Source organism: Amycolatopsis alkalitolerans (assembly GCF_006152065.1).
Taxonomy (GTDB): Bacteria; Actinomycetota; Actinomycetes; order Mycobacteriales; family Pseudonocardiaceae; genus Amycolatopsis_E; species Amycolatopsis_E alkalitolerans.
Genome location: NZ_VDFW01000002.1, coordinates 223,477 through 279,066 on the forward strand (window position 1 = coordinate 223,477; position 55,590 = coordinate 279,066).

Below are 55,590 nucleotides of genomic sequence, written 5' to 3' on the forward strand. Positions count from 1 at the left end.
TCCAGGCCCACGCCTTCGCCGAGGGCGAGCCGATCGAAACCGTCGCGGCGCGGGTGATGAGCGGTCAGCTCCGCTTCAGGTAGCGCTCGGAAGCCACCGGGCCCGGACCGGGAAGGTCGAACCGGCCGCTGACGACCTCACGTGCCAGGTCGTGCAGGCGGCGGTTGTGCCTGCGGGCGTAGGCGCGCAGCGCGGCGAAGGCCTGATCCGGGGTCATACGGTGGCGCGCGGCGAGGATGCCCTTGGCCTGTTCGATGTCGACGCGGCTGGACAGCGCGCCCTCCAGCTGCGCCGACAACCGTTTCTGCTGGTCCAGGTCCCGGGTGAGCGACAGCAGGGTGGCGGCATGGATGCCGAGGCTGCGGGCGGTAGCGTCCTGCTCGGCGGTGAGCGGCCCCGGCCGGCTGCGGAACACGATCAGCCCGCCTTCGATGATGTCGTTGCAGTGCAACGGGATCGCGTCGACGGAGGTGAACCCGCCCGCGAGGGCGGCGGCGGTGAACGCCGGCCACCGCGGCGCGCTGGCGGACACGTCCGCAAGCCGGACCGGACGACCGGACTGCCGGCTGTGCAGCGCCGGCCCCTCTTTGGGGAGCAGGTGGAGCAGCCGGCGCATGGCCGGGCCGTCGGGAACGCCACCGGCGCCGTCGTCGAGCAGTACGGCGGCGGCGTCGACCTCGAGCAGGTCCTTGGCATGCCCGGCGACGAGTTCCGCCCGCCGCACGGGCTCGTCATCGAGCACGATGTTCTCCGCCAGCGCCGCCATGGCCTCGACGAACCTGATCGGCAATCGTGCGGTGTCGCTCACCACGCACCTCCCTGCCCCAGGTTCGCCACGCGCGGATTCCCCGGCCACGCCATCTTACGGCCGGCGGGGTCGTGGTCGCCGGGTCGTACGCGCTTTTGAAGATTCGGAAGCACAAGGCGAGCATCGAGACCGAGGAAGCGACGAAGAACGCCTTCGTGATGCCCTTTATCAGCACCGTCCTCGGCTACGACGTGTTCAATCCCGCCGAGGTCATCCCGGAATTCACGGCCGACGTCGGGACCAAGAGAGGCGAGAAGATCGACTACGCGATCGCCCACGACCGGCAGGTGCAGGTGCTCGTCGAGGTCAAGAAGATCAACGACGCGCTGAAGATCGAAGGTCGGTGATCAGCGCCGCCGGTGAGCTCAAGTACATCGGGCAGCTCAAACGGATCCTCGCCGCCCAGTTCAAGCAGCCTGAGGACGAGTGGGTCCGGTTCCTGAACCCAACGGGTACGCGCAAAGCGCTACCGGGTCGTACGCGCGATCGCGTGCGGCGAAGTGCCGGTGGCCCGCGTTTTCGGTCGAGACACGAAGACCTATTTCGGCGTCCTCCTCGACGACAACAACCGCAAGCCGATCGCGCGGCTTTGGTTCAACCGGGCCAGGAAGTATCTGGGCGTGTTCGACGAGGACAAGGTGGAAACCCGGATCCCGCTCGAGCACGTCGAGGACATCTACCAGCACGCCGAGCGCATCCGGCGGACCGTGCGCCGCTACCTGGACGCGGCCGGCACGCCCGCGTTTGCCGATCGGCTCAGCTCTGCCACCCTGGACGGAGGAGCCGACAAGGAGCTGAGTTGAAGCCGTTCGAAGGACGGGTCGCGCTGATCACCGGGGCCTCGGGAGGGATCGGGACCGCGCTGGCCGCCCGGCTCGCGGAAGCCGGGGCCGACCTGGCCCTCGCCTACGCCGGCCACCGCGAGGACGCGGCCCGCGCCGCGGCCGAAGTCGATGTGAAAACCCTGCTGCTGCAAGGGGATCTGGCCGATCCGGCGGTGCCGGAGCGGCTCGTCGAGCGGACACGTGACGAGCTGGGCGCGGTCGACATCGTGATCGCCAATGCGGGCATCGGGAAGCAGCTGAACTGGGACGAGGTCGACACCGGCACGTGGGACGCCACGATGGCGGTCAACACCCGCGCCCCCTTCCTGCTCGCGCGCGCCGCGCTGCCGGCGATGGTCGAGCGCGGCTGGGGGCGGCTCCTCTTCGTCTCCTCGATCGCGGCGCTCAACGGCGGCCTCGTGGGCCCGCACTACGCGGCGAGCAAGGCGGCGCTGCACGGCTTGACCCATCACCTCGCGCCGCGCGTGGCGGGCAACGGGGTCACGTGAACGCGATCGCGCCCGCGCTCATCAGCGGCACCCGCATGCTGCCGAAGGGCGATCTCCCCGTGCGGATCCCCGTCGGCCGGCTCGGCGAACCCGACGAGGTCGCGAGCATGGCGCTGTCGATGCTGACCAACGCCTACCTGACGAACAAGGTGATCGCCGTGGACGGCGGGCTGTTCGCCTACTGATCGCTGCGGCGCTCGCGTCGAGATCACCGGCGGCCAGATGATCGGCGATCGCGGTGTGCTGGTCGATCAGCGCCGCGACCGGGCTGACCATCCCCGCGCGCTGTGCTTCCAGGACCTGCCGGAGCCCGTCCAGCGTCCCGGCGTCGAGCCGCTCGACCGCGTCACGGAGTGTTGCACGGCGCGTAGCCGCGGCGCATGTCCCGATGAGCGGCCCGCCATGCGCCGGCCCCGCCGGCACATGGTCCACGTCGGCGGTGGCGGTGGAGCGCGCGTTCGAGTACTGGCGTGACCTGATCTGCGAGACGTTCGTCCAGCTCGCGGCGGCACCGACGAGGCCGGGCAGGTTCGTCGGCAGCCTTACTTCGCGCTCATCGCCATCGCCAAGTCCGCCGCGGACCCGGTGGGGCACTACTCGCGGCCGGATGTGTTCCGCCTGCGGGTGAACCTCGCCGCGAACCCGCGCATCGTCCACAATGGATCCGAGGAGCCGGAGCCCGAGGACGTTGAACTGGTCACCGCGGACGACGTGTGAGCCGTCCCGCGATCGCGTCGTCCAGCAGGCCGCTCACCGTCTCCCGCGCGCAGGTCCGGTTCGCCCCGATCCCGCCGGACGGTCCGCGTTTGATCCAGCCGGTGACGTACGTCCCGGGTCGCACGCGCCCGCCGGTGTGCGGGATGGTGCCGGTCGTCTCGTCGAAGGGGAGGCCGGGTAGCGGTGTGCCGCGGTAGCCGATCGCGCGCACGACCTGCCCGGCCGCGATCTCCACGCCGTCGGCCAGGCGGACGCCGCGGACCTGGTTGTCGCCGAGGATCTCCACCGGGGTGGAGTGGAAGCGCAGGACGATACGGCGGCCTTCGGCAGGCGGCGCGGACCAGTCGAACGGTGGATCGACGAGCAGGTCGGCATCGGGGCGCCGGGTGAGCGCCAGCAGTTCCGGCTGGGTACAGGCGGCGTGCTCCTGGCCGCGTCGCCCCAGCACGACGACCTCGCGCACCTTGCTCGATTCCAGCCGTGCCAACGCTTCCGGCGCGATCGACGTACCGCGCAAACCGGCCGGGTCCGCGGTCAGGATCCGCGCCACGTCCAGCGCGACGTTGCCGTTGCCCACCACGACCACGCGCTCGGCTGACAGGTCGATCGCGTCCGGCGGCACGTCCGGATGCCCGTTGTACCACGCGACGAGCGTTGTCGCGGCGACGCTTCCCGGCAGGTCTTCGCCGGGGATCCCGAGCTTCCGGGCGGAGGACGCACCCACCGCGTAGATCACCGCGTCGTGCCGGGCAGCGAGTTCCTCGACGGTGACGTCCCGCCCGACCTCGACGCCGAGCTTCAGGCGCAGCCGCGGATGGCGGTGGAACCGGGCGAACACCTCGCCGATCTTCTTCGTCGACGGGTGGTCCGGCGCGACGCCGAACCGCACCAGCCCGCCGGCGACCGGCAGGCGGTCGATCAGCGTGACGCGGGAACTGGTGTGCAGCAACAGGTCCTCGACCGCGTACATCGCCGCCGGGCCGGTGCCCACGACCGCGACGTCGAGCGGGGCGAAATCGCTCGGCAGGATCCGGCTGAACGACGGCGGGCCCCACGCGTGGAAGTTGGGGGACACGGCCGTGGGCAGGCCGGAGTCCGCGTAGTGGGCGGCGTTGATCTCCGAGTACGCCTCGAGCGCCCCGGTGAGCGCGTCCGCCGGGAAGATCGCGTCGACGGGGCAGGCGTCCGCGCAGGCGCCGCAGTCGATGCAGGTGCGCGGGTCGATGTAGAGCATCTCGGTGGTGCCGAAGTCGGGTTCGCCCGGCGCCGGGTGGATGCAGTTGACCGGGCACACCGACACGCACGACGCGTCGTTGCAGCAGGTCTGGGTGATCGCGAACGCCATGGCTTCAGATCAGGTTCGCGCGCTGGTAGAACCACATCGCGGCGCGCGTGAGCAGCCCGGCGGAGCCGAGGAACTCCATCAGGCCCGCGCAGCTCGAGCGCAGCATCGACTTGTGGTGCTCGTTCGCCTTCGCCTCACGGATCGCGCGTTCGGCGTCGAGACCCGCGTTGGCGTACACCTCGCGGCTGACCATGCTGGTCACGATGAAGTAGGAGGCGACGGCCACGGCCAGGCCGTTGATCTGCTTGCGCAGCCGGCCGGCGCCCTTGAGCCGCTCGCGGGTCTCCTCGCGGGCGAACTGCATGTGCCGGGACTCCTCGACCACGTGGATGTTGTTGATGGTGCGGACGAACGGCGCCACCCGCTCGTCACGCATCCAGTCGCGCTGCATGACGTCGAGGACCTCCTCGGCGACCAGGATCGCGGCGTAGGCGGCCTCACCGGAGGCGATCGTCTTGAACGCGCGCCCGAGTTCGACCACGAGGCGCCGGGGCCGGTAGGCGGGGGCGCCGAGCTTCGCCGCGCCCCGCGCGAACATGATCGAATGCCGGCACTCGTCGGCGATCTCGGTGAGCGCCCACTGGAACGCCGGGTCGGTCGGGTCCTTCGCGTAGAAGTCCCGCAGCACCATCTGCTGCAGGATCATCTCGAACCAGATCCCGGTGCTCGCGACGGAGGCCGCCTCGTGGCGGGTCAGCTCGCGCTGCTGCCCTGGCGTCATTTCGGCCCAGTACGCGGTGCCGTAGAGCGTGCTCCACTCGGGGCTCGCCCCGTGGTGGCCGGTGTCGAGCGGGGTGTCCCAGTCGACCTCGCGGGCCGGGTCGTAGGACAGCGTGTGCGCGGAGTCCAGCAGCCGGCGCGCTACGTCCTCACGCCCGCGGGTCTGCTTGTCGACGCTGGTCATATGGGTCTCCCGAACCTGTTACCGCGATTTACTGTTACCCAAGGTAACACGAACGGGCTGGCTTGCCAACCGTCAGCGGTTCACCCCGCCACCAGCCGGCGGAGGCGATGACGGATCCCTCAAGGTGCTCGGCGGCCACTCACCCGCCAGCCGCATTCCTAACCTCCAAGGTCGGTACGGCTGGCCCGTGGCCGGGTCGTCGTGCCGCGGACGATCAGCTTGGGTTGCACGACGTGGTCGGCGGGCGCGTGGTCCGGGTTTTCGAGGCGGGTGACCACGGCGCGGACGGCGAGGTCGGCCTGCCGGTCCGGTGCCTGCGCCACGGTCGTCAGGTCGATATGCGACAGCTGGGCGAGCCTGCTGTCGTCGAAGCCGGCGACCGAGACCTCGTCCGGGACCGGCACCCCGGCCCGGTTCATCGCGTCGAGGAACCCGACGGCGCACCGGTCGTTGCTGGCGAACACCGCGGTCGGCATGCCGGCCCGGTCGGCGAGCAGCGCCTCGGCCACCTGCGCGCCCGACTCCTCCGTCTGGTCTCCGGGCAGCACCCGCGCCGCCGTTTCCAGGCCGTGCCGCCGCAGCGCGGCCCGGTAGGCCTTGCGCCGTTCCGCGGATCCCGGCCGGTTGCCGCCGTCGATGTGGGCGATCTCCGTATGGCCCAGTTCGACCAGGTAATCGACGACCTCGCGAGCCCCGCGCGCTTCGGCTGTGTGCACGGTGTCGACCCCCGCGCCGGCGACGCTGCGGCCGACGACGACCGCCGGGACGCGCCGCCCGAGGTCGGCCACGTAGTCCGCGTCGAGGTTCGGGCCGAGCAGGATCAGGCCCTCGCACCGGTGGCTCAACAGCGCCTCGACGGCTGCCCGCTCGTCACGTGTCGGTACGGCCGCCGCCAGCAGGATGTCGTAGCCGAGTTCCTCGGCGACGGGGTAGATGCCCTCGACGAGGTCGGCGTGGAACGGGTTGCGCACCGTCATCATCACGCCGAGCACCTTGCTGCGGGACCGGGCCAGCAGCTGTGCCGCGCTGTCGGGCCGGTAGCCGAGCTCCCGCGCCGCGGCGAACACCCGGTCCCGCGTCTCGTCGCTCGGGCCCCGTTCGTTGCGGAAGACCAGCGACACCAGCGCGCGCGAAACGCCGACGCGCGCCGCGACGTCGGCCATCGTCGGGCGGCCGCGCGGACCGGCGGTGCCCTGGGTTCCCTTGCTCATCGTCCCCTCGGCAGGTCTTGACAGGCTGCGGTGGCTGAGCCCATAGTACCGGGTGTTAGAGCGCGCTAGTAGAGCGCGCTAGGCCCGCCCCGGCACAGGGAGGTGTGTGGGTGACCAGCGCGTTCGACGTCGTCACGATGGGCCGGATCGGGGTGGACATCTACCCGCTGCAGACGGGCGTGGTCCTGGAGGACGTCACGTCCTTCGGCAAGTACCTCGGGGGCAGCGCGACCAATGTGGCCGCGGCCGCGGCGCGGTACGGCCGCCGGTGCGCGGTGATCACGAAGACAGGCGCCGATCCGTTCGGCCGGTTCATCCACCGTGCCCTGTGTGGTTACGGCGTGGACGACCGGTTCGTCGGCACGTCGCCGCAGCTGCCGACCCCGGTGACGTTCTGCGAGATCTTCCCGCCGGACGATTTCCCGCTCTACTTCTACCGTTTCCCGAAGGCGCCCGATCTGGACATCGTGGCCGGAAACCTGGACTTCGGCCCGATCCGCGCGGCGAAGATCTTCTGGGTCACCTGCGGACCGGGCACGGGCGGTGAACGACCTGGCGCCCCAGCCCGCGGGCTGGGGCTATTCCAGGCTACGGGCGCTCGATGGCAGCCATCGTGTGTCCACTGGGGACAGTGCCACCCGGGTTCGCCTCGGTCGGTTCGCTGTCGGAATCGCTGTGCTCGCAACGGTCCGGCGCGCGGTTCCAAGGCGTACGAGACCTATGCGGCCACCAAACGAGCCCAGCGCCATTACCTGTAGGAGCAGCGTGAAAACCATCGAACACTGGATCAACGGCGCCGGCCGCACACCGAGCCGCCCTCACGAGCTAGGAGCAGTATGACCACCGCACCGACGCGCGCCGTCATCGGCAACCTGTGCCTGGGCACCGCGCCCGACTCGTGGGGCGTCTGGTTCCCCCACGACGAGCGGCAGGTGCCCTACACTCGGTTCCTCGACGAGCTGGTCGAGGCCGGGTACAAGTGGCTCGAACTCGGCCCGCCCGGGTACCTGCCGACCGATCCGGAACGGCTGGCCGACGAGGTCGGCTCGCGCGGCCTCCGGGTCTCTGGCGGCACCATCTTCGGTGCCCTGCACCGCCCGCACGAGTGGGCCGAGATGGTGGCCGCCACCCGCAAGGTCGCCGAGCTGACCGCCGCGGCCGGGGCTCACCACCTGGTCTACCTCCCGCCGATGTACCGCGACGAGAAGACCGGCGGCTTCACCGAGTCCCCCGAGCTGACCGCCGAGCAGTGGAACGCGTTCGGCCGCCGTGCCGGCGAGCTGGGCAAGATCCTGCTGGAGGAGTACGACGTGCGGCTCGTGCTGCACCCGCACGCGGACAGCCATATCCAGACCCAGCCGGAGATCGAGCGCTACCTCAACGAAAGCGACTCCCGCTATGCGAACCTGTGCCTGGACACCGGGCACGTCGCGTACGGCCGCGGCGACGCCGTCGAGCTGATCCGCCGCTACGCCGAGCGCATCGGGTATGTCCACATCAAACAGATGGACCCCGCGGTCCTCGACCGCGTCTGGGCGGAGAACCTGGGCTTCGGCGAGGCCGTCAAGCTCGGGGTCTGCGTCGAGCCGCCGGCCGGGGTGCCGAACCCGGCCGAGGTGATCGACGAACTGTCCACACTGGACGCGGAGGTCTTCGTGATCGTGGAACAGGATCTGTACCCGTGCGAACCGGACGTGCCGCTGCCCATCGCGACGCGCACCCGGCGGTACCTGAACTCGCGTGGCCTGCGGGGTGACGTATGACGGTCCACATCGGAGTCATCGGGACCGGGATGATCGGCCAGGACCATATCCGGCGGCTGACCGGCGTGGTCACCGGTGCCGAGGTGACCGCGGTTACCGACGTCGACGCGCGGCGTGCGAAAGAGGTCGCCGCCGGGGTGGGCGCCCGGGCACTGCCCACCGGGCAGGACGTGATCGTCGACGCGCTCGTCGACGCGGTCGTGGTCACTTCGTGGGGCCCCACGCACGCCGAGTACGTGCTGGCCGCGATCGAAGCCGGCAAGTACGTGTTCTGCGAGAAACCACTGGCCACCACGGCCGAGGACGCCCTTCGCATCGTCGAGGCCGAGGAGGCGGCCGGGCGCCGGCTGGTGCAGGTCGGCTTCATGCGCCGCTACGACCAGGGGTACCGCGCGATGAAGCGGGTCATCGGTGAAGGCGGGATCGGTTCGCCGCTGCTCATGCACTGCGCGCACCGCAACCCGGCCGCGCCCGAGTCCTACCACTCGGAGATGGCCACGCAGGACACCGCGATCCACGAGATCGACACGATCCGGTGGCTGCTGGACGACGAGATCGTTTCGGCGCAGGTGCTCAGACCTCGCAGCACCTCGAAGAGGTTCGAGCACCTGCAGGACCCGCAGATCATGCTGTTCGAGACCGCGAGCGGGGTGCGGATCGACCTCGAAGTGTTCGTGAACTGCCAGTACGGGTACGACATCCAGTGCGAGACCGTCGGCGAGACCGGTACCGTCCGGCTGCCCGATCCGGCCGATGTCTGGCTGCGCACCGCGGGACAACTGCGGACCGAAGTAGCGCAAGGCTGGAAAGAACGCTTCGCCGCGGCCTTCGACCGGGAACTCGCCGAATGGGTGGCGTCCATTCAGGACGGCAGGCTGGCGGGGCCCGGCTCCTGGGACGGCTACGCCGCCGCGGTGATCAGCGACGCGACGGTGGACGCGCTGCACAGCGGCCGTGTCGTGCCGGTGCGGCTGAAGGACCGGCCCGCCTTCTACGGAGGCCGGCCATGAAGATCGCCATCGACCCGACCATGTTCCGCATGCTGCCGATCGCGGAAACCCTGCGCACCGTGGCCGATATCGGCTACGAGTACCTCGAGTTCTCACCACGCGAGGATTTCATGCCGTTCTTCCTCCGGCCGCGGTTCGACGACGAGAAGGTCGCCGAACTGAAGAAGGCGCTCCGCGAGACGGGCGTGAAGATCGCCAGCGTGCTGCCGCTGTACAAATGGTCCAGCACGGACGAAGACGAGCGGCAGGCCGCGGTGCGAAACTGGAAGCGGATGATCGAGGTGACAGCCGAACTCGGCTGCCCGCTGATGAACTCCGAGTTCAACGGGCGCCCGGAGAAGGCGGCGCAAAGCGAAGCCGCGTTCTGGCGCTCGATCGAGGAACTGCTGCCGGTCTTCGAACGCGAAGGTATCGCGCTGAACCTCGAGGCGCACCCCGACGATTTCTGCGAGCTCAACAATCCCGCGGTGGACCTGGTCCGTGCCGTCAACAAACCCTGGGTGAACTACCTGTACTGCGCGCCGCACACCTTCCACCTCTCCGACGGCGCGGGCGACGTCGCCGAGATGATGCGCTACGCCGGTCCCAAGCTGCGGCACGTGCACATCGCGGATTCCTTCAACCACAAGGCGTCCTCCGGCCTGCGGTACATCCTGAACCCGCCCGGCACCCCGGCGCGGATTCACCAGCACCTCGACATCGGGCAGGGCGAAGTGAACTGGGACGCATTCTTCGCCACCCTGCGCGACCTCGACTTCGACGGCGTGGCGACGGTCTGCGTGTTCGCCTGGGAAGACCGCGCCGTCGAATCCAGCCGGTTCATGCTCGACCGCGTGACCCAGGAATTGGCCGCCTAGTGTCGTGTGATCCTGTCCGGTTTACGTTGCCGTGTTTGCCCATAGGGTCGGTGGGTTTGTCCGCTGCGGTGTCGAGTTGGCTGGTCCGGTCGCTGACTTTGCCCCCGGCGACAGCGGCCGGCCAACTCGATAACGCCCCGAGCCAACTCAGCGACGCCAAGGGCCAACTCAGCACCCTGGCAAACAAACACACCCGCGCGCAAAGACAACAAGATCACGAAACGCTAGAGGAAAGTCACCCCGCGGCGGCAAACACGCCTGGCTAGAGGAACGACCAGGCGCCTTCGGGGTGGTGCCGTGCCACGAAGGCGGCGAGATCCTGGGGTCGTGGCGCGCTGGTCGCGCCGCCGAGGCCGGTGACGGAGATGGCGGCGCTCAGCGTGGCGAAGCGGAGCCGGGTGCGCAGGTCCCACTCGTGGCGGGCCGAAGCCATGAACGTCGCGACGAAGACGTCGCCGGCACCGGTCGGGTCCCGGACGTCCACCGGGACGGCAGGCAGTTCGATGAGCGTGCCGGAGGTGGAGTCGACCGCGACGACGCCGTCCGCGCCGCGCGTGACGACGACCAGCGGAACGCGTTCGGCCAGTGCCTTCGCGGCGGACACCGCGTCGCCGGTGCGGGTGTAGCGCATGGCTTCGACGTCGTTCGGCACGAACACGTCGATCTCGGCGAGCCGGTCGAGCACCTCCGGTGACCAGGCGCCGGTCTCGTCCCAGCCGACGCCGCCGAAGATCTTCGTGCCGGCCGCGCGGAGCCGGGACACCCACGGCGGGATACCGCGCGCGATGCCGATATGGGTCGCGCCGATCGGGCCGAGGTTCCCGGGCAGCCGCAGGTGGCCGAGCCGCCGCTGATACGTGATGAAGCTCCGGTCCCGCGCGCCGGTCAGCGACACCGTGACGGGGCTCTGATACCCGGGCACGCGTTCCAGCAGGCTCGTGTCGAGGCCGGGTTCCGCGGCGAGCACCGCGCGAACATGCGCGCCGAGCGGGTCGTCGCCGAGCCGCGAGACGAGCTTCGTGCGCGCGCCTGCCCTCGCGGCCGCCACGGCCCGGGTCGCCACCCCGCCCGGGCTGATCCGGAAGCCGTCGGCGAAGACCTCGGTGCCGGCGGAAGGTGCGTCGACACCGGTGAAGATGACATCGCAGAAGATGTCGCCGGCGAACAGCAGTTCGGCGCCCGGGGGTGGTGCGGTCACAGGCTTCTCCTCCGGCTGCTCGACTTTGCACGAGTTTGCTCGACTTCGCGCATCTGATGGATACGATACGGGCATGATCCTGCGGGACCGGCAGAATCGCATCGTCAGCACGCTTCGTGCCGACGGCGCCGCGTCGGTCCGCGAGCTCGCCGAGGCCCTGTCCGTCAGCGAGTCCACCATCCGGCGCGATCTCGAGATTCTCGACCGCAACGGCGAGCTCACCCGCACCTACGGCGGCGCGGTGCGGAAGCCGGGCGTGGCCGTAGGAAAGCATGTCATGCGTGACGCCGGCCTGACCTCCCGCGTCGCCGACGCGGCCGCCGAGATGGTGACCGGTGGCACCGTGGTGATCCTCGACCTCGGTCCCACGACCCCGCTCGTGGCGCGGCGGTTGCACGGCCACGACATCACCGTAGTCACCCCGAACCTCGCGGTGTTCGACGAGCTTCGTGACGACGAGGCCGTTCGCCTGGTGCTGCTCGGGGGTGTCGTCCGCCGTGGCTCCCGCGGCCTGGTCGGTTCCCTGGCGGAGCTCGCGCTCGGCCAGGTGAACGCCGACCTCGTGTTCCTGTCCTGCACCGGGGTGCGGGCCAACGGGCAGGTGGTCGACGACCTGGCGGTCGAGGCGCCCAGCAAACAGTCGATGATCGCCGCGTCCGACCGGGTGGTGCTGCTGGCGCCGGAGACGAACTTCCCGGGCACCGGCGCGCTGCGCCTGTGCTCGCTCGCCGACATCGACGTGCTCGTCACGACGCCGGGCGCGCCCGGAGCAACGCTCGCACTGTGCCGGAACGCCGGGGGAGAGGTCGTTGCCGTATGAAGCTCTGCGTCCTTGGTGGTGGCGGATTCCGCACGCCCCACGTCTACCAGGCGCTGCTGCGCGACACCGCGTCTCCGCGGGTCGAGGAGGTCGCGCTCTACGACGTCGACGAGGTCCGCCTGCGCGTGATGGTCGCGGTCCTCACCGAACTGGCCGCGGGCTTCCCCGACGCGCCACGGCTGACCGCGACCACGAACTTGCCCGAGGCGGTCGAAGGCAGCGACTACGTCTTCGCCGCGCTGCGCGTCGGTGGCCTCGAAGGGCGGCGCTGCGACGAGCATGTCGCGCTCGACCTCGACGTCCTCGGGCAGGAAACCACCGGGCCCGGCGGGCTCGCGTACGCGATTCGCACGATTCCGGTGATGGTCGAGGCGGCTCGCACCATCAAGAAACTCGCGCCGGGCGCGTTCGTCATGAACTTCACCAACCCGGCCGGCATCATCACCGAGGCCATGCAGACGGTGCTGGGCGATCGCGTGCTCGGCATCTGTGACACCCCGTCCGGCCTCGGCCGCCGCGTGGCGGGGCTGCTCGGGCTCGAGCCCGACCGCGTGCACATGGACTACGTGGGGCTCAACCACCTCGGCTGGATGCGCCGCGTCCTTTACGACGGCCGCGACGTGCTGCCCGGGCTTCTGGCCGACGACGACCGGCTCGGCGCGATGGAGGAGGGTCAGGTCTTCGGCCTGGACTGGATCCGCGCGCTCGGCGCGATCCCGAACGAGTACCTGTATTACTACTACTTCAACCGGGACGCGGTGCGGTCGATCGTCGCTTCGGGCGAGACGCGCGGCGACTTCCTCGCGCGGACCCAGACGGAGTTCTACGAGCGCGCCGCCGCGGCCGTGGACGGCGTCGCCGAGTTGTGGCGCGCGACGGTTGCGCGGCGCAGTGCCTCGTACATGGCCGAGGCGAAGGGCGGCACGCAGGACCGGCCGGGGCGGGCCGAGGAGAGCGGCCCGGATCCGGCGGACGAGGGTTATGCGGGGGTCGCGCTCGGCGTGATGGCGGCCATCAGCCGCAACGAGCGCCAGGCGATGATCCTCAACGTGCGCAACCGCGGCACCATCGCGGCCCTGCCGGAGGACGCGGTTGTCGAGGTGCCGACGATGATCGACGCGAACGGGGTGCACCCGCTCACCGCCGATCAGCCGGATCTGCATCAGACCGGGCTCATGGCCCAGGTCAAGCAGGTCGAGCGGCATACCGTTGCCGCGGCGCTGACCGGCTCGAAAACCGAAGCGCTGCAAGCGTTCGCGTTGCATCCGCTGGTGGACAGCGTGACCGTGGCGAAGGATCTGCTGGCCGGCTACCTCGACCGGATCCCCGAAGTGGCGGCCGTGCTCACCCGCTAATGCCGGCCCAGCAAGGAATCCGCGACGTGGTCGAGGTGCCGCCGCATCTTCTCGCCCGCGCCAAGCGGGTCGCGATCGCAGAGCGCTTCGACGATTTCGGTGTGCTCACGGTGATAGCAGCGGCGTAGCTCGGGCGTGGAGGTGCGCCGCTTGAGGCTGCCCCACACCGGCAGGGATCTGGCCGTGTTCATCACGTCGAACATGCTCATCAGCAGGCCGTTGTGCGCGGCGGTCGCGATGGAGCGGTGCAGCCTCGCGTCCCAGCGCTCGAAACCGTCGAAGTCCTCGGCGGATCCGCCCGCGGTCAGGCATTCGCGGATCCGGTCGAGATCGGCCTGGGTGGCCACGCGGGCGGCGAAGGTGGCGACCTGCGGTTCGAGCAGCTGCCTGACCTGCATGATCTCGGCCGGGCTGGTGTCGGCCGGCGCACCATCGAGGCGGCGCAGCGCATTGTCGGTGAGGAACGTGCCGCGGCCGACGTGCCGGCTGACGACGCCTTCGCGTTCCAGCACTTCCAGCGCCCGGCGGACCGCGCTGCGCGGTGCGCCGAGCCGCTCGACGAGATCGCGTTCGGTGGGCAGCTTCGTCCCGGGCGAGAGCGTGCCCTCCTCGGCGGCCGCGCTCAGCAAGGCCCGCAGCGACTGTTCGACGGTCGTCACCGGATCACTCTACCGTGCTGACCAATTGAAACCAATAATCCCATCGCATCCAGGGTATGGACGTAACTCCTCTCGTAGTCGTAAGGTCGACGGGTGTCAGATTGGTTCTTATTGGTTCAGATTGGTTCTGCATGAAGCTGGTGACCTTCTCCGCCGGGGCCGGCACGCTGGTCGGCGCCGCCGAGCCCGAGGCGGGGCTGGTGCGGGATGTCAGCGCGCTGCTGCCGCCGGACACCGGCCTGCTCGCCGTGATCGAGCGCTGGGCCGAGTTCGGTCCGGTACTCGCCGGGCAGGCCGCGGGGCAACCGGCGGTGCCGTTGGACTCCGTGCGGCTGCACGCGCCGATTCCCGTGCCACGGCGCGATATCTACTGCGTCGGCAAGAACTACCGCGAGCACGCGGCGGAGTTCGGCCGCAGCGGTTACGACTCGCCGAGCCGGTCGGAGGAGCTGCCGGACAAGCCGATCATCTTCTCGAAGGCCACCACGGCGGTGACGGGCCCGTACGACGACATCGATCCGCACCACGGCGTCACGAACGAGCTCGACTACGAAGGTGAACTCGCGGTGATCATCGGCCGCGGCGGCCGCGGGATCAGCCGGGAAAGCGCTTACGAACACGTCTGGGGCTACACGATGCTCAACGACGTGACCGCGCGGGATCTGCAGCGTGACCACAAGCAGTGGCTGCTCGGCAAATCCCTCGACACCCACTGCCCGATGGGCCCGTACGCCGTCACCGCCGACGAGGTGCCCGACATCGCGGGGCTCGAGCTGGAGACCACCGTCAACGGGGAGAACCGGCAGCTGGCGCTGGTCAAGGACCTGATCTTCGACATCCCCGACCTGATCGCGACCCTTTCGGCGGGGATGACCCTGCTGCCCGGGGACATCATCGCGACCGGGACGCCCGCGGGTGTCGGGATCGGCTTCACCCCACCGAAATTCCTGGTCAGCGGCGACGTCGTGGAAGTCGCCGTCACCGGTCTCGGCGTACTGCGCAACCGGGTCGCCTGAAACGAAAGGAGAGCAATGCTCGTCAACGGCAAGGAACTGGCGGTCGAGATCGAGGGCGAGGGCCCCGCGGTCCTGTTCGTCCACGGGCTGGGCGGGACGTCGAACTTCTACCAGGTGCAGGCCGGCGCGCTCGCCGGCACGCATCAGGTGATCCGGGTCGACTCGGCCGGGGCCGGGCGTTCCGGGCTCGCGGACGGGATCAGTATCGCCTCGCATGCCGACGATCTGGCCGCGGTGCTCGACGGCCTCGGCATCGAGTCGGCGGCGGTCGTGGCCCACTCGATGGGCACGCTCGTCGCGCGGGTGTTCGCGGCCGAGTACCCGCGCATGGTCACCGCGCTCGCGCTGCTCGGGGCCGTGCGCGAACCGGCCGAGGCGGGCCGTCAGGCGCAGCGTGACCGCGCCGCGGTCCTGCGCGAGAAAGGCACGGCCGCCGTCGCACCGGGCGTGGTCGCGAATGCGCTTTCCGAGACCACCCGGCGCGAAAAGCCGGAAGTCGCCGCGTTCGTGCGTGAGCTGGTGATGCGCCAGGACGCCGAAGGCTATGCCCGCAACTGCGAAGCCCTTGCGGGCGCGACTGATCCCGGTCCCGTCGACCCGGCGTTGCCGCTGCTGCTGCTCACCGGCGACGAGGACAAGGTCGGCCCGCCGGAGGTCAGCCATGAACTCGCCCACGGAAACTCCACTGTGGACATCCTGCCGGGCGTCGGGCACTGGACCGCGCTCGAAGCCGCCACGGCCGTCACCGAACATCTGCGCAAGTTCCTGTAATCGCCTCAACGAGGAGGAGGGCAACGATGCCCGCGACCACGAGCAAGATCCTGTTCCGAGACGTCCGCATCCTCGATTCCACGGGCGCCGACCCGTACCCGGGGGACGTGCTGATCGAGGACGACCGGATCGCCGCCGTCGGTTCCATCGACTCCGCCCGTGCCGAAGGCGCGCGGGTGGTCGAAGGGCGCGCCCGCACACTGATGTCCGGTCTGTGCGACGCGCATACGCACCTTTCCTGGAACAACTCGGCGGATCTGGAGGGGCTGGGGAACACCCCGGTCGAGGAACATCTGCTGTTCTGCCTGGAATCCGCCCGGACCTACCTCGACTCCGGCTACACGATGTGCCTCGGCGCCGCGTCCGCGAAGGAGCGGCTCGACGTGGTCACCCGTGACGCGATCAACGCGGGGCGGGTGCCGGGGCCGCGGTATCTGGCCAACGGCCCGGAGATCGCGGTGACCGGCGGCGCGATCGTCAAGTCCATCACCAAGTTCGCGGACGGCCCGGAGGAGATGCGCAAGGCCGTGCGGGAACTGGTCAACATCGGGGTCGACCAGATCAAGCTGTCCATGACCGGTGAGGAGTTCACCGGCGACCTGCACGCGAGCGACACGTTCTTCTCGGCGGAGGAGGTCGCCGCGGCGGCGGCCGAGGCACACCGCTTCAACAAGCGGGTGTGCGCGCACGCGCGGAGCGCGGAGAGCGTGAAGATGTGCGTGCGCAACAAGGTGGAGATCATCTACCACGCCAGCTTCACCGACGCCGAGGGCATGGACATGCTGGAGTCGAACAAGGACTGGGTGTTCGTGGCGCCGGCGATCAACTGGCTCATCGCGACGTTATACGAGGCGGAGTCCTTCGGCTATCCGCAGGAGGCCGCGGAAGCCGCCGGGTACAAACTGGAGCTGGACACGGCGATCGAAGGGCTGCGGGAGATGCACCGGCGCGGGATCCGGGTCCTGCCGGGCGGGGACTACGGCTTCGCCTGGACCCCGCACGGGACGTACGCGCGGGATCTGGCGCATTTCGTCGACCTGCTCGGGTTCACGCCGATGGAGGCCATCCTCGCGGCGACCGCGCAGGGCGGGGAAATCATGATGCGCCCGCACGAGCTCGGCAAGGTCCAGCCCGGCTACCTCGCCGATGTGCTGCTGGTCGACGGTGATCCGCTGGCGGACATCACGATCCTGCAGGACCACACCCGCCTGCACGCCATCATGAAAGACGGCAAGTTCCACAAACCCCCCGCCTAGTCCCCACTCCCGCCGAGATCTACGTTCAGGACGCCGAGTTCGACGTTGGGGACGCCGAGTTCGACAATGGGGGCCGGACTCGGTGGGCCTACGGCGAACTCGCGGCCGTGAGTGTCGGACTCGCTGTCCTGATTCTCGCGGGTTGTCGGGCGCGGTTAACCTGCGGGGGACGGGTCGCGGCGTTCGGTTGGCGAGCGCATTCCGACAGGGCTGTTGCCGGCGAGTTCAGTGGTGCCGCGGCAGCCACGGCGACGGTAACACTCCGCTCAGCGCGGTGATCACGTCCGAGACCGCCGGCGCCTCGCTCTGGTCGTGGGTGACGTACGGCGTCGTGATCCCGGGCTGGCCTACGACGAGGAAGCGGCGGAGACCTACCGCATCCGCTCGGACGATCCGTTGTCGGCGAGCGCGGAGTCGCACTGGCGGATCCGCTTGCGCCGCGAGGGCCGGGGACGCGGAGATCGAGGCCGGCACCGAGCTGCGCGCGACCGCCACGGCGTTCATTGTGGACAGTCAAGTCGGCCTGATCCCGGGTCAGCCAAGGGTGACTGTTGCTCCGATCAGGGTGACGTAGTCGGGCCCGTCGGTGAAGCCCGGTCCGGTCTCCGGCCCGAGGTAGACATCGAGACGATCGCTCCCCCCGAGGCCGGGGGTGAACTCGTCCCGGATCCGCCAGCTTGCCCGCGACAGCCGGCCGCAGGTCGCGGCCGGTACGGGCGAGCCGTCGTCGAGGGTGCCGCAGCCGGTGATACGAACGGGGGTTCCGTCCGCGACGCCGTCGGCCGCCGCGGAGACGAACGGTTCGAGCGGCCTGCCCTCGCTGTCGCGCGGCGCCGCCTTGGCCGGGTCGGTCACGGTGGTGGTCAGCAGGCCTGACGGGGCGGCGAGCGCGCTGCGCTGGAGTGCGACGCCCTGGTACGTCACGGTCGGGATGGCCGAGAAGTCGAACTGGGTCCACGTCCAGCCGTACCGGCTCGCGAAGTCACCGGCCCTGGCCGTGAGCTGCCAGATGTTGTCCGCCGTCCACACTCGATGTACGAGACTACCCAGCGGTGGATGATCGCGCGTCAACTGGTGGACCCGGACGGGGTGCGGCAGGCAACCTTCGAGGATGTCGCACTCACCTGAGCATCGCCGGTGGTGCGGGTGAACCTGGACCTGTTCCAGTTGCTGGTGTTCGTCACGGTGGTCGAGCGCAACGGCTACTCGGCGGCGGCCCGCGGTCTACCGGGCCGCGGTCACGATGCTGACCGAACAGGACCGGCTCCGGGCGACGCTGGACGGCCTGTATCACGGCGGCCGGGGCCGCGTGCGGGTCGGCGTCAGCATGGCGTTCGAGCAACGGCATTTTCGTTGGTCAGGCGATCGCGCCGTTCTGCCACGCACACCGGGGAACGCTGCTTTCGATGCGGTTCGGCCACAGCCGGCGCGAGGCGCAGGCCGTCCTGGCCGCCCGTGACCATCCCCTGGCGGGCGGCGATCTGGTTTCCGACCCGAACGCCGCGACCTCCGAGCTGGCCGCCTGGCTTCGTGGCCACGCGTCCGGTTGACGGCCGCCACGGCGGCGGTGGCGGTGGAGGACGGACGGGTGCCGTCTGCCACGGCACCCGGCCGACCTGGTTTCTCAGACGGCCAGCAACTTCGATTTGGCTTGCTGGTACTCGGCTTCGGTGATGTCACCGTGGTTGCGCAGGCCGGCCAGCCGCTCGAGCTCACCGACCCGGTCCTGCCCGCCGTTGGGCGGCCCGGGTTCACGCGCCGCGTCCCGCACGTACGAGCGGAACGCCTGCTCCTGCCGCTGTGCGCGCTCACGCTCACGCTCGCCCATACCATGCCCCCGGGCGATGAGGTACACGAAGATTCCGAGGAACGGCAGGATGCAGACGAAGATCGTCCAGCCGGCCTTCGCCCAGCCGCCCAGGTGATCGTCGCGGAAGATATCGGCGATCACGTGGAACAGGAGCATGAACCACATGATCCACAGGAAGAACCACAGCATGGTCAGGAACAGGTTGAGCAAGGGATAGTTCGACACCGGATACCTCCGATCACCGGTCTGCTGTCCGGCGGCCCGGAAGCCGCCGCTGGTCACGCTCGGCCGCATCGGGCCCAGGCGCACCACCTGGAACGGATGAGGCGTGGCTGTCCGCGCTCATGGCCCGGCCGGTGCGCGTTCCCACGTCCGGATGCCGAAAGCGAGCACGATGTCGGCGACGCCCTTGGTCAGCGCGGTCAACCCGACCCACAGCACGAGCAGCGTCGCCGACCGCGATGGGACACCGGCCGCCCAGAACGCGACCACGATCTCGACCGCACCGAGCCCCAGCAGCAACCACCACAGCGCACCCGACCCGTATAGGAGCAGTGCGACGACGATGTTCGCGCACCCCTTGAACAGCAGGAGCCACGCGATGAGCCGCGCCAGGGCGAGGAACGTCGGATCCGGCCAGACCAGCGCGATCAGGCCGCCGGTGAACAAGATCCCGGCCAGCACGGCGTGCACCACCCGGTGCCCGCGGGCCGCCGCGACATCGGCGAGCTGGCTGAACGCGGCGACGATCAGCATCAGCCCGGTGACCAGCGCGATCGAGCGCGCCGACGTCAGGTCGAACTGCAGGACCATCATGCCGAACACGAGCCAGGCGATCCCGATGGTGAGCAGAACCCACCAGCGGACCGTGGCGGTCGCGGTCAGGATCGGCGATCTGGTGCGGCCGGTCGCCGGATCGGCGTAGGTCATCGCGGACTCCCGGTGGGGTTAGGTGGCGCTCGTCGGCTGGTCCGCTCGCTCCGCGGGCGGCTGGTCCAGGAACTGGATCACGCCGAGGCAGCCGAGCAGGACGAGGGCGATCACCAGCGCGGCGAGACCGCTGGGCGGGCTGAGGAAGATGAACACCAGAACGGCCAGGCCGACGGCCACGACCCGCAGTACCGTGCGATGGTCGTGCACCCAGCCGCCGACCTTCCCGGTCCGCAGCCCGGCCTTCGCGCCGCCTCGCCGCAGCCACGCGATCAGCCGCGACGCCCCGGCACGCAGGCGCACCGCGGTGACCGACGGGCCGGCCAGGAACGCGCCGATGCCGATGAGCAGGCCGACCACGAACGCCAGCCGGAGCCCGTCCCGCAGGAACCGCACGATGAGGTCGTAGGAGTCGGCCGCCGGCGCCGCGGAGCGGCTCGGCACGTTGCTGATCAGCACGCCCCGCACCACGAACAGCGCGACGGCGATCACCACCATGCCGGCCGCGATCCCGAATCCGGTGTTCAGCAGGGCACGCCGGTGGTTACGGGCGAGGTACACGCCCGCGGCGAGCAACACGAGAGTGACCCATGGCAGCCAGGTCGCGACCGTATCCAGCGTGTTGTACGCGGACCTGGCCTTGATCAGGGTCGCCGCGTCGCCGACCGCGAGGGTGGGATGCACATCGGGCACCGCGTTCACGGCGGTGAACCCGTTCGCGGCAAGCCGTTGCTTGGCCGCCGTGATGAGCGGACCGAGGTCCAGCTGCACCTTGTCCCCGGCGATACCGATCGCCGACGCGTTACCCGACATGACGGCGTTGAGCTGTTCGTGGCCGCCTCGCAGGGCCTGGTCCCAGACCGCGCGCACCTGCGGGCTCGCGACGAGGGTGCTGACCTGGTCATGCACGAACCCCTGCAAGCTCGACGCCAGCGGTCCGGTCAGCGAGTGCAGCCGGTCCGCGAGTACTGGGGAAAGTCCTTGCGCGGCAAGGGCATCCACCGCCTGGTTCGCGTACGCCTGCACGTCGACGTAGCCGAAGATCGTGCCGGTAACGCGATCGGTCACCGCGGCCTGCACAGATGGCTGCTCGATCAGCGGGCTCATCGTGGCGACGAACCGGTCGGTGTTCGAGACCTGGTTGTGCACCCAGACCGTGAGCAGCGACAACGGCGCGAGGAGGCAGCCCAAGGTGATCAGGACCGCGGCCCCGGCGGCGCGCCAGTTCGGTGTCCGGCGACGGCGAGGCGGTGCCTTGCGCAGCGCCGCGACCTCCTCACGCAGCCGGAGCAGCTCGGCACGCTCGTCGTCGTGCAAGGGCACCATGACGGCGGTCTCGGTCTTGCCTGCGGTCGACTCGGACACGTCGGCCTCCAATCAGGGCAGCTCCGGTATGCGGTTCATCGACACGACTTGCAGGCGGAGGTTGGCGAGCAACGTGAGGATTCCCTGCAGGTGCGCCTCGTCGGTGACGGCGACGTAGATGACGGTCTCGGCCGGGGCCGACACGATCCGCATTTCTTCGTAGTCACGGAAAGCCCGCTGCGCGCGCTCCGACAGCCGCCCGGCGACTCGCACCTCGTACTGAAGGTCAGCCACGACGGTCGCCCTCGTCATTCCTCCGCCTCGGTACCCGCCGTGATGACGGCCCAGATCACGAGGACGTCGAGCGCGATCACGACGATGGACCACAGCGGATAGGCGGAGAGGAAGGCGAGACTCGCGAGCGCGTTGAACCCGGCCAGCAGGACCGTGATCACGCGCGCCCAGGTGGCCCCGGTGAACAGGACGCCGCCCGTGACGGCCACGAGGGCGCCGAGGATGAGGTGCAGCCAGCCCCAACCACTGAGGTTCAGCACCAGCAGTCCCGAGGGGCCCACGACGTAGTAGTGGCTGTTGAACAGCGCGACGACGCCGATTATCACATTGAACAGCCCCGCGACGATCATCATCACGCCGCCGAACACGAGCTTGCCGGTCCACCGGGTCCCGGTTTCGACCGGCCTGGTGCGCGATTCCGGCACGTCGCGGGCATTTGCCGTGCCGGGACGCGGGTAGGCGTGCTGAGTCATTTTCGGTTCCCACTTTCAGGGTCGACGGTTTGCTTCGCACGACGGCCAACGCTGGATCGCCGGCATGGGCGACCACTTCGCCCGCAGCGGATGAGATGCCGGTCAATGCGCGCGTTCCCGCGCGTGTGAGGCACGCCAGGCCGTGTACCGCGCGGTGCCGAGAGGTGCCGTCACGCCATGGGCGAGCACCGAGAAGGCGACCGTCCAGGTGACTACGGTCAGGATCAGTTCGCGCTCGGCCAGTCTCGTCTGCTCGACCAGGATCAGCACGAATACGATCGACGCGAGGCCGCGGGGGCCGAACCAGCCCACGAACGCGACGGTCGGCGCGCGCGCGCCGGTGCCGAGCAGGGCCAGTGCCACCGGACCCATACGCGCCACCGTCAGGCAGGCGACCGCGTAGCAGGCCACCCGCCAGTCGAGCGCCGACAGCGCGGGGCCGAGCAGCACCGCCCCGAACGCCAGGAAGGTCAGCGCGTTGAGCAGTTCACCCGTCCGCTCCGTCAGCTCCGTGCTGGCCGCCACCCCGCGCCCGGCGACCGTACGGTAAACACTTCCGGCGACGAAGGCCGCGATGAACCCGCTGCCACCGAGCGCCGCGGCAGCACTGTAGGCCAGCAGCGGGGTGACGACGGCGTTGATCTGCTGCCAGGCCGGGTTCATCCAACCCTTTGCGGTGCACCGGCTGAGCACCCAGCCGGCGAGCGCGCCGGCCGCGACTCCGGCCGCGAGGCCGTAACCGATCTCGGTGACGACCACCCGCACCGGTCCGGCCTGCGCGACCCCCTCGCCCGACTCCGCGACGGTCAGGAAGATGATGAGCAGCGGGACGCAGATCCCGTCGTTGAGTCCGCTCTCGACATTGAGGCCCTGGCGGATGCCGCGCGGTACCCGAGGGTCCTCGATCACCGGCAGGCTGAGCGCGGCGTCGGTGGGTGCCAGCACGGTCGCCAGAGCGGCGGCGACCCACGGGTCGAGGCCAGGGAAGATCGCCACGGCGGCCAACGTCCCGGCACCGACGCTCAGCGGGAGACCGATGCCGAGCAGGCGCGCCGGCAGCGCGCGTTCGCGCCACAGGCCGCCCATCGAAACGGCGGACGCGTCGGTGAACAGCACCACCGCGAGCGTGGCTTCGGCGAGCACCCGGACACTTTCGTTCGCCGCGCCGTCGGGCACGAAATCGCCTGCCTGGCCGAGCAGCGCGCCGGCGGCGACGAAGACGATCGCGCGTGAGACCACAGTGGACCGCAGGCGCGCGGACAGCGCGCCATAGCCGATCAGCACCAGCGCGGCAATGGGGAAGACCCAAGCGTTCATCGCCCCTCCTGGCCGCATCGCAGCACCGGGCGGCCGGGGAGAGCTCACCTTCCGCAGATGAGGCCGTGCCGCAACCGGGCCCGGATGCTCGCGGCGAGCGGCGTCCCACGCCGCGGAGAACGGAGGCAACCTATGACGATCGGACCTGTACAGCTCGTCGTGCTGGGATTCCCCGACCCGGACTTCCACGGCGCGATCATCGAGGAACTGGAGCGCCTGCGGGAGACCAACACGATCCGGGTGATCGACGCACTGGCGGTGCACAAGGACGTCGACGGCGCGATCGAGGTCGCGCACCTGAGCAACATCAGCGACGAGGAAGCCATCGAACTCGGCAGCAAGATCGGCGCGCTGATCGGGCTCGGCATCGAGGGCGAGGAAGGCATGGCGGCCGGCGCGGTCGCGGGCGCGGAGGCGGCCGCGGACGGTATCGAGGCCTTCTCCGACGAGGACGCCTGGGACGTGCTGGCTGACATCCCGGACGGCACGGCCGCCGCCCTGCTCCTGCTGGAGCACCGGTGGGCCATCCCGCTGCGCGATGCCGTCGCGGCGACCGGCGGCTTCCGCCTCGCCGACAGTTTCATCAGCCCGCTGGACCTGATCGCCATCGGTCTGGTCACCGCGGACGAAGCCGAACAGCTGCACGCGCTGGAAACACCCACACCTAGTCACACCTGAGTGAGGAGGCAGGACGATGTTCGGGTCTCGCAGGGTTTCCCGCCGCACGTCGCGGCGGACCGCGCGGCGTCTCGTGCGCAGGCGGCGCTGAACGTGGCGGGCCGCGGGTACGGCGTGGGCGCTCTGGGCGCGCCGGCCGGAGCACATGCGGCCGCGCGCCCGGCCCTGCCGCGGCGCGCGGCCGCCGCGGTCGCCTTGCTCTGCCTGCCCGCGGCCCTTGCCGTGGTGGTGTGGAGTCTGATCCGCAGCCCGCTCCAGCTCGTACTCGGGCTGGTCTTGATCCTGCTGGCCGTGACCGCGGCCTGGACCGCGCTGGTGCATCACGGCGTCTCCCGGCTACTGGCGGCGATCGCGGCGCTGGTGGCTCTCGCGGCCACCGTCGCGTTGCCGGACATACGGGTGGTCGCGGTGATCGCGGTCCTCACCGGCTTGACCGTTCTTTCCGCCGCCACGGCCGAACTCGCGATCGCCCACGACCTCACGCCTGCCACCACAACGCGGGCCGTCGGCCCCGCTCGCCACGGTGCGCTGTTGATGAACCCGTGGTCGGGTGGCGGGAAGGTGGCACGCTTCGAACTCGAAGACAAGGCTCGCGAGCTGGGCGTCACCCCGATCGTCCTGCGGCGCGGGCAAGATCTGCGGAAGCTGGCCGAACAGGCGGTGGCCGACGGCGCCGACGTGCTGGGCATGGCGGGTGGGGACGGGTCGCAGGCACTGGTCGCCGACGTCGCTCGGCGGCATGGCGTCGCGTTCGTGTGCGTACCGGCCGGGACCCGCAACCACTTCGCACTCGATCTCGGTCTGGACCGCGACGACGTGCCGGCGGCGCTCGCCGCTTTCGGGGACGCGCTCGAACGACGAGTCGATCTCGCCCTGCTCGGCGACCTCGTGTTCGTCAACAACGTTTCGCTCGGCGTGTACGCGACGGTCGTGCAGTCCGGGGCGTACCGGGACGCCAAGCTGACGACCACGACCCAGCTACTGCCCGACCTGCTCGGCCCGCAGGCACCGGGCTTCGACCTGCGCTTCACCCGCCCCGACGGTTCCGCCGCGCAGGCAGCGGACATCGTTTTGGTGTCGAACGGCGCGTATCACCTCGAGAGCCTCCGCGGGTTCGGCACCCGCGGCAGCCTCGACGCGGGGGTGCTGGGTGTGGTGACGGTGACCGTGGACCGCGCCCGGGACGTCACGGCCCTCCTGTCCGCCGAGGCCGCCGGAACCCTCAGGCATTTCCGCGGCTACCGCGACTGGACCGCGCGCGAGTTCGAGATCGACTCCGGGCAGCCGCTGCTCGATGTCGGTGTGGACGGCGAAGCGCTGCGGTTGCCACCGCCGCTGCGTTTCCGGTCCCTGCCCGGTGCGCTGCGAGTGCGCGTCCCCGCCGGACTGGCCGGCGGCGCGGCACCGCCTACCCGTCCGGCGGAGGGGTTCACCGCCCTGTGGCAGGTCCTGTGGGGCCGTCCAGCGCGTCGTCGAGCGTGAGGGCGGCGTCGATCAGCGAAAGGTGCGTGAACGCCTGCGGGAAGTTGCCGATCTGCTCCCCGGTCAGCGCGATCTCCTCCGAGTACAGGCCGACGTGGTTGGCGTAGGTGAGCATCTTCTCGAACACCTGCCGCGCGTGTTCGAGCCGGCCGGCCCGCGCGAGTGCCGAGATGTAGGCGAAGGTGCACAGGGAGAATGTGCCCTCCTGCCCGCGCAGTCCGTCCGGTGAGGCCTCGGGGTTGTAGCGGTAGACCAGGCTGTCGGTCACGAGCTCGGCGTCCATTGCGTCCAATGTGGACAGCCAGCGGGGGTCGCGGGGTGCGACGAAGCCGACCGTCGGCATCCGCAGCAGGGCTGCGTCCAGTACCTCCGTGTGGTAGTGCTGGACGAACGCCTGCCGGTCCTCGTTCCAGCCCTGGCGCATGACCTGCTCGTAGATCGCGTCGCGTTCGCGTGTCCACCGCTCCAGCGGCGCCGGGCGTCCGTGCGCCATCGCCAGTCGGATGCCGCGATCCAGCGCGACCCAGGACATCAACCTGCCGTAGGTGAAGGGCCGGCGCCCGCCCCGGGTCTCCCAGATGCCTTCCTCCGGCTGGTCCCAGCGCTCGGCGAGCCAGTCGAGGACCTCCCGGATGGCGAGCCAGCCGCGGTAGGGTATCTCGAGCCCGGCCCGGTCGCCGACGAACACGCTGTCGAGCGCCTCGCCGTAGATGTCGAGCTGGAGCTGCGCCGCGGCGCCGTTGCCGAGCCGGACCGGACGCGACCCGCGATAGCCCGACCAATGGTCGAGGATCTCCTCTTTGAGATCGGTGGAACCGTCGACGCGGTACATGATGTTGAGCGGTCCGCCTGCTCCGCCGGCGCGCTCCCGGATCCGGTCGCCGAGCCATACCCCGAACCGCTCGGCCTCCCCGGAGAAACCGAGCGCCAGCAGCGCGTACACCGAGAACGACGCGTCGCGGACCCATGTGTAGCGGTAGTCCCAGTTCCGTTCGCCACCCACCTGTTCGGGCAGCGCCATGGTGGGTGCGGCGACCAGCCCACCGGTCGGGGCGTAGGTCATCAGCTTCAGCGTGATCGCGGACCGCGCCACGACCTGCCGCCACCGCCCGAGGTAGGTGCACCGCGCGAGCCACGACCGCCAGTAACGCACCGTTTCGTCGAACAGGCGCTGGAAGTCCGCCACGCGCACCTCGCGGGGCGGGCCGTCGGCGCCCGATTCGAGGATCATGCCGCGCACCTGCCCGGCCACCAGGTCGAGTCCCGCGCGCATGTCGCCGTCCTCGACACGGACGCGAGCGAGCCGCTCGTCCTCCGGCTCACGCACGGTGTGCAACGTGAGCGCGAGCTGGCCGGCGGAGAAGACCGCGCCGGACTCGGTGACGTCGGTGGTGTGCGCGCGACGGCCGTAGTCGAACCTCGGCGCCACCTCGATGCCGAAGCTCATCCGCCCCCGCACGCAGCGGAGCATGCGCACGAGGCGATGGCGGCCGGTGGCGATCTCGCCGGCCGGTGGCATGAAGTCGACGACCTCGCCCACGCCCTGTTCGGCATGGAACCGCGTGATCAGGACAGCGGAATCGGGGTAGTACATCTGTCTTGTGGTGTAGGCCGTTCCGGTGGGACAAACGCGGAACCGCCCGCCGCGGTGCTCGTCGAGCAGTGCGCCGAACACACTCGGCGAATCGAAGCGCGGGCAGCAGTACCAATCGATCGAACCGTCGGTGCCGACGAGCGCGGACGTCTGCAGATCCCCGATCAGCCCGTGCTCGGCGATAGCGGTCTCGGTCATCCCTACCTCCACAATGGACGTTCCAGGGTCCGGCCCGGGGCAGCGTCGCCCGTGCGGCGCCGTGGCGCATCACCCCTGCCGGACGAGGCGGTGCCGAGACGTCATGTCCGGCAGGTGAGGCCGTGCGTGCTCACCGGGACGTCGAGGGCCCACCACACACCCGGCGGAAGCCGGCGATCATGAAGCGATCGATGATGTCTTCCTCGCGGTGTGGCCCGGGCTGGACGCCCGGCATGCGGCTTCTCACCTGTGACAGGCGAAGGAAACCACCGGCCTGCCAAGCAATCCTGTCCCGACAGCTGCCACGGCCGGCGGCAGCCTGGCGTCTGGAGCAAAGGATGAGCGAGCCACTGCGCCCCGGAGCCGAACGGGGCGGCGTCGCGGCGCTTCGCAAGTACCTCGCGACTGGGCTGGTCTGGCTGTGCCCCACCGCCTTGCTGATCGCCGAGGTGGTGCTGGCCGGGCACGTCCGGCCGTTCACCGTCCTGGTGTCGCTGGCCGCCGCGTTCGCGCTGTTCAGCAGGTCGCAGGGGGGACGGGTCGCGGCCGCCCTGCTGGCGCTGGCCGACGCGCTCGCGCACGCGGTGCTGGTTCCGGCCGACTCCCGGTGGCTGGTGCTCGTCGGGTTCGATCTCGCCGTGGTCACCGCCGTCGCCCTGTCCGGCCGGTCGAGCGGATGAGTGAGACGTGGTGGCACTAGTGGTCCGTCTGGGTTTTGATCTGGTGCGCGGCCGCGTTGGGCCTTCGCGATGATGTCCTCCGCAGTCGCCTTCCACACGAACGGTTTCGGGTCGGTGTTCCAGTGCTGCGCCCATACCGTGATCGCCTGCTTGAGGTCCTCAACGCTGGTGAACACGGCACGACGAAGCCGTTTGTCGGTCAGCTCCTTAAACCCGCCAGCGGCGCACGGCATCGGAGTCCACGCCGGATCGGCGGGCGATTTCCTCGTTAGCCACGTCATCCCCGGCCCACAGCAAGGCCCGTGCCTGCATCACCAGGCGGTGCGGCAACGTCGACGAAGCCGCCGTGCGACTCAGATCGGCACGCTGCTCACCGGTCATCGGCAAGGCTGCCGCAACCACAACCAACATCCTACAAACCACCACGACAAATCACAGACACACCACTAGGAGGTGGCATGGTGGCGGAGGGGACCTACGAGTTCAGGGTCAGCGGTGAGATTTCCGAGCGGATACGCGATGTCGTGGGCGAGTTCAGCGAGATGCGTATCGTCGCGGCGGGGCCGGCGACGCTCATCTACAGCAGCGTGCCCGACGCGATGCATCTGCACGGGATCCTGAAGCTGTGCGAGGACCTCGGCCTGCACGTCGTGTCGGTGCAACGGCTGCCTGATCCGCAACGGGCGCCCTAGCGGTCCCCGTCAGCGACCGGAGGTCGAGACCGTCCGGCAGCTCGCCGCGGCGGCGCGGAGCGCGGCCACCAGGTCGTTCGCCGCGGCCCGCATTCCCGCCAGGTCCGGCGGTTGCGCCCCGGCCGCGTCGACGATGCGCCCGAGCGCGGCCTTGGCATCGTCCAGGTGCGCATTGGCTTCCGCACCGACGGTCTGCCGCGCGGAGTCGATCGCGCTCGACAGCTGGCCGGCGGCCGCGCGCACCTGTTCCCGGGAAGCGGTTCCCTGGACCAGTTGGCCCACGGTGGCCGCGAGTGCCTGCCCGCTGGCGACGAGGTCCGCGCATTCCGGGCGGGTCAAGGCCGACGGGCTCGCGGGCGCGGTCGTCGGCGACGGGGTGGTCGCCCCGCCGCCGGACTGGCAGCCGGCCACCACGGCGGCCACGACAGCGGCCAGCACCGCCGCCGTCATCCGCCGTCCGTCGAGAACCACCGCGGTCACTCCCCTCCACCTTGCCCGATCACGGTCCCCGGCGGGCCGCCGCCGCACCTCGCACGTTTGGGGTGACGTGTGGGCACGCTCCGGGCCGCACAGTGGGGCGGCCCCGATCCGTGCGACAGGAGGTGCCCGTTGTCCGCGCAGCCACAGCGAACCGGTACGGGCCGGATCGTCCTCGTCGCGCTGGCCACCCAGCAGTTGCTGATGGCCTACGACTCGACGGCGATGAACGTCGCGCTGTCCGCGATCGTGGCCGACCTGCACACGACGCTCACCGGGGTGCAGAGTGCGATCTCGGTGTACGCGCTCGTGATGGCGTGCCTCATGATCACCGGCAGCAAACTGGGCATGCGCCGCGGGCACACGAGGGTGTTCCTTGCCGGCACGGCCATCTACGGCACCGGTGCGGTGGTGACCGCGCTGAGCCCGAATCTCGCGGTCATGCTCGTCGGCTGGTCACTACTGGAGGGCGTCGGCGCGTCACTGGTGTTCCCCGCGATCTTCTCGATCGCCACGATGGCCTTCTCGGGCGCGGCGCGGACGAAGACGCTGTCCCTCATCGGTGCGATGGCGGGGGTCGGGGCGGCGCTCGGCCCGATCATCGGCGGGCTGATCACCACGTTCCTGACCTGGCGCGTGTCGTTCCTGATGGAGTCGGCCGTCACCGTCACGGTGATGCTGCTCGCCCGCCGCATTGTCGAGCCGAAGCACGAGCGTCCGAAGCACTCGTTCGATGTGGGGGGCGTCGTGCTGTCCGCGCTGGGCTTCGGCCTCGTGGTGATGGGCACGCTGCTCGCCAGCCGCTACGGCCTGTTCGTTGCACGCGAGAACTTCGTCCTGTTCGGCAAGACGATCCTCGCCAAGGGCGCGGTCTCACCCACCGTCGTGCTCGTCGCGGCCGGCGTGTGCGTCCTGGTCGCCTTCGGCTGGTGGGAGGTGCGCCGGGTCAAGCGCGGCCAGGACCCGCTGGTGCGGCTCGACGTGCTGCGCCACCGCGCCACCTCCGTCGGCTCCGGCGCGATGGGCCTGCAGTACCTCGGCATGGCGGGCGGCCTGTTCCTCATCCCGGTGTTCCTGCAGACGACGCTGAACTACAACGCGCTGGAGAGCGGGGTCACCCTGCTGCCGTCCACGGTCATGCTCATCGTGCTCGCCGCACTGGCCGCGCGTGCCGCCGGATCCGCCCGGGTGTCGCGCAAGCTGATCATCGCGACCGGGTTCGGGCTGATGGCGGCCGGCTCGGCGCTCATCGCGGTGATGATCCAGCCCAGTAGCAGCGGGTGGTCGCTGCTGCCCGGGCTGGCGGTGCTCGGTGCCGGGCTGGGCGCGTGCTCGATCCTGCCCGACCTCGTCCAGTCCTCCGCGGCCGGCAACCGGGTCAGCGACGTCGCCGGGTTGTCCCGCAGCGCGTCCTATCTCGGCCAGTCGCTCGGCGTCGCGCTGGCCGGCGCGGTGATGCTCGGCGTCCTCGTTTCGTCCTTCACCAAGGGTGTCGAGAGCAGCCAGGTCCTCACCGAACAGCAGCAGACCCAGGTCGTGCAGAAGATCGACAGTGGTGTGCAGGCGGCGGCACTGAGCGATGCGCAGGCCGCGGCGTCGGTGGCGCAGGCTGGGATCAGCGGACCCGAGGCCACCGCGCTGGTGCAGATCAACGGCGACGCCCGGGTGCAGGGCCTGCGGGTGGCCGTCATCGTGATCGGTGCGACCGCGTTGCTCGGCCTCGGGCTGGCCACCGCGTTGCCCGGCCGGTCCCGGGCGCGCCCGGCGGCTGCGGCGTCACAGCAGACGTGACCGCGGGCTCCAGTCGTAGACCACGGACGTGCGCAGCACCAGGTCCGCCAGCGACCTGCGCGCGGGGCCGGCAGCCAGCACCAGGCCGATCGGGAACACCAGGCAGCACAGCGCGCGCAGCAACGCGATCAGCGGGTGCGGGCTGCCGCCTTCGCGGCTCAGCACGCGCAGTCCCAGTGCCTGGTCGCCGATCGTGCGACCGGTCGCCGTCCACGACCCGGTCAGGTAGGCGATCGCGAGCGCGGCCGCCGTCACCTCGACCACCGTCTGCGAGGGCAGCGGGAACGCGAACCGCGCCGGCGCGGCCGCGAAGACCACGCCGGTCACCGTGAGGTAGCCGGCGCCGAGCGCGAGCGCCAGCACAACGAGGTCGACCACCGCCGCCAGTACGCGGCTGACCACGCCGGCACGGCGTCCCTGGGCGGCCCGGACCCGGTCCGGCGCCGCGCCGGACCAGCCCTGACCGGCGATGCGGTCGTCAGTCGGCAACCGGCCCCGCCGTCGGCTCCGTGCCGGAACGCCGTCCGAGGATCCGGCCGACCCACCGGGATACCGCCTCGTCCGCGGTCATCGTCCGGACGCGGAGGTCGCGCACGGTCTCGGTCGCCATGGATCCGGTGGACAGCCGTACGAGCTCGGGAAGATCACTCGCCTCGACGACGTCCCGTACCACGCCCGACAGATCGAGCCGGGCCACGATGTCCTGGACGATCGCGGGCGCGGCCACGTGGTACCAACCGAGCAGCTGCGCGGCGGCGTCCTGCCGGAGCGCGCAACCGGTTTCGGCCAGTGCCCGCAAGGGGCCGGGCCAGTACTCGGGCCGCAACAGCGGGCGGGCAGGCGCGAACACCTTCGCGCCGGCGCCGAACGCCAAGGCGGCGAGCGCGATGACCGCGTCCCCGGCGACGGGCCGCGGCGGGCTCACCGCCCGCCCGCCCGCACCGAGTCGAGCAGCGCCGCGTGATCGCGCTCGTTCTGATCGGCGTACACACGCGCGAACTCGCCGATCGCCGCATCGAACGAGGTCCCGGAGCCCAGGTACGAGCCGATCGCGATCGCGTCCCCGGTGCGCGCGTGGGCGCGCGCGAGGGTCCACCCGCACAACCGGCCGTAGACGAGCATGCCCGCGGGTTCCATGGTGTCGATATCCGCCGACCCCTTCCAGTCCCGTAGCTGCCGGAGATAGAAGTCCCGGGTCCGCCCGTCCAGGCCGGTGACCCGTACCCAGCCGAGGAAGATGTCACTGACCGCCTGCATGAGGCGCTGTCCCACGACGACCCGCTGACCGCAGTTGCCGAACTCGCTGGGGCCGAGATAATCCTCGAGCACCGAGGGGCCCGCTTCCTTCGCCTGGAGGAACAGCGGATCCTGGTCGTCCTTGCCGAGCAGGAGCAGCATCCAGCAGCGGGTGCCCACGCTGCCGACACCGACGACCTTCCTGGCGAAGTCCGCCATCCGGTACCGGTCCAGCAGGAGCCGCCGGTCCGGTTCGAGCGTCTCCCGGTACGCCGCCACCACACCCTGCAGCTCGTCGATCAGCTGGACCGCCCGCTCCTTGCGAACGCCGAGCTCCTCCACCCGGACGATGAGCGGGGGATCCGACGCGATCCGCGGTACGCCGTCGGCGATCCTGGTGAACTTGCGCAGCGCGCCCAGGTGGTCCCGAGCGCGCGCCTTCTCGGTGGTCCGCGACAGCTTCCTCCGGCGGGCAGCGCTGAACCGGCCCGCGTAGGTCGACTCCACCGTTTCCACGTCAGCATGGGCGTACCACACCCGCAGCACGGTCCACCGCGAGAACTCTCGCATCGCACGGCGATACTCGGCGACCGCGGCGGTCACGATCTCGTGCCGCCGTTTGCGTGGATAGCCGTTGTCGCGCCCGGCGATCTCGAGGCTGGCCGCGAGCCGCTTCACGTCCCATTCCCACGGCCCGGGCAACGTTTCGTCGAAGTCGTTGATGTCGAACACCAGGCGCCGCTCGGGCGAGGCGAACAACCCGAAGTTCGACAGATGCGCGTCGCCGCAGGCTTGTACGGTCAACCCGGTCCGCGGGGTACCGACGAGGTCGCTCGCCATCGGCAGGGCCGCGCCGCGGAAGTAGCTGAACGGCGACAGGGCCATCCGCTCGTACCGGATCGGCAGCAGCTCCGGCACCCGGTGCTCGTCCTGACCCGCCAGCAGTGCCAGCGGAGGCGGCGCCTTCGGATCGCGGGCGAACTCGGCGTGCCGCGAACGTGGCACGACCGATCGCGCCGCCTTGCCCACTGCGGCCCGTTCGGCGGCCGTCAGCCCGTTGCGCCCGGCAGTGCCGGTCGTGGGTTCGCGAATCGCCGCGACCACGGACTCAGTCCTCGTGCCCCGGCGCGGCCCACTTCAACTCGACCTCCATTTCGATCTCGTCACCGTCGACCTCGAGCTCGATTTCGCAGCGGACGTGGTCCGGCACATGCACCTTCACCGTGCTGCCGCCCAAGGGAACCAGGACCTTCTCACCGTCGGCGAGCGCGGCCGCCAGCGTCGACAACCGGCGTGCCGCCTCCTCGCGAGTCAGCAACTCTTCACGCGTTACTTCCAATGTGGACATGCTCCCGAGCACACGCCGGCGCCCGCCCGCTCGCCTCACCCGCCCTGGATGAAACGCGCCGAGTTCACCCCGGACGGGTGGGCGCCGGCGAGCCCTGGGCGATCACCATGCGCGTGTGGATGTGGCATCGGCACACGAGCTATCTCAGCGGTACCTGGCACGCGGGTTGCCGGGGCGCTGGGCGCACGTACGAGCCACGGCCGCCGTGGCCACCCGGATCGGTCCGCTGCTGCTGGCACCCGATGAGCGGGATCTGCTTGTCGCCGCATCAGTCCTGCACGACATCGGCTATGCCAGGCCGCTGGTGCTCTCCGGCTTCCATCCTCTCGACGGCGCGCGATTCCTTCGCCGTGCCGGCGCGCCCATGCGGCTTTGCGCCTTGGTCGCGAATCACAGCGCGGCCGCGGGCGTGGCCCGGTTACGGGGTCTCGCCGGCGAGCTCGCCGAGTTCCCCGACGAAGCGACGACCTTGCGTGACGCCTTGTGGTACTGCGACATGTCGGTCGGCGTATCCGGTGAGCCGACCACCTTCGACCGGCGTATCGCCGACATCCGGATGCGGCACGTACCGGACTCGTTCGTGGTGCGAGCGCTCGACTCGGGCGGGCTCGAAGCACGAGCGGCCGCCTTCCAGCGCGTGCGGCTGCTGCTGGTTCCCGGCGCGGCACGACCTGCCCCGGCGGGCTGCTGATGAAGCCGCGGCAGGCCGCGCCGTCCCGGCGCCCCGTGCACGCGGGAGATCTGCGGATCGACGCGTGGGCGGGGACACGCGAGGCCTGTATCGCCGAGGCGGTCGACGCACTGGTGGGCAGCTTCCTCGGTCCCCGGCGGCCGGCGCCGACATCACGGTCGTCGTTCCGGGTCACCGGCAGCACCGATGCCGAACTGCTGCGAGCGGTGCTGCGACAGGTCATCTCGGACGTGCTGGACCGGCAGGAGGTACCGGTCGCCACCGCGGTGACGGCCACGGCGAACGGGCTGGGGGTGACGTGTCGTACCGTCAGCGCCGGCTCGATCGTGCCCGCCGGCGCGCTGCCGAAGAGTCTTTCGCGCGACGGTGCGCTGTGCGTGCGATTTCCCAGCGGCTGGTGGTGCACCGCCCGGATCGACGTGTGAACGCGTCAGTCCTCGGGGAGCGTCATCTCCCGCCCGTGCGCCACGATCGCGTAGATCACGATGACGTCCAGCGCGATGACGAGGATCGACCACACCGGGTACGCCGCGACGAAACCCAGGTTCACGATCGCCGAGATGCCGGCGAGAATCACGCCGCCCACACGCGCGGCTGTGTTTCCCGTCAGCAGTCCGATGCCCACGATGACGGTCAGGACGCCCAGCGCGAGATGCACCCAGCCCCATACGGTGTAGTCCACGTTGACCACCAGCCCCGAGGAACCGACCAGGTAGTAACCGTCGTCGAACACGGATACGAGGCCTTCCACCGCGTGGAACAGGCCGAGCAGGACCAGCATGATCCCGCCGAACGCGACCCAGCCGGTCCAGCCGGTCCGCCGGGACCCCGCGGCCGCCTTGTCGTGATATGTGCCGTCTGCCATGACATCCTCCCTGCGATGGGTGGCGTTCGCCGATCGTCACCGTCGCCCTGCGCCGGCCGCTCATCCCGCCGAGATGAGATTCCGCCGCACGAGCCATCACCTCCGGGTGGTGCGACGCCGGCGTGCCACAGCGAAGCTGGCGCCGAAGTGAAGGGAGCCACCGAGATGGCACGCGGATCGGCGAGCTGGATGCTCCGGCAGTTGCGCCTGCTGCGCCCCGGGCGCAGCGCACTGGCCCGGTGCTGGGACCGGATCGAAGCTGTGCTCGCCCTGCTGGCGATCGGGCTGTGCCTGGCCGTGATCCCGGTGGCCGTGACGATCGGCCTGGATGTCTACAATGGACTTTCGGTGGCGGCTCGGCAGGAGAAGGCGGAACGGCATCAGGCGATCGCGATCACCAAGGCGGACGCACCACCGGCCGAGACGGCCGTGACCGGCGAACAGGCCGGAGTTCCGGCGGTCTGGTCCGGTGTGGACGGTGCCGGGCACACCGGGCGGATCCCGGTGGATCCCGCGACGCCCGCGGGCACCGCGGAGCCGATCTGGCTCGACCGGAACGACGAGCCGACCATCGCGCCCCTCGATGGGTCGGCGGTGGTCAGCTCCGCGGTGGCTGCCGGGCTGTTCGCGTGGATCTGCGGTGTCCTTGCAGTGGCGGGCGGCCTGGCGGGCGGGCGGATGCTGCTCGACAACCGGCGCGCCGCGGCGTGGACGCGTGAATGGGCCCGGTTCAGCGGCCGGCCGAGCCGGCCGTGAGCGTTCCCGTCCGGACTCATCACCCGTGGATGAGGTGAGTGCGGCGGTGCGGGGTCAAGCTGGCGGAAGAACGGGCTCAGGGAGGATGAGATGACCCAGACATCGGCCGGCGGCCAGACAACGCCGAGGACCAAGCGGGCCAGCGCGTGGACGGGCTGGGTCGCCTTCGGCGGCGTGATGCTGGTGCTGCTCGGACTCTTCCATGTGGTGCAAGGCATCGTCGCGGTGTTCGACGAGGGCTACTACCTGGTCACCGCCTCCGGTCTGGTGGTGAATGTCGACTACACCGTGTGGGGGTGGGTGCACGTCGCACTGGGTATCGTGGCCGTCGCGGCGGGCGTCGGTGTCCTGCTCGGCAACAGGATCGCGGGTGTGGCGGCCGTGGTCATCGCCGCTCTCAGCGCGCTCGTCAACCTCGGCTTCGTCGCGGCCTACCCGGTGTGGTCGATGGTGGTCATCGCGCTGGACGTGATCGTGATCTACGCGATCGTGACACACGGGCGGGACCTACGGCTCGTCCGTTGACAGGTGCAGTAGCACCGCGACCCATCGCGCCCCGGGATCCATGTCGAGCAGGACACACCGCACGAGCAGGGTCACCGGGATCGCGAGGATCGCACCGAGCGGGCCGAGTACCCACGCCCAGAACACTAGCGCCACGAACGTGACCAGCGCCGACAGGCCCACGGAGTCACCGACGTAGTAGGGCTGGATCAGGGACTGGATCACCAGGTTGACCAGGCAGTAGACGCCGATCACCGCCACCATCGGGCGCCAGCCTCCGTCGAGGAGCGCGAGCAGTGCGGGCGGCACCAGGCCGAGTACGAAGCCGACGTTCGGGATGTAGTTCGTCACGAACGAAAGCAGTCCCCACAGCAGGGCCAGCGGTACGGCGATGATCGCGAGCGCGATCGTGTCGAGCACGGCGACGATGAAGCCGAACAACGTGGTCACCACAAGGTAGCGCCGGGTGCGGGCGGCGAATCGGGTCAGCGCGGTGCCGGCCGCGGACCGGCCACGCGCGAGCGTCGCCATCCGCTCACCGAACCCACCCGACTCCACGCTGAGGAAGAACAGCAACGTCAGCACGAACACCACGTTGGTCAGCAGACCGGTCACGCCGCTCAGTAGCGAGCCGAGGTAGGGCAGCACCTTGCCGAGGTCCAGCGAGCCCGCGACCTCACGCACCTGATCGGCGCCGACGCCGGCTCGTTCGAGCGCGCCGACGGCATCGGAGACGAGCTCGTCGAACCGGGCCGCGTACCGCGGCAGCAGCGTGACCAGCTTCGCCACCGACACGAACACCACCAGGCCGAAGCCGATGAGCACGGCATAGACGAGCAGCAGGAGCACAACCGTCGCCGCCCACCCCGGGAATCCGTGCCGCCGCAGCCCGCGCCGCACCGGGGCGATCGCGATCACGATGACCAGGGCGAGCAGGACCGGTGCCAGCAGCCAGGCGACCGCGCGCATCCCCGCCACGGTGACCGTCGCCGCCGCGAAGCCGAGGAGGATGACCACGGTGCGCGGCAGGGGCCACCCGGCACGCACGTCGGCGTCGGTGAAGGTGTGGACCCTGAGGTGGCGGTCCGTCATCGCGGCGACACTAACCACGGTGGCGGCGCGGCGCCTCACCCCGCGAAGGCGAGGCGGTCACGCGAGACCGCGTGAGCGGGCGGTCAGCACAGCCGCCCGCCTGTTGTTCACACCGAGCTTGGCGTAGATCGCGCGGACGTGAGTCTTGATCGTGTTGACCGACACCGACAAATCGGTGGCGACCTCGTCCAGCGACCGCTGGGCGCCGAGCCGGGACAGGACCACGTGTTCGCGCTCGGTCAGCAACCCGTCGTGGTTCCCGCTGGAGGCGACGAGGGCACGCCGTACCCCGGCGGCGAAGGCGTCGGCGGCACCGAAACTCCCGATCTGATCGACGAGCAGCTGCCGCACCAGCGGGTCGGCCCACTGGAAAGGCCGGACCAGCCCCGCCGCCTCCGCGCCCCGTACGGCCTGTTCCAGTTCCTCGCGCGCCCGGGTGCGTTGTCCCGAATGGATGGCTACGGCACTGCGCAGCAGGTGGCCTTCCGCTACGGTTTCCGTGAGCAGTGCAGCACCGCCATCTTCGAGCGTGCACACCGCACACCCCAGGTCACCGCGGGCGACCTGGGCCCAGGCGGTCATCAGCGCCACCTCGGCCGTGTTCCCGGCGCGCCGCTGCGCCCACCGCAGTACCTCGCGCGCCGTCGCGTCGCGCCCCAGCAGCAGCGCGCACCGGTACTCGACCAGCGCACCGGCAACGGCGAGCTCCGGCAGGAGTGAGTGCTGGGCGAGGGCGCGCCGGGCGTGGCCGAGCTTCTCGAGCGCGCTCCGCCGCTCGCCCAGATCGAACCGGGCGCCGCATTCGACGACCGCGGCCAGGTAGGAAAGCCGGGGCGCCGACTCGCCGCCGATCGCACCTTTGGCGGTATCGATCTCTGCGACCGCGGCCTCCGGATCGAAGTGCGCCAGGTGGGCGAAACCCAGCATCACTCGCCCGGTGGCGGCCCAGGGTGACGGCTGCCAGCCGTTCCGCTCGGCGATCGCGACGGCCTCGGCGGCCGCAGCCCGCAGACCGGCCAGGTCGCCCTCAAGACCCGCCACCGTGCCACGGGCGAGCAGCACGTGCATGACGAGGTAGTCCAGGCCCAGACCCCGGCTGATCTGGTGCGCCACGTCGAACTCCTGACGGGCGAGGTCACGGCGGCCGGTGCACAGCGAGGCCCAGCCCGCGTTCAGCCGCGCCCAGATTTCCAGCCCCGGCCGGTCGTGTCCGGCCACGACGGCGTGCCAGTCGAGCGACACCAGCCGCCGGGGCCGGCCGCGTGCCAGGTCGTAGGTCCCCATGACGAGCCGCCACAACGACCCCAGTTCCGTCCCGGCGTCTGGGTCCGTCTCCTCGGCGTGCGCGAGGTGGGTGCCGGCGATATCGAGCTCACCTCGTTCCAGGTGTGTGGCTGCCGCGAGGAGCGTCAGCCACGGGTCGGCATCGACCACGGCGTGCCCCACCGCGAACAGTGTCTGCGCGACTATCTCGTGGTCGCCGCCCAGGAGCAGGGCCACGGCATGGTCACGAAGCAGCCTCATCACCGTTTCCGTCTCTTCTGCCCTGGCGGCGTGATCGAGCGCCTCGCGCGGCAGTTGTTCGGCCGCGAACCAGGTCGCCGCCGCGTGGTTGAGCTCCATGGCCCGGTCCGGCAGCCTCCGGTCCAACTCTCCCCGAAGGTAGGACCGCAGCAGGGGATGCACGCGGTACCACCGGCGCTCCCGCCCGATGGCCATCACGAGCGAGCATTCCCGCTCCAGCTGGTCGAGGATCACGCCGGCGTCCTCCCGGCTGGAGAGCTCGGTGGCCAGCGACGGGGCGACTTCGTCGCACACGCTGACCGTGGCGAGCAAGTCCTTGGTCTCTTCCGGGAGGCCGGCCAGCACCTCGCCCACGAGGTAGTCGGCGACGGCCCGGTCGTCGCTCGTGAACTCGTCGAGGAACGCGTTCCGGTCCGCCGCCTGACGCAGGGGGCGGGCCGCGAGCCGGAGCCCCGCGGCCCATCCGTCGGTCTGCTCGACGAGCCGGTGCAGCTGCTGGCTGGTGAGCCGGATGCCACACGTCTCGAGCAATGCCGCCGCGTCCGGCTCGGAGAAACGAAGATCGCTCGCGCGCAGCGAGCGAAGCCGTTCCTGCAGCCGCAGGCGCGCGAGCGGCAGGGGCGGGTCGAGCCTGCTGGACAGGACCAGCCGCACCGGTTCGGGCTGTTGCCGCAGCAGAGTGGCGATCCCTCGCAAGGTCTCGGTGTCCACGATCTCATGGAAATCGTCGAGCACGAGCCAGAACGGACCGGGCAGCTCGTCCAGCCCGTCGGTGAATTCGGCGAGAAAGCCCACGATATCCCCGGATCTGGGCACAAGGGTCCGGAGTGGACTGTGCTCGGGCAGGATGCCGTGTTCGCCAAGTGCGTGCAGCGTCGCGGTCCAGAACTGGTCCGGGGTGTTGTCGGTGCTGTCCAGCGACAGCCATGCCATGTTGGCCGTGTCAGACGCGGTGAACCAGTCCGCCAGCAACAGGGTCTTCCCGTAGCCGGCCGGGGCGCACACCATGGCGACCGGCGCCTCGGCTGCCTCCTTGAGGCGGTCCAGCAACGATTCCCGCCGGACGAACCCTTCGGGCACATGCGGAACGGCCATCTTCGGATGGGGTATCCGATCTGCGCTACGCCGGACGGACTCGTGGTTCCGGCCCGTTTGTCCCATACCTGGTAAGACTAAGCGGTCGCATCAGCCCGGCCCAGGGCCATTGGTCCCTTGGCCCGCGTTTCCGAGTAATCCGCGTTTCATCGCGACGGTGACCGCGTCACGGCGTTTTCGGACACCGAGTTTGTGATAAATGGAACGGACATGTGTCTTCACGGTGTTCGGGGAAATCGTCAGATCGTTCGCTATCTCTTCGAACGAGCGCAAGGTCGGCAGCAGACTGAGTACCGTGCGTTCTCTTCGGGTCAGTGGCAGGGAGATCACCGGGATCCGAAGCGCTCGCCGGATTTCGAGCACCTTCATGGCCACGCCGTGCGCGGCGCCCAGCTTGCCGAGCCCGCTGACCACAAGTTCGGTGACCGCCGGCGTGGAGAAAACGAGCGGGTACAAGGCATCCAGGTGCTCGGCAAGGGAAAGTGCCTTGCGCAGTGCCCGATGAGCGCCGGTCTCGTCCTCGGCGAACATTGCGACCTCGGCATCGAGGAGCCACGCGTCGATCATCGTCCATGGCAGCAGGACGGTGTGGGAACCGTCGAGCAGCGGCCGGATCAGCGTGCCCGTGGCGACCGGGCGGCCCAGCGCGAGCCGCGTTCGCGCGCGCATCAGTATCAGCTCTCCGCATTCGGGCGCGGCGGCACTGGCCCAGTTCAGGGCTTCACGTGCGGCGTCCGGCCAGCCGAAGCGGCCCGCCGCGCGGTGCTCCAGCACGGCGCAAAGCACCACCTGTTCGGCGGACAGGTGGACATCGCGGGCGTCCGCCCTGGCCAGGGCGAGCCGTCCGAGGCCCTCTGTCCACTGCCCGAGTTCGAAGCCGGCGGTGCCCGCCAAGGCGTTGAGCAGGACGGACAAGCCGCGGTTGGCCGGGGGAGCACCGTCGCCGACCAGCATGCCGGCGCGTTTGGTGTGATCCAGGCACTCGGCCGGCCGCGCGAGCAGCAACGCCCGGTATGCGAGCAGCACCGAAGCCGTGGCCCCGGCCACGGTGTACTGCCAGCCTCTGTCCTCGGCCTCGCGGAGGGCGTCCCCGGCGAGCGTACCCATCGACCGGTAGTCCCCGGTGGTCGCGGCGACCCCGCCGAGAATGGCCAGGCATTGCGTGGCCAGGTAGTCCTGCTCCTGCTCTCGCGCGCTGTCGAGGGCGGCTTCCAGCTGGTGCCGTGCCGCGGTCGCCCGGCCCGCGACGAGCAACGCCGTGCCTCGTTGCAGCATCGTCATCGCGTCGAGGGTGTGCCGCTCGCCGCCCGGCTCGAGGCGGTCGGTGTTGCGCAACATGTCGTCGACGTCGCCCGTGAGCTCCGTGAGCCCGGCCTGGACCAGAAGACGCAGCTGTTCCAGCTCGGCCGGGGCGGGGAGTACCCAGGCCGCTTCGGCGTGCGCCAGGGCCACTTCCGCGCTCGTCGCGTCGCCTTCTTCGAGGTGCAGCAACGCCGAGACGAGCGCGAGCTGGCTGTCGGCCGTGATTACGCCCTCGCCGACGACCGCCAGGGCACGCGCCAGCAGATCGTGCTCACCCGACAGCGCCAGTGTCAGCGCCAAGTGCCGCAACGAGGCTACGACGTGGTCGGCGTCGCGGGTCTGGATAAGTTGCGCGAGCGCCGGCACCGGCCGCCCGTGCTCGGCGAACCATTCGGCGGCGTGCCGGTGCAATACGGCCGCTCGCCCGGGCAGGTGGCGGTCGAGCCGGGCGAGCAGGTAGGACCTGACCAGCGCGTGCACCCGGTACTGCCGGCCGTGGGCGCCGACCCGCATGACCAGCGAGGTGGCCCGCTCCAGGGTGTCGAGCATGACGCCCGCGTCGGCACGCCCCGAGAGGGTGCGAGCCAGCCCCGCGGAAACCTCGTCGCATACGCAGATCGCGCGCAGGAACTCCAGCAGCTCGGGCGACAGATGGGACAGCACCTCGTCGAGCAGGTAGTCCGCGACGGCCTGGTCGTTCTCGGCGAACTCGGCCAGGAACCGGCCGGGGTCCTCCGTCTCGCGCAGCGACACCGTCGCCAGCCGCAGCCCGGCCGCCCAGCCCTCGGTGCGCCGCACGAGCTCCGCGAGCTGGTCCGGGCTGAGCTCCACGCCGGCGGCGGTGAGCAAGGTGTGCGCCTCCGGCCCGGAGAACCGCAGGTCATGGGCACGGATCTCGGTGAGCTGGTCGGCGAGCCGGAGTTTGGCCAGTGAGAGGGGCGGGTCGTATCGGGTGCTCAACACCAGCCGGAGGGCCCTCAAGTGCTGCCGCAGCAAGGTCTCCAGGCCCTGCAGCGGAGCACCGGCGATCTCGTGCAGATCGTCCAGCACCAGCCACACCGGCCGCGGCAACTTGTCCAGGTGATTGATCAGCGCGCCGGTGAACCCGAGATCACGGCTCGGGTGCGCGGGCACGGCGAGCCGGCGGAGCGGGCTGCCCGGTGGGACGGCCGGGCACTCCTCGAGTGCTTTGAGAATCGCCGACCAGAACCGGCGATCGTCATTCTCGTCCGGGCCGAGCGAGACCCATGCCGTTTCACCTGGATGGCGCGCCCGCACCCATTCCGCGAGCAACAGCGTCTTGCCGGACCCGGCCGGTGCGCTCACCACGATCGCGGTGGCGGCTTGTGCTTGATCCAAAGCGGACAGTAAGCGCGGGCGGGAGACGTAATCGGGGGGAACGCCGGGCACCACGACCTTGGCCCTCGGTACTCGTCGTCTCGCCTCGCCTCGAATCCCCTGGTGCATTCGCGCGCTCCTGATCCCTGCCCGCGTCCACTGTCGCATCAGGGCGGCTTCGCCGACAGCGACTTCGTGGCATCTCATCAGCGACGGGCGAGTGAAATCCGGCATCGCTGTGCCCCCGGCCGCGGCGTTTCAGAACCTCCATTGGAGCGGAACGACGACCACGGTGGCTCACGCCATTGGCGAACGGGCTGATCACCGCCGAGACGACGAAGATCCCGGCCAGCACGGCAAATCAGCGTCGCCGCGGCAGGCCCGTCACGTCAGGCACCCTCCCTTGCTCGCCAGCCCAGATGTATGACCGGGTGGGCGGGCCTGCCACCGAAGCCGCACCCGGGCCGGCCGCGCGGCGAGGTCAGGCGAGGGCGGCGGCCACGGCCTCGGCGGGCGCCGGAGGCTGCGGCGGTTTGGGGGCGTCCGCCATCTGGTCGGCCAGAGACCGGACCGGCGGGGTGCCGTAGGCGAAGTAGGTCTCCCACGGCAGTTTGGTGCCGCCGACGGCGAGGCCGGTGTCGATGTCCGACATCTGCCAGGTTCGGGTCTCGTAGTCGGGTTCCAGTTGAAGGATCCCGGGCCCCCGAACAGCTCGATCCGGTTACCGCCGGGTTCGAACACGTACAGGAACGCGCCCTGAGTAATGCCGTGGCGATCGGGGCCCGCCTCGATGGTGATGTCGTACTCGCGGAACATCTCGGCGGCGTCGATGTTGTGCTGCTGGATGCCGTAGAAGAACGCGGCATGGTGCAAGCGTCCGTGGGCACCGAGGTTGTCGCGCATGATCGCGACCTCGTGGCCGAGGATGTTCGTGCTCAGCCAGGCGCCGAACTCGACATCGCCCTCGACGACGCGCTCGCGGGTCTCGAAGCCCAGGTACCGTTCGAGCGATTCCTTGACCGGCGTCACGTCGTTCGCCAGCAGGTTGAGGTGGTCGATTCGCTTGACCGGGATGCCTTTGAGCGGCTTCTTCGACGGGCGCGTGAGGATCTTGCTCCGCAGTTCCGGTGGGGCCTGGTATTTCTCGGCCTCCCACAGCAGCCGCAGATCGTGCCCGTCGGGTGAGGTGAACCGGAGGGTCTTGCCGTAGCCGTGGTCGCCGTCCAGCCACTGGTGGTCGAGGTTGCCGTCCTTGATCGCCCGGTACCGGCGTTCCAGGGCTTCCGGCGAGGATGCGCGCAGGGCGGCGTGCCCCAGCCGCGGCTGCGGCCCCTCGGTGACCTTGAGGCTCCACGGGTACGGGTCCTCGTAGCCCCGCAGGTACACGGACTGTGCCTCCCGGGAGGTCTCGTACATGCCGAGGAGTTCCTTGAAGAACCACAGCGTGCCGTCGGGGTCCGGGGTCACCAACTCGACCCGGGCAAGGTGCGCGATCTCGTGCCGGATGTTGTGCTCAGTCACTGGTGTCTCCTTCGCTGCCTGATACCGGCCATGGTGACCACCTCCGCCGCCACCGGCAGCGGCCGTTCGTCCATCCGGGACACCGGGTCGCGCCGGGGGACCGGTCCGTTCGGCGATGCCGAATCGCCGTTGTCGAGCACCCCTTTGTCACGGAAGCGTGACCGGCGGACTCCTCGCAGCGGAAGGTTGAGCACATATGGCGCCACGTGTGGAGGCGGCGATCGTCGGCTCGGGAAACATCGGTACGGACCTGCTGTACAAGCTCCGCCGGTCGAAGCTGATCGAGCCGCGCTACCTCGTCGGTATCGACCCGGACAGCGAGGGCCTGCGGCGAGCGCGCGGCCTGGGGCTCGAAGTCTCGGCCGGCGGGGTGGACTGGCTGCTTTCGCGGCCCGAACCGCCCGCGCTGGTCTTCGAAGCGACGTCCGCGAAGGTGCACGCCGCCGCGGCCGCGCGCTACCGCGAGGCGGGGATCACCGCCATCGACCTGACGCCCGCCTCGGTCGGGCCGTACGTGGTTCCGGCGGTCAACCTCGACGAACACCTCGGCGCGCCGAACGGATCGAGCGGGCCGTCCGGGACATGGTGGCCAGGGTCCAGGAGTACGTGCCCGGGTACCGGCTCCGCTTCGTCGAGATCGACGGCGACCTGGCCACCGTCATGCTCGACGTGGCGGGCGCTGGCGACTTCCTGCCCGCCTACGCGGGCAATCTCGACATCATCACCGCCGCGGCCGTTCAGGTGGGCGAGGCCATGGCCGGCCGGACGATGGGAGTGGCGGCATGAGCGAGGTCCAGCGGATCGAACTGGTGGACACCAGCTTGCGGGACGGGATGAGCAGCGTCTCGCACCAGTTCACTACCGAGCAGGTCGCGGCCGTCGCGCGCGGGCTGGACCGGGCCGGCGTCCGCACGATCGAGGTCGCGCACGGGATCGGGCTCGGCGCCTCGTCCATCCAGTACGGTTTCGCCGCCGCCACCGACCCGGAGTACGTGCGGGTCGCGGTCGAGGTGGTCGAGACCGCCGCCATCGCGGTGCTCTACGTCCCCGGCATCGCCACACTGTCCGAATTGGACGCCGCCAGGGAGGCGGGTGCCACCACGGTCCGGGGGGCGGTGCACTGCACGGAGGCCGACTGCGCGGAGCAGCCCATCGTGTACGCCCGCGAGAGCGGGATGCGGGTGATGAGCTTCCTGATGATGAGCCACAAGCTGTCCCCGGCGCTGCTCGCCGAGCAGGCCGCCAAGCTGGACTCCTATGGCGCGCGACGACTCACCGCTGGCCGACGTCGCGCGGGGCACCGCGAAGGACGCCGTGCGGGCGATCGGGGCCGCCCGCACGGCGTTCGACGAGGGGCCGTGGCCGCGGATGCCGGCCAGGGAGCGGGCGAAGATCCTGCACGCCGTCGCCGACGCGGTGGAGGCGCACACCGGCGAACTGGCCGAGCTCGAGACCCGGGACGCGGGCAAGAACATCCGCCACCTCGAGCACGCCGAGATCCCGCGTGTCGCGCACAACTTCCGGTTCTTCGCCGATTACGTGGCGCTGGCGGGCAACGAGGCCTACCAGGACGGCGACCTGCTGTCGTACACGCTGTATCCGCCCGCGGGCGTGGTCACCGCGATCAGCCCGTGGAACGCGCCGCTGATGCTGGCCACCTGGAAGATCGCGCCGGCACTGGCGTTCGGCAATACCGCGGTCCTCAAGCCCGCGCCGCAGACGCCGCTGACAGCGGACCGCTTCGGGCGGCTCGCCCTCGAGGCGGGCCTGCCCGCGGGAGTGCTCAACATCGTGCACGGTTTCGGCGGTGAAGAGGTGGCCGGCCCGCTGACGGCCGATCCCCGCGTCGACCGGATCACCTTCACCGGTTCGACCGCGACCGGTGCGCGGCCTGCCCCGGTCGAGCTCGCACACGCTGCTCGCCAGCCTGACCCAGATCGGACTGCTCCAGTGCCGGGCCCGGGGGCGTTACCGCATCGGCTGGCGTGTGGTCGAACTCGGCGAAGCCCTCCGCGGCACGATCGACGTCCGGTCCTGTGCCGCGCCGATCCTCGACCGGCTGGTGGAACGCTACGGCGAAACCGCCCACCTGGCCGTGATGGACCGGTGGCGGGTGCTCTATGTGGACAAGGTGGTGGGCACCCACAACCTGTCCGTCCACGGGGCACGCGTGGGCACCCGCCCGGACGCGCACTGCACGGCGGTCGGCAAGGTGTTGCTGGCGCGGTGCGGGGAGATCGAGCTCCGCCGCTATCTCGCCGGGCGCGGCCTCAAGCGGTACACCGGGGCGACGATCACGTCGCCCGCCGAACTGCTTGCCGCGCTGGAACGCGTGCGCTCCGCCGGTTTCGCCCTCGACCTGGGCGAGGCCGTGTCCGATGTGCGCTGCGTGGCCGCGCCGGTTCGCGACGATCTGGGGACGGTGGTGGCCGCGCTGAGCATGAGCGTCCCGGTGAGCCGTTTCGGTCCCGCGCAGTCCGAGTACGCCGGCGTCGTTGTCGCGGCCGCGCACGAGGTCTCGCGGGCGATTGCCGAATCGGCCGGCCCCGTGGACGGTGCCACGGTCGCCTGGCGGCGCGCGTCGTGAGCGAGGCGGTCGTGGTTTCCGTGTGCTCGGACACCGGGCACCGGACGCCCACTCGCCGTTCCACCATCCCGAAAAGCGCGGCCGGCGTGAGCCGGCGCGCGCCATCCTCGGGGTGCACCTGATCACCGACGGCTCACGCCCACGGCGGCCGTCCCGTTTGGACGAGGAAACGATGACCACATCCCCGGCTCTGGAAGTGCCAGCCTCCGCGGCCAACGACGTTCGTCCGATGACCGGCGCGGAATACCTCGACTCCCTTCGTGACGGACGCGAGGTGTACTTCCGCGGCGAACGCGTCGACGACGTCACCACCCACCCAGCCTTCCGCAACTCGGCTCGGTCCATCGCGGGTCTCTACGACGCGCTGCACGCGCCGGAGGACAAGGGGGTGCTGACCGTGCCGACCGACACCGGCAACGGCGGCTTCACGCATCCCTTCTTCCGCACCGCGCGATCGTCGGATGATCTCGTGCAGGCGCGGGACGCCGTCGCCGCCTGGCAGCGCCAGGTGTACGGCTGGATGGGGCGCAGCCCCGACTACAAGGCGGCGTTCCTCGGCACCCTCGGCGCGAACGCGGACTTCTACGGCCCCTACCGGGAAAACGCGCTCCGCTGGTACAAGGAAACGCAGGAACGCGTGCTGTATCTCAACCACGCCATCGTGAATCCGCCGATCGACCGCGACAAGCCGGCGGACGAAACCGCCGACGTATGCGTCCACGTGGTGGAGGAGACCGGCGCGGGCGTGATCGTGTCCGGCGCCAAGGTCGTCGCCACCGGATCGGCGCTCACCAATGCGAACTTCATCGCGCATTACGGCCTTCCGTTGCGCAAGAAGGAGTTCGGCCTGGTGTTCACCGTGCCGATGAACGCGCCGGGGCTGAAGCTGTTCTGCCGCACCTCCTACGAGATGAACGCGGCGGTGATGGGTACCCCGTTCGACTACCCGCTGTCGAGCCGGTTCGACGAGAACGACGCGATCATGGTGTTCGATCGCGTGCTGGTGCCGTGGGAGAACATCTTCATGTACGACGCCGCGGCCGCGAGCAGCTTCGTGATGGGCTCGGGCTTCATCCCGCGCTTCACCTTCCACGGGTGCACCCGGCTCGCGGTCAAGCTCGACTTCATCGCCGGCTGCGTGCTGAAGGCGGTGGACCTGACCGGATCGGCCGGTTTCCGCGGTGTGCAGATGCAGGTCGGGGAGATCCTCAACTGGCGCGACCTGTTCTGGGGCCTGACCGACGCGATGGCGAAGTCGCCGCAGGAGTGGGTCGGTGACGCCGTGCAGCCGAACCTCAACTACGGCCTGGCCTACCGCACGTTCATGGGCATCGGCTACCCGAGGATCAAGGAAATCATCCAGCAGACCCTCGGCAGCGGGCTGATCTACCTGAACTCGCACGCGGAAGACTGGAAGAACCCCGACATCCGCCCGTACCTCGACCAGTACGTGCGCGGGTCCAACGGGGTCGAGGCGATCGACCGGGTCAAACTGCTCAAACTGCTCTGGGACGCCGTCGGCACCGAGTTCGGCGGCAGGCACGAGCTGTACGAACGCAACTACGCGGGCAACAACGAGGCCGTACGCTTCGAGACCCTGTTCGCCTACCAGGCATCGGGGCAGGACGTCGCGCTCAAGGGTTTCGCCGAGCAGTGCATGGCGGAGTACGACGTGGACGGCTGGACCCGACCCGATCTGCTGAACAACGACGATCTCGCCATCGTCAGGAGGTGAGCACCGTGCCGACGTCGGCGCCCGAGGGTGACGCGAGCCTGACAATTTCCCCGTCGCGGATGCGCAAGGCGCTCGGCCGGTTCGCCAGCGGCGTCACCATCGTCACGACGGCAGGCGCCGAGGACGCGGAGTCCGTGCACGGCATGACGGCGAACGCCTTCACCTCGGTGTCGCTGGATCCCCCGCTGGTGCTCGTGTCCATCGCGACGAAGGCCAAAATGGACAGTCGGATCCGCGCCACCGGCAAGTACGGTGTCTCGATCCTGGCCGGGGACCAGGAGCCGTTGTCTCTGCACTTCGCCGGTGCGCTGCACGCGCCGGAAACCGTGCGGTTCGTGTGGCGGAACGGCTTGCCCTTGCTGGAAGGCTCTCTCGTCCATCTCGCGTGCACGGTCGAGGCGTCCTATCCGGCGGGTGACCATTCGCTGCACGTCGGCCGCGTCGGGCACCTGTGGTACGACGACGGTCATCTCCTGGTGTTCTACACCGGCAGCTTCCGGTCCCTTCAGGTCGCCGGACACGACGACCCGTGGGGTTTCTGAACCGCGATCACCGGCCGCCGCTACCTCGGCGCGCTGCCTCTGGTGTGCATCGCGCTCGGTGCTCTCCTGCTCGGCGAACGGCCGAGGCCTCACCGCGCGCACTCCCGTCTGGTCCCTCATGGCACGATGAACGGTGAGGGGCCAAGATCGGGCGGAGGAGGTCGCGGTGGCCGGCACGGACGGGGACTGGCTCCCGGGTGTCGCGCGCGAGCGGTTGGCGCGGTACCGCGAGCGCGGCCTGAAGACTTCCCTGCTGCCGGTGGCCGGCGCGGTCGGAGTGGAGTCCGTGGGCCTGCGTCCGGTCGGCGAGGTGATGGGCTGCATCGTGCAGAACATCGGCTGGACCGGTGGGCTCGGCTACGGAATGGGCGGTTTCGCCGGTTCGGTCAGTTTCCAGCCGTATGTCGACGCGCTGTATCACGGGTACGACGCCGCGCTGGCCCGGATGACGACGGAGGCCAAGGGCATGAACGCCGACGGCATCGTCGCTGTCCGGCTGACCCGCGGCCGGCTGGGGGAGAACGGCCAGGAGTTCCTGGCGCTCGGCACCGCGGTGCGGGCGGATTCGGCGCACCGGCCGAAAAGCCTGTTCACCACGGACCTGCCGGGCCAGGACGTGGCGAAGCTGATGCAGGCCGGCTGGGTGCCGGCGCGGATCGCGATCGGGATCGCGGTGGAGAGCCAGTTCCTGGACTGGCAGAGCCGCGCGCAGATGTCAGTGATGGCCGGCAATTCCGAGGTGGACGCCTACACCCAGTTGATCACCCGCACGCGCGCCCGGTCACGGCAGAGCTTCGCCGGGCACGCGCGCGATTCGGGTGGTGACGGCGCGATCGTGGCCAGCATGAGCCTGCGTTCGTGGCACCAGGACGCCGGCAACACGCCGCTGCTGTGCGCCGAGGCCACCGTGTTCGGCACGACGATCAGCCGCTTTCACCGCGACCACAAGGCGAGGACGAAGGCGCTGACGATCATGCCCCTGCGGGACCCGCGATGACCGACCGGACGGATGAGATGGAGACGCGATGAGCGCGGAGGTCGAAGGGCAGCACATCCCCGAGGATGCGATGCGCCGGCTCGCCGAGATGCGGCCGGGGCAGAAGACCACGCTGTTCACCTCGGATCTGTCGGTCAACGAGTTCCTTCTGGTCCGGGAGGCGGGTTTCCGGCCGCTGGGCCTGGTGCTCGGCTCGAGCATCTACCACGTCGGCTTCCAGGTCGGCCGGTGGAGCAAGAACCAGGAACTGGGCACGCTGTCCCAGGCCATGTACCACGCGCGCGAACTGGCGATGTCGCGGATGGAGGCCGAAGCGGACGTGCTCGGCGCGGACGGGATCGTCGGCGTCCGGCTGGAGATCGAGTTCAAGGAGTTCGGCAACGACCTGGCCGAGTTCGTCGCGGTCGGCACGGCGGTCAAAGCGGATGAACCGGGCAACTGGCGCAACAACACCGGCCAGCCCTTCACCTCGGACCTGAACGGCCAGGACTTCTGGACGCTGGTGCAGGCCGGCTACGCGCCGCTGGGCATGGTGATGGGTTCGTGCGTCTACCACATCGCGCATCAGCGGTTCTGGCAGGCGGTCGGCAATATCGGCCAGAACGTCGAGGTCCCGCAGTTCACCGAGGCGCTCTACGACGCCCGTGAGCTCGCCATGTCCCGGATGCAGGCGGAAGCCGAGGCGCTCGAGGCCGAGGGCATCGTCGGCGTGCAGTTGCTGTCGCTACCGCATCACTGGGGCGGTCACACGACGGAGTTCTTCGCGATCGGCACGGCGATCCGCCCGCTGCGCGAGGACCACATCATCAGCAAACCGCAACTCGTCCTGCCCCTGGTGGATTCATGACCGGGGAGCCCGGTCCCGGCTGGGACATGCACGTGGTGATCGCCTCGCTGCGGGCGGACCGGTCGGATGTCGAGTCCTACGCCCGGGTGCTCACCCACACCCTCCGCGAGGCGCTGCCCGAAGGCATGGTGGAGATCGACTACCGCCGGTCGGTGGCCGACCGCATGGCGGGCCGGCCCGGCCAGCCGCTCGCGCTGCGGGTGCGCGGCGACGACCGGGAACTGGAACTGCGCCAGGGCAAACGTGGTGTGGACGCCGAAGTCCGCACCGTGGTCCGGGACGTGGTGATCAGCCGCAAGACGATCACCGTCGACGACTGGCTCTCCCTCCTCGCGGAGGAACTCGGCAGACTTGCCGAACGCGACGCCACGGCACGGGCGGCGCTGGCCCGCCTGCTGGGCGGATAGGGCGATGTGTCTCAGATTGAGACCGCAGCGAGGCTCCGGGCGCGCTATTCCTGATACATGACGGAGCAGGGCGGCACCCGACCGGGCGAGTCACGGGAAGCGCACGTGACCTGCCTGGACCGCGCGCGCCACGCGCTGATCCGTGCCGGCTGGCGGCTCGACGACGTCATCACCGGGGACCCGCGCGTCAGGATACCCGGACGGTCCGATATGGACAGTCTGCGGACCGGCGCACTCGCGGGAGCTGGAGACAAACGGGGGATACCCGCCGGTGACGCTCTCGCCACCCGTTTGCCCGGATCCGGCTGCCTTCACCGACCGCCATGACGGGTCGGCGCCTCTTGGTTATCCGGCGGTGCACCACTTGACCAGCGACCAGCTCGGGCCGGCCGCGCTCCGTCGCCTGGAGGAAACCGGTGACGCGGGCAGGGAAGGCTGACCGTCACGTTCGCCGACGCCGCCACGTACTGGTGGCCCGAGGCCGTCGTGTTCGCGGGCCGGGAGCTCGGCCCTCGGCACGGGGCTGGGCCTCAAGGTTGCCGATGGTGAGAGACTGTGCGGCGTGGCGACCTTCGTTCTCATCCACGGCGGCTGGAGCGGCGCACACGGGTGGCGAGCCGTTCGCAAGGTGCTCGCGGCCGGCGGGCATGAGGTGTTCACCCCGAGCCTGACCGGGATCGGGGAACGTGTCCACCTCGCCGGCCCGATGGTCGATCTCACCACCCACGTGCATGACGTCGTCAACCACGTCGTGTTCGAGGATCTGCGGGACATCGTCGCGGTGGGGTATTCCTACGGCGGCGCCGTCGTCACGGGCGCGCTGGCGCATATCCACGACCGCATCCGCGAACTCGTGTACCTCGACGCGTTCGTGCCCGCGGACGGGGAGAGCGTGTCAGGCCAGGCTGGTCCCTCGCTGGTCGGGCTCGGCGACCAATGGCTCGTGCCGCCCGCTGACCGTCAGTACGACGACCCGGACGAGGGCGCGTGGCAGTCGGCCCGGCGCGTACCGCATCCGGTGCGCTGCTTCACCGAGCCGGTCCGCCTCCCGCGGCCGGTCGAGGAATACGACTTCGGTCTGACCTACATCAAGGCCACTGTGGACCCGGTCGGAGGCAACCCGTTCTGGGTGGCCGCCGAGCACGCCAGGGCGTCGAACCACTGAAAATACCACGAGATCGCGACGAACCACATGGTGGCCAGCAACCGTCCCCACGAGCTGGCCGGGCTGCTCACGACGATCAGCGAGGCACGATAGCGGGGCAGCACGCTCAGGATGGCGGCTTCGGGCCCACCAGGACCCGCAACTGTTCGAGCAGATCGTCGCGGGACTCGCAGCTGAACCGCTGCCGCATCCGGGCTACGTGGTACTCGACGGTCTTCGCCGAGATGAACAGGCGCCGGCCGATTTCCTTGTAGGTGACCCCGGCGACGACCAGTTCGGCCACCTCGCGTTCCCGTTCGCTGAGCGCGTCCGCGGTACCGGCCGGCGCTTCCGCCCGCGGTGCCCGGCCGGCGCCTTCGGCACCCTGCAGCGCGCGGGCGCAGTCGAGCAGGCGGAGCATCGCCCTGCGGTCGGTGGTGCGGATCGCGGCCTGCCCGGCCAGCCGCGGACCGTCCCACCGCAGACCGGCTTCGGTCAGGCCGCGGGCCGCCGACTCGATCCGGTCGGGATCGATGGTTCCGGACAGCACGTCGAGCCAGCCACGGGCGGCCGTGGCCAAGGCCGCGAAGTACGGGTGCTGGTCCGCCACCGCCGCCAGCGCGGCGGCATGGGGTTCGGCGGCGTCCGGGTGTTCGCCGACGACCGCGGCGTACATCCGGTGCCACCGCAAGGTCGCCTCCCACAACGGAGGATTGCCCAGCTTCCCGAGCAGGACGCCGGCCTCCTTCAGTTGCGGCGCGAGCCGGCCTGCCGCACCGAGCCGGGTGGCGGCCACCGTCAGTTCTCCCAATGGCAGCAGCGAAAACAGGTCGACCGGATGGCGCACGGCCAGCTCCCTCGCCTGGTCCCAGATGTTCCGCACCGCGCCGAGATCGCTTTCCCGGCGGGCGATCCCGACCTCCAGCGCCGAAGCCATCAGCGCATCGCGAAGCTCCGGTGTGCCGGGTTCCCGGCCGGCCTCGGCCAGTTTCGCCCTGGCAGCGGCCGTGTCTCCGCGCAGCATGGCGCCCCACGCTTGCAGCAGCCGGTGCCGGCGGGCGGCGAGCGTGCCGCCCATTCTCGCGTCGATCGCACGCTCCAGCACCAGGTCGGCGACCATGAACTCGCCGCAGTGCAGCGCCACCAGCGCGGCCAGCGCGGCCGGGGTGTCAGGCAGCAGTTCCGTGCGCCCCACCGGTTCCAGCATCGACGAGGCGCGGGTCAGGGTGGCGAGCGCGCCGGCGCCGTCGCGCACCGACTGGTGGACACCGTGCGCCAGCTGTGCGGCGGCGCTGGCCGCCAGCACCGGTGGACCGCTGTGGCGATGCTCGGCAAGCAGCCGCTCGGCTTCGGTCAGGTGCCCCGTCCCGATCAGGCCGATCACCGCGAACGACGACCCGGACCACCGGTACAGCTCGGCACTGGACCCGAGCAGGCCCCGGTAGGCGAGTGCGGTGCCCGCGACGTTGGCGGCGTGGGCCCGGTCCGCTTCGCCGGCGTCGGCCAGCATGCCGTCGGCCAGCCGCAAGGCGGTGTCGAAATCGCCTGCCTGGGCGGCGGCCTGCGCCCGGCGGCCCGCCACAGCGGCGGCCGGCGTCCCGGCGGCGATCGCGGCGGCATAGAGTTCGCCGGCCAGTTCCGGCGATTCGGCGAGCGCCTCGTCCCCGGCCTGCTCGAACCCCGCGGCGACGCTCCGGCCACTCGCCCCGGTTCCCAGCAGGGGACGAACCAGGTCGAGCACGGGGCCGCCGCGCTCCCGCTGTGCCTCGACGAGTTGCTGCTGCACCAACAGTTTGCGTTCGCCCGGGCTGAGCGCGGTGATGGCCAGCCGGGCGACAGGCAGCAGCGCACCGCCGCCGTCCAGCATTCCCGTCGCGCGGGCGCCGCCCGTCACCTCGCATGCGGTGTCCACGTCGAGGCCGAGCAACGTGGTCAGCGTCTCGGCGGGCAGGCCGGGCGAGAGCGCCTTGCCGAGCAGCAGCCGGTGCACCCCTGGGTCGAGCCGGTCGAACTCGGGCTGGAACCCCGCGATGGCCGCCCGCGGCACCTGGAACGGCGCGTTCGCATCGCGTAAGGCGTGCAGCACCCGATCGACGTACCGCGGCACGCCGCCCGTTTGGCTCTCCAGCAGATCGACGAGACCGGCCGGCGGGTCCGCGCCGAGCAGCGCGGTGGCCCGCTGGGCGATGCCCGCGCGGTCCAGTGGCTCGAGCAGCAACGGCGGCGCGCTGCGTTCCAGGAGGCCGGCGAGTTCGGCCAGCGCGGGCGATCGCGGCCACGGCCGGTAGGCGACCATCAGCCGCGCGTGCTCGGCCACCGCGACCTTGACCAGGAATTCCATCTGGTCGTGCGGCAGCCGATGGGCGTCGTCGACCACGATCACGGCTCGCCGTGTCTCGTCAGCGAGCGCTTCGCCGAGGCTCAGCACGGGTACATCGGCGTCCCGCAGCAGGCGGCGCAACTCGTCGAGCAGCGTGCTCTTGCCGTACCCGCCGGGTGCGACGATCGCGGCGCGTACCGGCGCGAGCGGATCGGCGCCGAGCGCACCTGCCAGTTTCCGGACTTCAGCACTGGCGACCAACACGTCCGGCATGGTCGTGATAACCCCCCGTCACTGACCGTATAGGCCTAGTGACCCTAGTCGGTGGGCCATTTGGACCCCTAGTGGGGTCGGCCGGGGACTCGGAGTGACCCCCGATGACGCTCGGACACGACAGGACTACCCTCCTCGCGAGGCAAGGTGACTTGATCTCAAATCGTACTGCTCATCCAGTGGCTATTTTTCGAGGGAAGACGACTATGGGGCCGGTGCAGACACTGCACGAATTCGTAATGAACCTCCTGAGCGACAACCAGGCTCTGGCGGGCTTCGACACCAACCCGCAGGCGATGCTGAACGCCGCCGGGCTGCCTGACGTCACCCCGGCGGACGTGCACGAGATCATTCCGCTCGTCATGGACACCGCGCCCGCCTCCGTGGCGGCACCGCTGAGCTCCTTCGCCGCCGGCGGCGACGTCGCGCCCACGTTGGACAACGCGGTGGCGACCGTCGGCGGCGCCGCGTCCCCGCTGCTGAGCGACGTCACCCACGTCGCCGCCGGCGCGCTGGGCAGCCTGCCGGACCTGAGCGGCGTGTTCGGCACGGCCAGCGATCTGGCGGGCGCGACCGGCGTGAACACCGTCGCGGACACCGCCCTCCACACCGCCTCGGGCATCGTGCACGAGGTCGCGGGCGCGGTCGGCGGCGTGCCGGTGGTCGGGCCGCTGGTGGACGCCGAAGACGTGGACCTGCAGAACACCGCTGCCGCAGTACAC

At 70.2% G+C, this 55,590-nt stretch carries 60 protein-coding genes and 3 pseudogenes (2 of these 63 cut by a window edge); 36 read left to right on the plus strand and 27 right to left on the minus strand.

Features of this window, described 5'->3' with window-relative positions:
* Positions 1-83, plus strand: partial view of a GAF domain-containing protein gene (locus FG385_RS03105; protein ID WP_160148710.1) — the 3' portion only. Its footprint begins 781 nt before the window's first position; the window shows 83 of its 864 coding nt (coding positions 782-864); its start codon lies off the left edge, out of view; the stop codon is at positions 81-83.
* Here FG385_RS03105 and FG385_RS03110 read toward each other — a convergent pair.
* The gene (locus FG385_RS03110; protein WP_139095052.1) at positions 65-808 is read right to left on the minus strand and encodes a GAF and ANTAR domain-containing protein; all 744 of its coding nucleotides are present in this window, start codon (positions 806-808) and stop codon (positions 65-67) included. The two genes, FG385_RS03105 and FG385_RS03110, sit on opposite strands and share 19 nt — an antisense overlap.
* Before the next feature lie 95 nt (positions 809-903).
* Here FG385_RS03110 and FG385_RS34665 point away from each other — a divergent pair, with 95 nt between their 5' ends.
* From FG385_RS34665 to FG385_RS35245, 5 genes are all read left to right on the plus strand, one after another.
* Entirely contained in the window at positions 904-1,155 is a 252-nt protein-coding gene (locus tag FG385_RS34665) for a hypothetical protein (protein WP_235022351.1), read from the plus strand.
* 153 nt (positions 1,156-1,308) lie between these two features.
* Positions 1,309-1,611 (plus strand): hypothetical protein, encoded by a 303-nt coding sequence (locus FG385_RS34670; RefSeq protein ID WP_235022352.1) that lies wholly within the window; start codon positions 1,309-1,311, stop codon positions 1,609-1,611.
* On the plus strand, positions 1,608-2,141 hold the full coding sequence (locus FG385_RS03120; RefSeq protein ID WP_200834272.1) for an SDR family NAD(P)-dependent oxidoreductase: 534 nt from the start codon (positions 1,608-1,610) through the stop codon (positions 2,139-2,141). Before FG385_RS34670 ends, FG385_RS03120 begins: the two co-directional genes overlap by 4 nt.
* Positions 2,138-2,326, plus strand: a complete 189-nt coding sequence (locus tag FG385_RS34245; protein ID WP_200834273.1) for a Rossmann-fold NAD(P)-binding domain-containing protein — start codon at positions 2,138-2,140, stop codon at positions 2,324-2,326. The genes FG385_RS03120 and FG385_RS34245 overlap by 4 nt, the downstream gene beginning before the upstream one ends.
* A 400-nt stretch (positions 2,327-2,726) precedes the next feature.
* The gene (locus tag FG385_RS35245; RefSeq protein WP_268815896.1) at positions 2,727-2,858 is read left to right on the plus strand and encodes a hypothetical protein; all 132 of its coding nucleotides are present in this window, start codon (positions 2,727-2,729) and stop codon (positions 2,856-2,858) included.
* Here the strand turns inward: FG385_RS35245 and FG385_RS03125 are convergent.
* The 3 genes from FG385_RS03125 to FG385_RS03135 form a co-directional block, all read right to left on the minus strand.
* Positions 2,839-4,203 carry an FAD-dependent oxidoreductase gene (locus FG385_RS03125; RefSeq protein ID WP_139095053.1) on the minus strand — a complete coding sequence of 455 codons (1,365 nt, stop codon included), beginning with the start codon at positions 4,201-4,203 and terminating at the stop codon, positions 2,839-2,841. The genes FG385_RS35245 and FG385_RS03125 overlap by 20 nt on opposite strands.
* Positions 4,204-4,207: 4 nt before the next feature.
* On the minus strand, positions 4,208-5,107 hold the full coding sequence (locus FG385_RS03130) for an AurF N-oxygenase family protein (protein ID WP_139095054.1): 900 nt from the start codon (positions 5,105-5,107) through the stop codon (positions 4,208-4,210).
* Between the two features lie 158 nt (positions 5,108-5,265).
* Positions 5,266-6,318: a LacI family DNA-binding transcriptional regulator gene (locus FG385_RS03135; protein WP_235022353.1), complete on the minus strand. Its 1,053-nt coding sequence runs from the start codon at positions 6,316-6,318 to the stop codon at positions 5,266-5,268.
* Positions 6,319-6,428: 110 nt separating this feature from the next.
* On the opposite strand from FG385_RS03135, the gene FG385_RS35545 reads away from it, so the two are divergent.
* The 4 genes from FG385_RS35545 (at position 6,429) to FG385_RS03160 (ending at position 9,948) form a co-directional block, all read left to right on the plus strand.
* The gene (locus FG385_RS35545) at positions 6,429-7,076 is read left to right on the plus strand and encodes a PfkB family carbohydrate kinase (protein ID WP_407645448.1); all 648 of its coding nucleotides are present in this window, start codon (positions 6,429-6,431) and stop codon (positions 7,074-7,076) included.
* Positions 7,077-7,154: 78 nt separating this feature from the next.
* On the plus strand, positions 7,155-8,081 hold the full coding sequence (locus tag FG385_RS03150) for a TIM barrel protein (RefSeq protein ID WP_139095055.1): 927 nt from the start codon (positions 7,155-7,157) through the stop codon (positions 8,079-8,081).
* Positions 8,078-9,091 (plus strand): Gfo/Idh/MocA family oxidoreductase, encoded by a 1,014-nt coding sequence (locus FG385_RS03155; RefSeq protein WP_139095056.1) that lies wholly within the window; start codon positions 8,078-8,080, stop codon positions 9,089-9,091. The genes FG385_RS03150 and FG385_RS03155 overlap by 4 nt, the downstream gene beginning before the upstream one ends.
* A complete protein-coding gene (locus tag FG385_RS03160) occupies positions 9,088-9,948 on the plus strand; it encodes a sugar phosphate isomerase/epimerase family protein (protein ID WP_139095057.1) in 861 nt (286 codons plus the stop codon). Before FG385_RS03155 ends, FG385_RS03160 begins: the two co-directional genes overlap by 4 nt.
* 262 nt (positions 9,949-10,210) lie before the next feature.
* On the opposite strand, the gene FG385_RS03165 is transcribed toward FG385_RS03160, so the two are convergent.
* Positions 10,211-11,146 carry a carbohydrate kinase family protein gene (locus FG385_RS03165; RefSeq protein ID WP_160148711.1) on the minus strand — a complete coding sequence of 312 codons (936 nt, stop codon included), beginning with the start codon at positions 11,144-11,146 and terminating at the stop codon, positions 10,211-10,213.
* A 73-nt stretch (positions 11,147-11,219) separates the two neighbouring features.
* Between FG385_RS03165 and FG385_RS03170 the strand changes: the two genes are divergently transcribed.
* Entirely contained in the window at positions 11,220-11,966 is a 747-nt protein-coding gene (locus FG385_RS03170; protein WP_139095059.1) for a DeoR/GlpR family DNA-binding transcription regulator, read from the plus strand.
* Positions 11,963-13,321 (plus strand): 6-phospho-beta-glucosidase, encoded by a 1,359-nt coding sequence (locus FG385_RS03175; protein ID WP_139095060.1) that lies wholly within the window; start codon positions 11,963-11,965, stop codon positions 13,319-13,321. Before FG385_RS03170 ends, FG385_RS03175 begins: the two co-directional genes overlap by 4 nt.
* On the opposite strand, the gene FG385_RS03180 is transcribed toward FG385_RS03175, so the two are convergent.
* Entirely contained in the window at positions 13,318-13,980 is a 663-nt protein-coding gene (locus FG385_RS03180; protein WP_139095061.1) for a FadR/GntR family transcriptional regulator, read from the minus strand. The two genes, FG385_RS03175 and FG385_RS03180, sit on opposite strands and share 4 nt — an antisense overlap.
* Before the next feature lie 131 nt (positions 13,981-14,111).
* Here FG385_RS03180 and FG385_RS03185 point away from each other — a divergent pair, with 131 nt between their 5' ends.
* From FG385_RS03185 to FG385_RS03195, 3 genes are read left to right on the plus strand one after another with little or no spacing between them, the layout of a single operon-like run.
* Positions 14,112-14,996 (plus strand): fumarylacetoacetate hydrolase family protein, encoded by an 885-nt coding sequence (locus tag FG385_RS03185; protein ID WP_139095062.1) that lies wholly within the window; start codon positions 14,112-14,114, stop codon positions 14,994-14,996.
* Positions 14,997-15,011: 15 nt separating this feature from the next.
* Positions 15,012-15,767, plus strand: coding sequence for an alpha/beta fold hydrolase (locus tag FG385_RS03190; RefSeq protein ID WP_139095063.1), 756 nt, complete (start codon positions 15,012-15,014; stop codon positions 15,765-15,767).
* Positions 15,768-15,793: 26 nt separating this feature from the next.
* Positions 15,794-17,023: a metal-dependent hydrolase family protein gene (locus FG385_RS03195; RefSeq protein ID WP_139095064.1), complete on the plus strand. Its 1,230-nt coding sequence runs from the start codon at positions 15,794-15,796 to the stop codon at positions 17,021-17,023.
* Positions 17,024-17,248: 225 nt separating this feature from the next.
* Here the strand turns inward: FG385_RS03195 and FG385_RS03200 are convergent, their stop codons facing one another.
* Complete coding sequence (locus tag FG385_RS03200; protein WP_139095065.1) at positions 17,249-17,527, minus strand: P-loop NTPase family protein; 279 nt, start codon at positions 17,525-17,527, stop codon at positions 17,249-17,251.
* A 30-nt stretch (positions 17,528-17,557) separates the two neighbouring features.
* Entirely contained in the window at positions 17,558-18,052 is a 495-nt protein-coding gene (locus FG385_RS03205; protein WP_139095066.1) for a hypothetical protein, read from the minus strand.
* 377 nt (positions 18,053-18,429) lie between these two features.
* Between FG385_RS03205 and FG385_RS33755 the strand changes: the two genes are divergently transcribed.
* Positions 18,430-18,573: a hypothetical protein gene (locus FG385_RS33755; RefSeq protein ID WP_160148712.1), complete on the plus strand. Its 144-nt coding sequence runs from the start codon at positions 18,430-18,432 to the stop codon at positions 18,571-18,573.
* 74 nt (positions 18,574-18,647) lie between these two features.
* On the opposite strand, the gene FG385_RS03210 is transcribed toward FG385_RS33755, so the two are convergent.
* From FG385_RS03210 to FG385_RS03235, 6 genes are all read right to left on the minus strand, one after another.
* The gene (locus FG385_RS03210; RefSeq protein ID WP_235022354.1) at positions 18,648-19,145 is read right to left on the minus strand and encodes an SHOCT domain-containing protein; all 498 of its coding nucleotides are present in this window, start codon (positions 19,143-19,145) and stop codon (positions 18,648-18,650) included.
* Between the two features lie 30 nt (positions 19,146-19,175).
* Complete coding sequence (locus FG385_RS03215; RefSeq protein WP_139095067.1) at positions 19,176-19,763, minus strand: HdeD family acid-resistance protein; 588 nt, start codon at positions 19,761-19,763, stop codon at positions 19,176-19,178.
* 18 nt (positions 19,764-19,781) lie between these two features.
* Positions 19,782-21,128 carry a hypothetical protein gene (locus tag FG385_RS03220; protein ID WP_235022355.1) on the minus strand — a complete coding sequence of 449 codons (1,347 nt, stop codon included), beginning with the start codon at positions 21,126-21,128 and terminating at the stop codon, positions 19,782-19,784.
* Between the two features lie 12 nt (positions 21,129-21,140).
* Positions 21,141-21,362: a hypothetical protein gene (locus FG385_RS03225; RefSeq protein WP_139095068.1), complete on the minus strand. Its 222-nt coding sequence runs from the start codon at positions 21,360-21,362 to the stop codon at positions 21,141-21,143.
* A gap of 14 nt (positions 21,363-21,376) precedes the next feature.
* Positions 21,377-21,835 (minus strand): DUF7144 family membrane protein, encoded by a 459-nt coding sequence (locus FG385_RS03230; RefSeq protein ID WP_139095069.1) that lies wholly within the window; start codon positions 21,833-21,835, stop codon positions 21,377-21,379.
* Positions 21,836-21,937: 102 nt separating this feature from the next.
* Positions 21,938-23,152 carry a cation:proton antiporter domain-containing protein gene (locus tag FG385_RS03235; protein ID WP_139095070.1) on the minus strand — a complete coding sequence of 405 codons (1,215 nt, stop codon included), beginning with the start codon at positions 23,150-23,152 and terminating at the stop codon, positions 21,938-21,940.
* A 132-nt stretch (positions 23,153-23,284) separates the two neighbouring features.
* Here FG385_RS03235 and FG385_RS03240 point away from each other — a divergent pair, with 132 nt between their 5' ends.
* Positions 23,285-23,830, plus strand: a complete 546-nt coding sequence (locus tag FG385_RS03240) for a hypothetical protein (protein WP_139095071.1) — start codon at positions 23,285-23,287, stop codon at positions 23,828-23,830.
* Positions 23,831-25,312: a diacylglycerol/lipid kinase family protein gene (locus FG385_RS03245; protein ID WP_235022356.1), complete on the plus strand. Its 1,482-nt coding sequence runs from the start codon at positions 23,831-23,833 to the stop codon at positions 25,310-25,312. It abuts the gene before it with no gap.
* On the opposite strand, the gene FG385_RS03250 is transcribed toward FG385_RS03245, so the two are convergent.
* A complete protein-coding gene (locus tag FG385_RS03250; protein ID WP_139095072.1) occupies positions 25,260-27,104 on the minus strand; it encodes a glycoside hydrolase family 15 protein in 1,845 nt (614 codons plus the stop codon). The two genes, FG385_RS03245 and FG385_RS03250, sit on opposite strands and share 53 nt — an antisense overlap.
* Positions 27,105-27,442: 338 nt before the next feature.
* On the opposite strand from FG385_RS03250, the gene FG385_RS03255 reads away from it, so the two are divergent.
* Complete coding sequence (locus FG385_RS03255) at positions 27,443-27,784, plus strand: hypothetical protein (RefSeq protein ID WP_139095073.1); 342 nt, start codon at positions 27,443-27,445, stop codon at positions 27,782-27,784.
* 207 nt (positions 27,785-27,991) lie between these two features.
* Here FG385_RS03255 and FG385_RS33760 read toward each other — a convergent pair whose 3' ends face one another.
* Positions 27,992-28,186, minus strand: a complete 195-nt coding sequence (locus FG385_RS33760; protein ID WP_160148713.1) for a hypothetical protein — start codon at positions 28,184-28,186, stop codon at positions 27,992-27,994.
* A 56-nt stretch (positions 28,187-28,242) separates the two neighbouring features.
* On the opposite strand from FG385_RS33760, the gene FG385_RS03265 reads away from it, so the two are divergent.
* A complete protein-coding gene (locus FG385_RS03265; RefSeq protein ID WP_235022357.1) occupies positions 28,243-28,476 on the plus strand; it encodes a hypothetical protein in 234 nt (77 codons plus the stop codon).
* A 9-nt stretch (positions 28,477-28,485) separates the two neighbouring features.
* Here FG385_RS03265 and FG385_RS03270 read toward each other — a convergent pair whose 3' ends face one another.
* Positions 28,486-28,956 carry a hypothetical protein gene (locus tag FG385_RS03270; RefSeq protein WP_139095074.1) on the minus strand — a complete coding sequence of 157 codons (471 nt, stop codon included), beginning with the start codon at positions 28,954-28,956 and terminating at the stop codon, positions 28,486-28,488.
* A gap of 129 nt (positions 28,957-29,085) precedes the next feature.
* On the opposite strand from FG385_RS03270, the gene FG385_RS03275 reads away from it, so the two are divergent.
* Entirely contained in the window at positions 29,086-30,744 is a 1,659-nt protein-coding gene (locus tag FG385_RS03275) for an MFS transporter (protein ID WP_139095075.1), read from the plus strand.
* Here FG385_RS03275 and FG385_RS03280 read toward each other — a convergent pair.
* From FG385_RS03280 to FG385_RS03295, 4 genes are read right to left on the minus strand one after another with little or no spacing between them, the layout of a single operon-like run.
* Entirely contained in the window at positions 30,730-31,233 is a 504-nt protein-coding gene (locus FG385_RS03280) for an RDD family protein (protein ID WP_235022358.1), read from the minus strand. The genes FG385_RS03275 and FG385_RS03280 overlap by 15 nt on opposite strands.
* A complete protein-coding gene (locus FG385_RS03285) occupies positions 31,223-31,669 on the minus strand; it encodes a hypothetical protein (protein WP_235022359.1) in 447 nt (148 codons plus the stop codon). The genes FG385_RS03280 and FG385_RS03285 overlap by 11 nt, the downstream gene beginning before the upstream one ends.
* Positions 31,666-33,084, minus strand: coding sequence for a DUF2252 domain-containing protein (locus tag FG385_RS03290; protein ID WP_235022360.1), 1,419 nt, complete (start codon positions 33,082-33,084; stop codon positions 31,666-31,668). Before FG385_RS03290 ends, FG385_RS03285 begins: the two co-directional genes overlap by 4 nt.
* 4 nt (positions 33,085-33,088) lie before the next feature.
* Complete coding sequence (locus FG385_RS03295; RefSeq protein WP_139095076.1) at positions 33,089-33,328, minus strand: amphi-Trp domain-containing protein; 240 nt, start codon at positions 33,326-33,328, stop codon at positions 33,089-33,091.
* A gap of 115 nt (positions 33,329-33,443) precedes the next feature.
* Between FG385_RS03295 and FG385_RS03300 the strand changes: the two genes are divergently transcribed.
* Positions 33,444-34,019 (plus strand): HD domain-containing protein, encoded by a 576-nt coding sequence (locus tag FG385_RS03300; protein ID WP_160148714.1) that lies wholly within the window; start codon positions 33,444-33,446, stop codon positions 34,017-34,019.
* Positions 34,019-34,444 carry an archease gene (locus FG385_RS03305; protein ID WP_139095078.1) on the plus strand — a complete coding sequence of 142 codons (426 nt, stop codon included), beginning with the start codon at positions 34,019-34,021 and terminating at the stop codon, positions 34,442-34,444. Before FG385_RS03300 ends, FG385_RS03305 begins: the two co-directional genes overlap by 1 nt.
* Positions 34,445-34,449: 5 nt before the next feature.
* On the opposite strand, the gene FG385_RS03310 is transcribed toward FG385_RS03305, so the two are convergent.
* Complete coding sequence (locus FG385_RS03310) at positions 34,450-34,884, minus strand: DUF7144 family membrane protein (RefSeq protein ID WP_139095079.1); 435 nt, start codon at positions 34,882-34,884, stop codon at positions 34,450-34,452.
* 165 nt (positions 34,885-35,049) lie between these two features.
* Between FG385_RS03310 and FG385_RS03315 the strand changes: the two genes are divergently transcribed.
* Positions 35,050-35,640 (plus strand): Rv1733c family protein, encoded by a 591-nt coding sequence (locus tag FG385_RS03315; protein ID WP_139095080.1) that lies wholly within the window; start codon positions 35,050-35,052, stop codon positions 35,638-35,640.
* Positions 35,641-35,730: 90 nt separating this feature from the next.
* On the plus strand, positions 35,731-36,165 hold the full coding sequence (locus tag FG385_RS03320) for a DUF7144 family membrane protein (RefSeq protein WP_139095081.1): 435 nt from the start codon (positions 35,731-35,733) through the stop codon (positions 36,163-36,165).
* Here the strand turns inward: FG385_RS03320 and FG385_RS03325 are convergent.
* The 4 genes from FG385_RS03325 to FG385_RS03340 all read right to left on the minus strand — a co-directional run bounded on the left by FG385_RS03325 (position 36,148) and on the right by FG385_RS03340 (position 44,016).
* Entirely contained in the window at positions 36,148-37,236 is a 1,089-nt protein-coding gene (locus FG385_RS03325; RefSeq protein WP_139095082.1) for an AI-2E family transporter, read from the minus strand. The genes FG385_RS03320 and FG385_RS03325 overlap by 18 nt on opposite strands.
* Positions 37,237-37,293: 57 nt before the next feature.
* Positions 37,294-39,855, minus strand: coding sequence for a LuxR C-terminal-related transcriptional regulator (locus FG385_RS03330; protein WP_139095083.1), 2,562 nt, complete (start codon positions 39,853-39,855; stop codon positions 37,294-37,296).
* Positions 39,856-39,945: 90 nt separating this feature from the next.
* The gene (locus tag FG385_RS03335; RefSeq protein WP_139095084.1) at positions 39,946-42,729 is read right to left on the minus strand and encodes a LuxR C-terminal-related transcriptional regulator; all 2,784 of its coding nucleotides are present in this window, start codon (positions 42,727-42,729) and stop codon (positions 39,946-39,948) included.
* 150 nt (positions 42,730-42,879) lie between these two features.
* Entirely contained in the window at positions 42,880-44,016 is a 1,137-nt protein-coding gene (locus tag FG385_RS03340; RefSeq protein ID WP_235022361.1) for a VOC family protein, read from the minus strand.
* Between the two features lie 196 nt (positions 44,017-44,212).
* Here FG385_RS03340 and FG385_RS03345 point away from each other — a divergent pair.
* The 10 genes and pseudogenes from FG385_RS03345 (at position 44,213) to FG385_RS03390 (ending at position 52,296) form a co-directional block, all read left to right on the plus strand.
* A pseudogene (locus FG385_RS03345) lies at positions 44,213-44,802 on the plus strand (hypothetical protein).
* Between the two features lie 47 nt (positions 44,803-44,849).
* Positions 44,850-45,230 (plus strand): annotated as a pseudogene (locus FG385_RS03350) (4-hydroxy-2-oxovalerate aldolase); the annotation flags it as partial.
* A gap of 43 nt (positions 45,231-45,273) precedes the next feature.
* Positions 45,274-45,846, plus strand: a pseudogene (locus tag FG385_RS03355) (aldehyde dehydrogenase family protein); the annotation flags it as partial.
* Positions 45,847-45,898: 52 nt separating this feature from the next.
* A complete protein-coding gene (locus FG385_RS03360) occupies positions 45,899-46,603 on the plus strand; it encodes an IclR family transcriptional regulator (RefSeq protein ID WP_235022362.1) in 705 nt (234 codons plus the stop codon).
* A 229-nt stretch (positions 46,604-46,832) separates the two neighbouring features.
* Positions 46,833-48,338: a 4-hydroxyphenylacetate 3-hydroxylase family protein gene (locus FG385_RS03365; RefSeq protein WP_235022363.1), complete on the plus strand. Its 1,506-nt coding sequence runs from the start codon at positions 46,833-46,835 to the stop codon at positions 48,336-48,338.
* A gap of 59 nt (positions 48,339-48,397) precedes the next feature.
* Positions 48,398-48,880, plus strand: a complete 483-nt coding sequence (nphA, locus tag FG385_RS03370) for an NADH-dependent flavin reductase (protein WP_139095209.1) — start codon at positions 48,398-48,400, stop codon at positions 48,878-48,880.
* Positions 48,881-49,046: 166 nt separating this feature from the next.
* On the plus strand, positions 49,047-49,877 hold the full coding sequence (locus FG385_RS03375) for a heavy metal-binding domain-containing protein (RefSeq protein ID WP_139095087.1): 831 nt from the start codon (positions 49,047-49,049) through the stop codon (positions 49,875-49,877).
* A gap of 28 nt (positions 49,878-49,905) precedes the next feature.
* Positions 49,906-50,724, plus strand: coding sequence for a heavy metal-binding domain-containing protein (locus FG385_RS03380; RefSeq protein WP_235022364.1), 819 nt, complete (start codon positions 49,906-49,908; stop codon positions 50,722-50,724).
* Positions 50,721-51,131, plus strand: coding sequence for a hypothetical protein (locus FG385_RS03385; protein WP_139095088.1), 411 nt, complete (start codon positions 50,721-50,723; stop codon positions 51,129-51,131). The genes FG385_RS03380 and FG385_RS03385 overlap by 4 nt, the downstream gene beginning before the upstream one ends.
* A 562-nt stretch (positions 51,132-51,693) precedes the next feature.
* Positions 51,694-52,296 carry an alpha/beta fold hydrolase gene (locus FG385_RS03390; RefSeq protein WP_200834274.1) on the plus strand — a complete coding sequence of 201 codons (603 nt, stop codon included), beginning with the start codon at positions 51,694-51,696 and terminating at the stop codon, positions 52,294-52,296.
* A gap of 106 nt (positions 52,297-52,402) precedes the next feature.
* On the opposite strand, the gene FG385_RS03395 is transcribed toward FG385_RS03390, so the two are convergent.
* On the minus strand, positions 52,403-54,868 hold the full coding sequence (locus FG385_RS03395) for a helix-turn-helix transcriptional regulator (RefSeq protein ID WP_139095089.1): 2,466 nt from the start codon (positions 54,866-54,868) through the stop codon (positions 52,403-52,405).
* A 206-nt stretch (positions 54,869-55,074) separates the two neighbouring features.
* Between FG385_RS03395 and FG385_RS33765 the strand changes: the two genes are divergently transcribed.
* Positions 55,075-55,590, plus strand: the beginning of a protein-coding gene (locus tag FG385_RS33765; RefSeq protein WP_268815897.1) for an IniB N-terminal domain-containing protein. The gene runs 672 nt beyond the window's last position; the window shows 516 of its 1,188 coding nt (coding positions 1-516); it begins with the start codon at positions 55,075-55,077; the stop codon falls past the right edge of the window.

Excerpts from the sequence above, each read along its gene's own strand:
- FG385_RS03125 (WP_139095053.1), bottom strand. The coding sequence starts at position 4,203 with ATGGCGTTCGCGATCACCCAGACCTGCTGCAACGACGCGTCGTGCGTG.
- FG385_RS03130 (WP_139095054.1), bottom strand. The coding sequence starts at position 5,107 with ATGACCAGCGTCGACAAGCAGACCCGCGGGCGTGAGGACGTAGCGCGC.
- FG385_RS03135 (WP_235022353.1), bottom strand. The coding sequence starts at position 6,318 with ATGAGCAAGGGAACCCAGGGCACCGCCGGTCCGCGCGGCCGCCCGACG.
- FG385_RS03150 (WP_139095055.1), top strand. The coding sequence starts at position 7,155 with ATGACCACCGCACCGACGCGCGCCGTCATCGGCAACCTGTGCCTGGGC.
- FG385_RS03155 (WP_139095056.1), top strand. The coding sequence starts at position 8,078 with ATGACGGTCCACATCGGAGTCATCGGGACCGGGATGATCGGCCAGGAC.
- FG385_RS03160 (WP_139095057.1), top strand. The coding sequence starts at position 9,088 with ATGAAGATCGCCATCGACCCGACCATGTTCCGCATGCTGCCGATCGCG.
- FG385_RS03170 (WP_139095059.1), top strand. The coding sequence starts at position 11,220 with ATGATCCTGCGGGACCGGCAGAATCGCATCGTCAGCACGCTTCGTGCC.
- FG385_RS03175 (WP_139095060.1), top strand. The coding sequence starts at position 11,963 with ATGAAGCTCTGCGTCCTTGGTGGTGGCGGATTCCGCACGCCCCACGTC.
- FG385_RS03185 (WP_139095062.1), top strand. The coding sequence starts at position 14,112 with ATGAAGCTGGTGACCTTCTCCGCCGGGGCCGGCACGCTGGTCGGCGCC.
- FG385_RS03190 (WP_139095063.1), top strand. The coding sequence starts at position 15,012 with ATGCTCGTCAACGGCAAGGAACTGGCGGTCGAGATCGAGGGCGAGGGC.
- FG385_RS03195 (WP_139095064.1), top strand. The coding sequence starts at position 15,794 with ATGCCCGCGACCACGAGCAAGATCCTGTTCCGAGACGTCCGCATCCTC.
- FG385_RS03200 (WP_139095065.1), bottom strand. The coding sequence starts at position 17,527 with ATGAACGCCGTGGCGGTCGCGCGCAGCTCGGTGCCGGCCTCGATCTCC.
- FG385_RS33755 (WP_160148712.1), top strand. The coding sequence starts at position 18,430 with ATGCGGTTCGGCCACAGCCGGCGCGAGGCGCAGGCCGTCCTGGCCGCC.
- FG385_RS03215 (WP_139095067.1), bottom strand. The coding sequence starts at position 19,763 with ATGACCTACGCCGATCCGGCGACCGGCCGCACCAGATCGCCGATCCTG.
- FG385_RS03230 (WP_139095069.1), bottom strand. The coding sequence starts at position 21,835 with ATGACTCAGCACGCCTACCCGCGTCCCGGCACGGCAAATGCCCGCGAC.
- FG385_RS03235 (WP_139095070.1), bottom strand. The coding sequence starts at position 23,152 with ATGAACGCTTGGGTCTTCCCCATTGCCGCGCTGGTGCTGATCGGCTAT.
- FG385_RS03240 (WP_139095071.1), top strand. The coding sequence starts at position 23,285 with ATGACGATCGGACCTGTACAGCTCGTCGTGCTGGGATTCCCCGACCCG.
- FG385_RS03250 (WP_139095072.1), bottom strand. The coding sequence starts at position 27,104 with ATGACCGAGACCGCTATCGCCGAGCACGGGCTGATCGGGGATCTGCAG.
- FG385_RS03255 (WP_139095073.1), top strand. The coding sequence starts at position 27,443 with ATGAGCGAGCCACTGCGCCCCGGAGCCGAACGGGGCGGCGTCGCGGCG.
- FG385_RS03265 (WP_235022357.1), top strand. The coding sequence starts at position 28,243 with ATGGTGGCGGAGGGGACCTACGAGTTCAGGGTCAGCGGTGAGATTTCC.
- FG385_RS03295 (WP_139095076.1), bottom strand. The coding sequence starts at position 33,328 with ATGTCCACATTGGAAGTAACGCGTGAAGAGTTGCTGACTCGCGAGGAG.
- FG385_RS03305 (WP_139095078.1), top strand. The coding sequence starts at position 34,019 with ATGAAGCCGCGGCAGGCCGCGCCGTCCCGGCGCCCCGTGCACGCGGGA.
- FG385_RS03310 (WP_139095079.1), bottom strand. The coding sequence starts at position 34,884 with ATGGCAGACGGCACATATCACGACAAGGCGGCCGCGGGGTCCCGGCGG.
- FG385_RS03315 (WP_139095080.1), top strand. The coding sequence starts at position 35,050 with ATGGCACGCGGATCGGCGAGCTGGATGCTCCGGCAGTTGCGCCTGCTG.
- FG385_RS03320 (WP_139095081.1), top strand. The coding sequence starts at position 35,731 with ATGACCCAGACATCGGCCGGCGGCCAGACAACGCCGAGGACCAAGCGG.
- FG385_RS03325 (WP_139095082.1), bottom strand. The coding sequence starts at position 37,236 with ATGACGGACCGCCACCTCAGGGTCCACACCTTCACCGACGCCGACGTG.
- FG385_RS03330 (WP_139095083.1), bottom strand. The coding sequence starts at position 39,855 with ATGGCCGTTCCGCATGTGCCCGAAGGGTTCGTCCGGCGGGAATCGTTG.
- FG385_RS03335 (WP_139095084.1), bottom strand. The coding sequence starts at position 42,729 with ATGCCGGATTTCACTCGCCCGTCGCTGATGAGATGCCACGAAGTCGCT.
- FG385_RS03365 (WP_235022363.1), top strand. The coding sequence starts at position 46,833 with ATGACCGGCGCGGAATACCTCGACTCCCTTCGTGACGGACGCGAGGTG.
- nphA (WP_139095209.1), top strand. The coding sequence starts at position 48,398 with ATGCGCAAGGCGCTCGGCCGGTTCGCCAGCGGCGTCACCATCGTCACG.
- FG385_RS03380 (WP_235022364.1), top strand. The coding sequence starts at position 49,906 with ATGAGCGCGGAGGTCGAAGGGCAGCACATCCCCGAGGATGCGATGCGC.
- FG385_RS03385 (WP_139095088.1), top strand. The coding sequence starts at position 50,721 with ATGACCGGGGAGCCCGGTCCCGGCTGGGACATGCACGTGGTGATCGCC.
- FG385_RS03395 (WP_139095089.1), bottom strand. The coding sequence starts at position 54,868 with ATGCCGGACGTGTTGGTCGCCAGTGCTGAAGTCCGGAAACTGGCAGGT.